Source organism: Pseudomonas sp. P106(2024), from assembly GCF_057480815.1.
The window spans coordinates 680882-735790 of sequence record NZ_JBLIYU010000001.1 but is presented as its reverse complement, the minus strand read 5'-3'; the positions used below and the strand labels follow the sequence as shown (position 1 = coordinate 735790).

General features: G+C 64.5%; 57 protein-coding genes and 1 pseudogene (2 of these 58 only partly in view). 30 read left to right on the top strand and 28 right to left on the bottom strand.

Features of this window, described 5'->3' with window-relative positions:
- Together AC25M7_RS03410 and AC25M7_RS03405 are read right to left on the bottom strand one after the other, a co-directional pair.
- Nucleotides 1-316 carry the beginning of an MFS transporter gene (locus AC25M7_RS03410; RefSeq protein ID WP_069015975.1) on the bottom strand. The gene continues 824 nt to the left of window position 1, outside the view, so 316 of the gene's 1140 nt are visible here — the first part of the coding sequence; the start codon lies at nt 314-316; its stop codon lies off the left edge, out of view.
- Between the two features lie 133 nt (nt 317-449).
- On the bottom strand, nt 450-1943 hold the full coding sequence (locus AC25M7_RS03405) for an aldehyde dehydrogenase (RefSeq protein WP_197866852.1): 1494 nt from the start codon (nt 1941-1943) through the stop codon (nt 450-452).
- 196 nt (nt 1944-2139) lie between these two features.
- On the opposite strand from AC25M7_RS03405, the gene AC25M7_RS03400 reads away from it, so the two are divergent.
- Nucleotides 2140-2499, top strand: a complete 360-nt coding sequence (locus AC25M7_RS03400) for a cupin domain-containing protein (protein ID WP_486970723.1) — start codon at nt 2140-2142, stop codon at nt 2497-2499.
- An 85-nt stretch (nt 2500-2584) separates the two neighbouring features.
- On the opposite strand, the gene rpmG is transcribed toward AC25M7_RS03400, so the two are convergent.
- A complete protein-coding gene (rpmG, locus tag AC25M7_RS03395) occupies nt 2585-2740 on the bottom strand; it encodes a 50S ribosomal protein L33 (RefSeq protein WP_003253507.1) in 156 nt (51 codons plus the stop codon).
- 10 nt (nt 2741-2750) lie between these two features.
- A complete protein-coding gene (gene rpmB, locus AC25M7_RS03390) occupies nt 2751-2987 on the bottom strand; it encodes a 50S ribosomal protein L28 (protein WP_003258972.1) in 237 nt (78 codons plus the stop codon).
- Nucleotides 2988-3358: 371 nt separating this feature from the next.
- On the opposite strand from rpmB, the gene AC25M7_RS03385 reads away from it, so the two are divergent.
- Nucleotides 3359-4948, top strand: a complete 1590-nt coding sequence (locus AC25M7_RS03385) for an ABC transporter substrate-binding protein (RefSeq protein ID WP_028689933.1) — start codon at nt 3359-3361, stop codon at nt 4946-4948.
- 72 nt (nt 4949-5020) lie between these two features.
- On the opposite strand, the gene radC is transcribed toward AC25M7_RS03385, so the two are convergent.
- Nucleotides 5021-5701 carry a RadC family protein gene (radC, locus tag AC25M7_RS03380; RefSeq protein WP_028689934.1) on the bottom strand — a complete coding sequence of 227 codons (681 nt, stop codon included), beginning with the start codon at nt 5699-5701 and terminating at the stop codon, nt 5021-5023.
- Nucleotides 5702-5828: 127 nt separating this feature from the next.
- On the opposite strand from radC, the gene coaBC reads away from it, so the two are divergent.
- The 7 genes and pseudogenes from coaBC (at nt 5829) to AC25M7_RS03345 (ending at nt 11887) form a co-directional block, all read left to right on the top strand.
- Complete coding sequence (gene coaBC, locus AC25M7_RS03375) at nt 5829-7040, top strand: bifunctional phosphopantothenoylcysteine decarboxylase/phosphopantothenate--cysteine ligase CoaBC (RefSeq protein WP_028689935.1); 1212 nt, start codon at nt 5829-5831, stop codon at nt 7038-7040.
- 5 nt (nt 7041-7045) lie between these two features.
- Nucleotides 7046-7501 carry a dUTP diphosphatase gene (gene dut / locus AC25M7_RS03370; RefSeq protein ID WP_028689936.1) on the top strand — a complete coding sequence of 152 codons (456 nt, stop codon included), beginning with the start codon at nt 7046-7048 and terminating at the stop codon, nt 7499-7501.
- 134 nt (nt 7502-7635) lie between these two features.
- A pseudogene (locus AC25M7_RS03365) lies at nt 7636-9009 on the top strand (phosphomannomutase/phosphoglucomutase); the annotation flags it as partial.
- A gap of 30 nt (nt 9010-9039) precedes the next feature.
- The gene (argB, locus tag AC25M7_RS03360) at nt 9040-9945 is read left to right on the top strand and encodes an acetylglutamate kinase (RefSeq protein WP_028689938.1); all 906 of its coding nucleotides are present in this window, start codon (nt 9040-9042) and stop codon (nt 9943-9945) included.
- A 206-nt stretch (nt 9946-10151) separates the two neighbouring features.
- Nucleotides 10152-10832, top strand: a complete 681-nt coding sequence (locus AC25M7_RS03355) for a CsgG/HfaB family protein (RefSeq protein ID WP_028689939.1) — start codon at nt 10152-10154, stop codon at nt 10830-10832.
- 30 nt (nt 10833-10862) lie between these two features.
- The gene (locus tag AC25M7_RS03350) at nt 10863-11231 is read left to right on the top strand and encodes a DUF4810 domain-containing protein (protein ID WP_028689940.1); all 369 of its coding nucleotides are present in this window, start codon (nt 10863-10865) and stop codon (nt 11229-11231) included.
- The gene (locus AC25M7_RS03345; protein WP_028689941.1) at nt 11228-11887 is read left to right on the top strand and encodes a DUF799 domain-containing protein; all 660 of its coding nucleotides are present in this window, start codon (nt 11228-11230) and stop codon (nt 11885-11887) included. Before AC25M7_RS03350 ends, AC25M7_RS03345 begins: the two co-directional genes overlap by 4 nt.
- A 149-nt stretch (nt 11888-12036) precedes the next feature.
- On the opposite strand, the gene pyrE is transcribed toward AC25M7_RS03345, so the two are convergent.
- On the bottom strand, nt 12037-12678 hold the full coding sequence (gene pyrE, locus AC25M7_RS03340; RefSeq protein ID WP_011536401.1) for an orotate phosphoribosyltransferase: 642 nt from the start codon (nt 12676-12678) through the stop codon (nt 12037-12039).
- An 80-nt stretch (nt 12679-12758) separates the two neighbouring features.
- On the opposite strand from pyrE, the gene AC25M7_RS03335 reads away from it, so the two are divergent.
- On the top strand, nt 12759-13538 hold the full coding sequence (locus AC25M7_RS03335) for an exodeoxyribonuclease III (RefSeq protein WP_028689942.1): 780 nt from the start codon (nt 12759-12761) through the stop codon (nt 13536-13538).
- A 48-nt stretch (nt 13539-13586) separates the two neighbouring features.
- Here the strand turns inward: AC25M7_RS03335 and AC25M7_RS03330 are convergent, their stop codons facing one another.
- Both AC25M7_RS03330 and rph read right to left on the bottom strand, forming a co-directional pair.
- The gene (locus AC25M7_RS03330) at nt 13587-13955 is read right to left on the bottom strand and encodes a DUF4870 domain-containing protein (RefSeq protein WP_028689943.1); all 369 of its coding nucleotides are present in this window, start codon (nt 13953-13955) and stop codon (nt 13587-13589) included.
- A 24-nt stretch (nt 13956-13979) separates the two neighbouring features.
- Entirely contained in the window at nt 13980-14702 is a 723-nt protein-coding gene (rph, locus tag AC25M7_RS03325; protein WP_009681991.1) for a ribonuclease PH, read from the bottom strand.
- Nucleotides 14703-14926: 224 nt separating this feature from the next.
- Here rph and AC25M7_RS03320 point away from each other — a divergent pair, with 224 nt between their 5' ends.
- Nucleotides 14927-15790, top strand: coding sequence for a YicC/YloC family endoribonuclease (locus tag AC25M7_RS03320; protein ID WP_028689944.1), 864 nt, complete (start codon nt 14927-14929; stop codon nt 15788-15790).
- Between the two features lie 13 nt (nt 15791-15803).
- Nucleotides 15804-16424: a guanylate kinase gene (gene gmk / locus AC25M7_RS03315; protein ID WP_028689945.1), complete on the top strand. Its 621-nt coding sequence runs from the start codon at nt 15804-15806 to the stop codon at nt 16422-16424.
- A 145-nt stretch (nt 16425-16569) separates the two neighbouring features.
- Here the strand turns inward: gmk and AC25M7_RS03310 are convergent, their stop codons facing one another.
- The 3 genes from AC25M7_RS03310 to AC25M7_RS03300 all read right to left on the bottom strand — a co-directional run bounded on the left by AC25M7_RS03310 (nt 16570) and on the right by AC25M7_RS03300 (nt 20384).
- Nucleotides 16570-18111, bottom strand: coding sequence for an APC family permease (locus AC25M7_RS03310; protein WP_062360116.1), 1542 nt, complete (start codon nt 18109-18111; stop codon nt 16570-16572).
- 112 nt (nt 18112-18223) lie between these two features.
- On the bottom strand, nt 18224-18997 hold the full coding sequence (locus AC25M7_RS03305; RefSeq protein ID WP_028689947.1) for a gamma-glutamyl-gamma-aminobutyrate hydrolase family protein: 774 nt from the start codon (nt 18995-18997) through the stop codon (nt 18224-18226).
- A 4-nt stretch (nt 18998-19001) separates the two neighbouring features.
- Nucleotides 19002-20384, bottom strand: a complete 1383-nt coding sequence (locus AC25M7_RS03300) for a glutamine synthetase family protein (RefSeq protein ID WP_028689948.1) — start codon at nt 20382-20384, stop codon at nt 19002-19004.
- A gap of 208 nt (nt 20385-20592) precedes the next feature.
- On the opposite strand from AC25M7_RS03300, the gene AC25M7_RS03295 reads away from it, so the two are divergent.
- The 5 genes from AC25M7_RS03295 (at nt 20593) to AC25M7_RS03275 (ending at nt 25326) form a co-directional block, all read left to right on the top strand.
- Entirely contained in the window at nt 20593-21468 is an 876-nt protein-coding gene (locus tag AC25M7_RS03295; RefSeq protein ID WP_028689949.1) for a LysR family transcriptional regulator, read from the top strand.
- 237 nt (nt 21469-21705) lie between these two features.
- Entirely contained in the window at nt 21706-21969 is a 264-nt protein-coding gene (rpoZ, locus tag AC25M7_RS03290) for a DNA-directed RNA polymerase subunit omega (protein ID WP_008091595.1), read from the top strand.
- Nucleotides 21970-22028: 59 nt separating this feature from the next.
- Nucleotides 22029-24137, top strand: a complete 2109-nt coding sequence (spoT, locus tag AC25M7_RS03285) for a bifunctional GTP diphosphokinase/guanosine-3',5'-bis pyrophosphate 3'-pyrophosphohydrolase (protein WP_028689950.1) — start codon at nt 22029-22031, stop codon at nt 24135-24137.
- A 23-nt stretch (nt 24138-24160) separates the two neighbouring features.
- On the top strand, nt 24161-24541 hold the full coding sequence (locus AC25M7_RS03280) for a RidA family protein (protein WP_028689951.1): 381 nt from the start codon (nt 24161-24163) through the stop codon (nt 24539-24541).
- 59 nt (nt 24542-24600) lie between these two features.
- Complete coding sequence (locus tag AC25M7_RS03275) at nt 24601-25326, top strand: hypothetical protein (protein ID WP_028689952.1); 726 nt, start codon at nt 24601-24603, stop codon at nt 25324-25326.
- 73 nt (nt 25327-25399) lie between these two features.
- Here the strand turns inward: AC25M7_RS03275 and AC25M7_RS03270 are convergent, their stop codons facing one another.
- Nucleotides 25400-26257: an SDR family oxidoreductase gene (locus AC25M7_RS03270; RefSeq protein ID WP_028689953.1), complete on the bottom strand. Its 858-nt coding sequence runs from the start codon at nt 26255-26257 to the stop codon at nt 25400-25402.
- 192 nt (nt 26258-26449) lie between these two features.
- Here AC25M7_RS03270 and exbB point away from each other — a divergent pair, with 192 nt between their 5' ends.
- From exbB to AC25M7_RS03240, 6 genes are all read left to right on the top strand, one after another.
- Nucleotides 26450-27424: a tonB-system energizer ExbB gene (gene exbB, locus AC25M7_RS03265; RefSeq protein ID WP_236180613.1), complete on the top strand. Its 975-nt coding sequence runs from the start codon at nt 26450-26452 to the stop codon at nt 27422-27424.
- 3 nt (nt 27425-27427) lie between these two features.
- Nucleotides 27428-27856, top strand: coding sequence for a TonB system transport protein ExbD (exbD, locus tag AC25M7_RS03260; protein WP_023632733.1), 429 nt, complete (start codon nt 27428-27430; stop codon nt 27854-27856).
- Nucleotides 27853-28587, top strand: coding sequence for an energy transducer TonB (locus tag AC25M7_RS03255; protein ID WP_028689955.1), 735 nt, complete (start codon nt 27853-27855; stop codon nt 28585-28587). The genes exbD and AC25M7_RS03255 overlap by 4 nt, the downstream gene beginning before the upstream one ends.
- Before the next feature lie 94 nt (nt 28588-28681).
- Complete coding sequence (locus AC25M7_RS03250) at nt 28682-29608, top strand: hydrogen peroxide-inducible genes activator (RefSeq protein WP_028689956.1); 927 nt, start codon at nt 28682-28684, stop codon at nt 29606-29608.
- Between the two features lie 4 nt (nt 29609-29612).
- A complete protein-coding gene (recG, locus tag AC25M7_RS03245) occupies nt 29613-31691 on the top strand; it encodes an ATP-dependent DNA helicase RecG (RefSeq protein ID WP_028689957.1) in 2079 nt (692 codons plus the stop codon).
- A 77-nt stretch (nt 31692-31768) separates the two neighbouring features.
- The gene (locus tag AC25M7_RS03240; protein WP_088851472.1) at nt 31769-33172 is read left to right on the top strand and encodes an aminoacyl-tRNA deacylase and HDOD domain-containing protein; all 1404 of its coding nucleotides are present in this window, start codon (nt 31769-31771) and stop codon (nt 33170-33172) included.
- A 104-nt stretch (nt 33173-33276) separates the two neighbouring features.
- On the opposite strand, the gene AC25M7_RS03235 is transcribed toward AC25M7_RS03240, so the two are convergent.
- From AC25M7_RS03235 to AC25M7_RS03220, 4 genes are all read right to left on the bottom strand, one after another.
- Nucleotides 33277-33651 carry a hypothetical protein gene (locus AC25M7_RS03235; protein ID WP_050707542.1) on the bottom strand — a complete coding sequence of 125 codons (375 nt, stop codon included), beginning with the start codon at nt 33649-33651 and terminating at the stop codon, nt 33277-33279.
- A 134-nt stretch (nt 33652-33785) separates the two neighbouring features.
- On the bottom strand, nt 33786-34082 hold the full coding sequence (locus tag AC25M7_RS03230; RefSeq protein WP_028689960.1) for an HU family DNA-binding protein: 297 nt from the start codon (nt 34080-34082) through the stop codon (nt 33786-33788).
- A gap of 188 nt (nt 34083-34270) precedes the next feature.
- Nucleotides 34271-35419, bottom strand: coding sequence for an NAD(P)/FAD-dependent oxidoreductase (locus AC25M7_RS03225; protein WP_028689961.1), 1149 nt, complete (start codon nt 35417-35419; stop codon nt 34271-34273).
- A 33-nt stretch (nt 35420-35452) separates the two neighbouring features.
- Nucleotides 35453-35620 carry a rubredoxin gene (locus tag AC25M7_RS03220; protein ID WP_028689962.1) on the bottom strand — a complete coding sequence of 56 codons (168 nt, stop codon included), beginning with the start codon at nt 35618-35620 and terminating at the stop codon, nt 35453-35455.
- Between the two features lie 188 nt (nt 35621-35808).
- Between AC25M7_RS03220 and AC25M7_RS03215 the strand changes: the two genes are divergently transcribed.
- Together AC25M7_RS03215 and ubiA are read left to right on the top strand one after the other, a co-directional pair.
- On the top strand, nt 35809-36366 hold the full coding sequence (locus AC25M7_RS03215; RefSeq protein WP_062360145.1) for a chorismate--pyruvate lyase family protein: 558 nt from the start codon (nt 35809-35811) through the stop codon (nt 36364-36366).
- Nucleotides 36366-37256, top strand: a complete 891-nt coding sequence (gene ubiA, locus AC25M7_RS03210; protein ID WP_062575616.1) for a 4-hydroxybenzoate octaprenyltransferase — start codon at nt 36366-36368, stop codon at nt 37254-37256. Before AC25M7_RS03215 ends, ubiA begins: the two co-directional genes overlap by 1 nt.
- 117 nt (nt 37257-37373) lie before the next feature.
- Here the strand turns inward: ubiA and AC25M7_RS03205 are convergent, their stop codons facing one another.
- The gene (locus AC25M7_RS03205; RefSeq protein WP_182324011.1) at nt 37374-37745 is read right to left on the bottom strand and encodes a COG4315 family predicted lipoprotein; all 372 of its coding nucleotides are present in this window, start codon (nt 37743-37745) and stop codon (nt 37374-37376) included.
- A gap of 174 nt (nt 37746-37919) precedes the next feature.
- Here AC25M7_RS03205 and phoB point away from each other — a divergent pair, with 174 nt between their 5' ends.
- The 3 genes from phoB to AC25M7_RS03190 all read left to right on the top strand — a co-directional run bounded on the left by phoB (nt 37920) and on the right by AC25M7_RS03190 (nt 41422).
- Nucleotides 37920-38609, top strand: coding sequence for a phosphate regulon transcriptional regulator PhoB (gene phoB / locus AC25M7_RS03200; protein ID WP_003253341.1), 690 nt, complete (start codon nt 37920-37922; stop codon nt 38607-38609).
- 72 nt (nt 38610-38681) lie between these two features.
- Nucleotides 38682-39953 carry a phosphate regulon sensor histidine kinase PhoR gene (gene phoR / locus AC25M7_RS03195; protein WP_232108952.1) on the top strand — a complete coding sequence of 424 codons (1272 nt, stop codon included), beginning with the start codon at nt 38682-38684 and terminating at the stop codon, nt 39951-39953.
- Between the two features lie 128 nt (nt 39954-40081).
- Nucleotides 40082-41422 (top strand): hemolysin family protein, encoded by a 1341-nt coding sequence (locus AC25M7_RS03190; RefSeq protein WP_028689967.1) that lies wholly within the window; start codon nt 40082-40084, stop codon nt 41420-41422.
- A 32-nt stretch (nt 41423-41454) separates the two neighbouring features.
- Here the strand turns inward: AC25M7_RS03190 and AC25M7_RS03185 are convergent, their stop codons facing one another.
- From AC25M7_RS03185 to AC25M7_RS03150, 8 genes are all read right to left on the bottom strand, one after another.
- On the bottom strand, nt 41455-42354 hold the full coding sequence (locus AC25M7_RS03185) for a peptidoglycan DD-metalloendopeptidase family protein (protein WP_028689968.1): 900 nt from the start codon (nt 42352-42354) through the stop codon (nt 41455-41457).
- A gap of 206 nt (nt 42355-42560) precedes the next feature.
- Nucleotides 42561-43472 carry a response regulator gene (locus AC25M7_RS03180; RefSeq protein ID WP_028689969.1) on the bottom strand — a complete coding sequence of 304 codons (912 nt, stop codon included), beginning with the start codon at nt 43470-43472 and terminating at the stop codon, nt 42561-42563.
- Nucleotides 43473-43635: 163 nt separating this feature from the next.
- The gene (gene phoU / locus AC25M7_RS03175; RefSeq protein ID WP_023630537.1) at nt 43636-44406 is read right to left on the bottom strand and encodes a phosphate signaling complex protein PhoU; all 771 of its coding nucleotides are present in this window, start codon (nt 44404-44406) and stop codon (nt 43636-43638) included.
- A gap of 97 nt (nt 44407-44503) precedes the next feature.
- Entirely contained in the window at nt 44504-45337 is an 834-nt protein-coding gene (gene pstB, locus AC25M7_RS03170) for a phosphate ABC transporter ATP-binding protein PstB (RefSeq protein WP_028689970.1), read from the bottom strand.
- 72 nt (nt 45338-45409) lie between these two features.
- Complete coding sequence (gene pstA / locus AC25M7_RS03165) at nt 45410-47080, bottom strand: phosphate ABC transporter permease PstA (protein ID WP_028689971.1); 1671 nt, start codon at nt 47078-47080, stop codon at nt 45410-45412.
- 17 nt (nt 47081-47097) lie between these two features.
- Nucleotides 47098-49386, bottom strand: a complete 2289-nt coding sequence (locus tag AC25M7_RS03160) for an ABC transporter permease subunit (RefSeq protein WP_062360103.1) — start codon at nt 49384-49386, stop codon at nt 47098-47100.
- A gap of 142 nt (nt 49387-49528) precedes the next feature.
- The gene (locus AC25M7_RS03155; RefSeq protein ID WP_011536436.1) at nt 49529-50527 is read right to left on the bottom strand and encodes a phosphate ABC transporter substrate-binding protein PstS; all 999 of its coding nucleotides are present in this window, start codon (nt 50525-50527) and stop codon (nt 49529-49531) included.
- Nucleotides 50528-50695: 168 nt separating this feature from the next.
- Nucleotides 50696-51985 carry an MFS transporter gene (locus AC25M7_RS03150; protein WP_062360101.1) on the bottom strand — a complete coding sequence of 430 codons (1290 nt, stop codon included), beginning with the start codon at nt 51983-51985 and terminating at the stop codon, nt 50696-50698.
- A 362-nt stretch (nt 51986-52347) separates the two neighbouring features.
- On the opposite strand from AC25M7_RS03150, the gene AC25M7_RS03145 reads away from it, so the two are divergent.
- Together AC25M7_RS03145 and AC25M7_RS03140 are read left to right on the top strand one after the other, a co-directional pair.
- Nucleotides 52348-52746, top strand: a complete 399-nt coding sequence (locus AC25M7_RS03145) for an acyl-CoA thioesterase (protein WP_003253317.1) — start codon at nt 52348-52350, stop codon at nt 52744-52746.
- A 73-nt stretch (nt 52747-52819) separates the two neighbouring features.
- The gene (locus AC25M7_RS03140; RefSeq protein WP_486970722.1) at nt 52820-53716 is read left to right on the top strand and encodes a D-hexose-6-phosphate mutarotase; all 897 of its coding nucleotides are present in this window, start codon (nt 52820-52822) and stop codon (nt 53714-53716) included.
- 117 nt (nt 53717-53833) lie between these two features.
- Here the strand turns inward: AC25M7_RS03140 and AC25M7_RS03135 are convergent, their stop codons facing one another.
- From AC25M7_RS03135 to AC25M7_RS03125, 3 genes are all read right to left on the bottom strand, one after another.
- Nucleotides 53834-54367 (bottom strand): DUF3299 domain-containing protein, encoded by a 534-nt coding sequence (locus tag AC25M7_RS03135; RefSeq protein WP_028689975.1) that lies wholly within the window; start codon nt 54365-54367, stop codon nt 53834-53836.
- 50 nt (nt 54368-54417) lie between these two features.
- The gene (locus AC25M7_RS03130) at nt 54418-54663 is read right to left on the bottom strand and encodes a GlsB/YeaQ/YmgE family stress response membrane protein (RefSeq protein ID WP_011536441.1); all 246 of its coding nucleotides are present in this window, start codon (nt 54661-54663) and stop codon (nt 54418-54420) included.
- Between the two features lie 96 nt (nt 54664-54759).
- On the bottom strand, nt 54760-54909 hold the 3' end of the coding sequence (locus tag AC25M7_RS03125; protein ID WP_028689976.1) for a 5-(carboxyamino)imidazole ribonucleotide synthase. 933 nt of this gene lie beyond the right edge of the window; 150 of the gene's 1083 nt are visible here — the last part of the coding sequence; the start codon falls outside the window, past its right edge — the gene reads right to left on this strand; the stop codon is at nt 54760-54762.

Sequence of the window (54909 nt, the reverse complement as noted above, 5' to 3'; positions counted from 1 at the left end):
GCGACATGCCGATCATCAGGCGCAGCAGCAGCCACAAGGGGTAGCTGGGCAGCAGCGCGACCAGGGCAATGGACGCCGCGCCGCCCCACAAGCACAGGCGCATCGCTGCAGGCACACCGACCCAACCGGCCAGGCGGCTGGCCACCGCGGCCCCCACCAGCACGCCCAGCGCCGGCATCGCTGCCATCACACCGATGGCGAACCCGCCGTAGCCCCAGCCCTCCAAGCGCAAGGACACCAGCGGCATGCTCACGCCGAGGGCGAGCCCGACACTGAGCACCGACGCCAGGACGGCAAAGTAGGTTCCCCAACGCATCACAGCCTCCTTTGAGCGCAAATCGTATATGACAGAGACGACAAAGCCGGGACGGCGTGAACCGGCCCGGCTGTCTGCGGCTCATCGCGGGGCAAGCCCGCCCCCACGAGCCCCACGATGAAACGTTACTGGATTACAGCTTGATCCAGGTCGCCTTCAACTCGGTGTATTTCTCCAACGCGTGCAGCGACTTGTCACGGCCGTTGCCCGACTGCTTGAAGCCGCCGAACGGCGCGGTCATGTCGCCGCCGTCGTACTGATTGACCCAGACGCTGCCGGCGCGCACGGCGCGGGCGGTCTTGTGGGCCTTGGAGATGTCCGCGGTCCAGATGCCGGCGGCCAGGCCATACGGCGTGTCGTTGGCGATGGCGATGGCTTCCTCGGCGGTGTCGAAGGTGATCACCGACAGCACCGGGCCGAAGATCTCTTCCTTGGCGATCTTCATGGCGTTGGTCACGCCGTCGAAGATGGTCGGCTCGACATAGGTGCCACCGGTCTCTTCGAGGATGCGCTTGCCACCGGCCAGCAGCTTGGCGCCGTCCTGGTGACCGGCATCGATGTACGACAGCACGGTGTTCATCTGCTGGGTATCGACCAGCGCGCCGACGGTGGTCGCCGGGTCCAGCGGGTTGCCCGGCTTCCAGGCCTTGAGGGCCTCGACCACCATGGGCAGGAACTTGTCCTTGATCGAACGCTCGACCAGCAGGCGCGAACCCGCGGTGCAGACTTCGCCCTGGTTGAAGGCGATGGCGCTGGCGGCGGCCTCGGCGGCAGCCTGCAGGTCAGGGGCGTCGGCGAAGACGATGTTCGGGCTCTTGCCGCCGGCTTCCAGCCAGACGCGCTTCATGTTCGACTCGCCCGCGTAGACCATCAACTGCTTGGCGATCTTGGTGGAGCCGGTGAACACCAGGGTGTCCACGTCCATGTGCAGGGCCAGGGCCTTGCCCACGGTGTGGCCGTAGCCTGGCAGCACGTTCAGCACGCCCGCCGGGATACCGGCCTCGATGGCCAGCTGGGCGATGCGAATGGCGGTCAGCGGCGACTTTTCCGATGGTTTCAGGACGATGGAGTTACCGGTGGCCAGGGCCGGGCCCAGCTTCCAGCAGGCCATCAGCAGCGGGAAGTTCCACGGCACGATGGCACCGACCACACCCACTGGCTCACGGGTCACCAAGCCCAATTGATCATGCGGGGTCGGGGCGACTTCGTCGTAGACTTTGTCGATGGCTTCGGCAGTCCAGTGGATGGCTTGGGCCGCGCCCGGAATGTCGATCGAGAAGGAGTCACTGATCGGCTTGCCCATGTCGAGGGTTTCGAGCAGGGCCAACTCCTCGACGTGCTTGCGCAGCAGGTCGGCGAAGCGGATCAGCTTGGCCTTGCGCTTGGACGGGGCCAGGCGCGACCAGACACCGGATTCGAACACGGCGCGGGCGTTATCGACAGCGCGGTTGGCGTCGGCCAGGTCGCAGCTGGCGACCTTGGCCAGGAAGCGTCCGTCCACCGGGCTCAGGCAGTCGAAGGTTTCACCGGAGGCGGCATCGGTGTATTCGCCGTTGATGAAGGCTCGGCCTTCGATCTTCAGTTGCTGGGCACGCTGTTCCCAGTCCGCACGAGTCAGGGTGGTCATAGGAAACTCCTCTCTTGTTAAGGTGCAACGCCGCACTGAGGACTCACGGGCGCTGTCAGAAATTCTGGCCGGGCGACGAACGCACACCGGCATCCGACACCCTAAACCAGGGCGGACAAACTATCAATATATTTGACACGAATGGCCTAAAAGCCTACTGATGTGCATTTTATTAAACAACAACAGGGTAACAACCATGAGCATCGCCAGTATCGTCGACTTCGCCCAAGTTCTCACCGAGGCCGAACGCTACCGCCCGGCGGCGGAGAAAATCCTTAAGGGCGAGCCTGACCAGGCTGTCTACAACCATTATTCCAGCCCTTGCGGCCAGTTCGCCGCCGGGGTCTGGGAAGGCGAGGTGGGCCAGTGGACAGTGAACTACACCGAACACGAGTACTGCGAAATCGTCCAGGGTGTTTCGGTGCTGCGCGACCAGGAAGGCAACGCCAAGACCCTGCGTACCGGTGATCGGTTCGTTATCCCGGCCGGCTTCAAGGGCACCTGGGAAGTGCTGGAGCCGTGCCGCAAGATCTATGTGGTGTTCGAGCAGAAGTAAGCCCGATCGCGGGGCAAGCCGCTTTCAAACAGGCATAAAAAAACCCGCCACCTTACGGTAGCGGGTTTTTCAGGTCGCAGATCAATTACTTGATCTTGGCTTCCTTGTACACCACGTGCTTGCGGACGACCGGATCGTATTTCTTGATCTCGATCTTGTCCGGGGTGGTGCGCTTGTTCTTGTCGGTGGTGTAGAAGTGGCCGGTGCCGGCACTCGAAACCAGACGGATCAATTCACGCATGACGTTCTCCTTAGAACTTTTCGCCGCGAGCGCGCAGCTCGGCCAGCACTACGTCGATACCACGCTTGTCAATGACGCGCATGCCTTTGGCGGATACGCGCAGACGCACGAAACGCTTCTCGGACTCAACCCAGAAACGGTGGTGCTGCAGGTTCGGCAGGAAACGACGACGGGTTTTGTTGTTTGCGTGGGAAATGTTGTTCCCGGTTACTGGACCCTTACCAGTAACTTGACAGACTCTCGACATGACTCAGCCCTCTAAAACCACATGCCCAACCCGGCATGGGTTGGCCGCTTAATCTCTCAGTCTTTGGCGCCAGGCGCCGTGATTCTGGAGGTCTTATCAACCGTATTCGCTGACGCGACAGGCCGAGCCCCTAGAAAAGAGCGCTGCTTTATACCAGAAAGACTCTGCCACAACAACAGAAGATGAGTATTCCGGTCAGGCCGAGCGCGCCCGGGCAGCATAACGACTGGGGCGGGAAGCTGTCGACCGCCCGTCGCCGAATTAATGCGAAAGGGTGTGGTCATTTGCCCATGTCCGCACTAGGGTAGGACATTTCCTGAATTTTCCAGACTGCACCGGCAGATGGGCCACCGACCAGCCAAGGAGTCACCATGCGTGCCGCCGCCCTTTCCCTCCTGTTCACCACCCTGTGCGCCGCCGGCCTGGCCCAGGCAGCGCCGTTGTCGGTGTGCACCGAAGCCAGCCCGGAGGGCTTCGACGTGGTGCAGTACAACTCGCTGACCACCACCAATGCTTCGGCCGATGTGCTGATGAACCGTCTGGTCGAGTTCGATGCCGGCCTCGGCAAGGTGGTGCCGAGCCTGGCCGAAAGCTGGACGGTGTCAGCCGATGGCCTGATCTACGACTTCAAGCTGCGCCAGGGCGTGCGGTTCCACACCACGCCGTTCTTCAAGCCGAGCCGCGACCTGGACGCCGACGACGTGCTGTTCAGCTTCCAGCGCATGCTCTATCCGGCCCACGCCTGGCACAAGACCGCCCCGGGCGGCTACCCGCATGCCCAGTCGCTGCAGCTGGGGAGCCTGATCAAGGCGATCGACGCACCCGACCCGCAAACCGTGCGCTTCACCCTGACCCACGCCGACGCCACCTTCCTGGCCACCCTGAGCATGGGCTTCGCCTCGATCTATTCGGCCGAGTACGCCGACAAGCTGCTCAAGGCCGGCACACCGGACAAGCTCAACAGCCAGCCGGTGGGTACCGGGCCGTTTGTCTTCCAACGCTTCCAGAAGGACGCCGTGGTGCGCTACCGCGCCAACCCCGACTACTTCGCCGGCAAGCCGTCCGTCGATCCGCTGATCTACGCCATCACCCCGGACGCCAACGTGCGCCTGCAGAAGCTCAAGCGCGGCGAGTGCCAGGTGGCCCTGTCGCCCAAACCACTGGACATTGCCGAAGCCGGCAAGGACGGCAACCTGAAGGTGGCGACCACCCCGGCGTTCATGACCGCCTTCGTCGCCATCAACAGCCAGCACCCGCCGCTGGACAAGCCCGAGGTGCGCCAGGCGATCAACCTGGCCTTCGACAAGCCCGCCTACCTGAAAGCGGTGTTCGAAGACACCGCCACCGCCGCCAACGGCCCCTATCCGCCAAATACCTGGAGCTACGCCAAGGACCTGCCCGGCTATGCCATGGACCAGAAGAAGGCCAAGGCGCTGCTGGCCAAGGCCGGCCTGGCCAAGGGCTTCGAGACCACGATCTGGACCCGCCCGGCGGGCAGCCTGCTCAACCCCAACCCCAGCCTCGGCGCACAGATGCTCCAGGCGGACCTGGCCAAGGTCGGCATCAAGGCCGAGATCCGCACCATCGAATGGGGCGAGTTGATCCGCCGCGCCAAGGCCGGCGAACACGACCTGCTGTTCATGGGCTGGGCCGGCGACAACGGCGACCCGGACAACTTCCTCAGCCCGCAGTTTGCCTGCGCGGCGGTCAAGTCCGGGACCAACTTCGCGCGCTTCTGCGACAGCCGCCTGGACCAGTTGATCAATGCCGGGCGCACCACCAACGACCAGAGCGTGCGCAGCCGCCTGTACCAGCAGGCGCAGACGCTGATCCAGCAGCAGGCGCTGTGGCTGCCGCTGGCGCATCCCACGGCGGCCGCACTGCTCCACAAAGGGGTCGAGGGTTATCAGGTAAGCCCGTTCGGGCGGCAGGACTTCAGCAAGGTCTCCGTCGACCGTTGAGGCCTAATCACAGGGCAAGTCGCACTGCCGCTCCCACGCACACATCGTGAGAGCGGGCTTGCCCCATGAGGATCAGCCCCCCAACCACCCATGTTCAAGCATCGAAAACGGTTCACCATCGCCGACGATGACATGATCCGTCACCCGCACATCGATCAGCGCCAGCGAGCGCTTGAGCATCAGCGTCAGATGCACGTCATCCTGGCTTGGCTCGCAATTGCCCGACGGATGGTTGTGGCAGAGGATCAGCGCCGCCGCGTTGTGCAGCAAGGACCGGCGCACGACCTCGCGTGGATAGATGCTCGCGCGGTCGATAGTGCCGCGGAACAGTATCTCGAACGCCAGCGGTCGGTGCTTGGTGTCCAGGAACAGGCAGCCAAACACCTCGCTGGACTCGTGCCGCAGCATGGATTTCAGATAACGCCTCACCGACGCCGGGCTCTCCAGGGCCGACGCACGCTCGATGTGTTCGTCCAGATAGCGCCTGCCGATCTCAAGCAATGCCTGCAATTGTGCATACTTAACCGGTCCCAGGCCTGGCTCACGCAGCACCTTGGCTCGTTCCGCCTCGAGGAGCTGCCTGAGCCCGCCGAACTTCGCCAGCAGGCCACGGGCGAGGTCGAGCACATTGCGCCCGGCAACCCCCGAGCCCAGCAGCACGGCCAGCAATTCCGCGTCCGAAAGGATCGACGCCCCACGCTGCAACAGTTTTTCCCTCGGCCGTTCCTCAGCCGGCCACTCCCTGATGTTCATTTCCCCTCCTCGCCTGCCACTACGGCCCATTTGGGCGCTGTGTTAATCTAGTTCGCTTCGAAAATGCGACGATCTGCCGCAGGCAGCTATCGTCGCCGCCCGCTTTCACTGGAATAAGGCAAGGCCTATGCAGCGGTTGTATCGCAAGCGCATCGTTCTCGGCGTGGGTGGCGGCATCGCCGCCTACAAGAGCGCCGAGCTGATTCGCCGACTCCTGGAACACGGCGCGCAGGTGCGCGTGGTCATGACCCGTGGTGGCGCCGAGTTCATCACCCCGCTCACGCTGCAAGCACTGTCAGGCCACCCGGTGCACATGGACCTGCTCGACCCCGCCGCCGAAGCGGCCATGGGCCATATCGAGCTGGCCAAGTGGGCCGACCTGGTGCTGATCGCCCCGGCCACCGCCGACCTGATGGCGCGCATGGCCCAGGGCATGGCCGACGACCTGCTGACCACCCTGGTGCTGGCCACCGATGCAACCGTGGCCGTCGCCCCGGCGATGAACCAGGCCATGTGGCGCGACCCGGCCACGCAGGCCAACCTCGAGCTGCTCAAAAGTCGCGGCATCCAGGTGTTCGGCCCGGCCTCCGGCAGCCAGGCCTGTGGCGACGTCGGCCTGGGCCGCATGCTTGAGGCCACGGACCTGGCCTGGTGCGCCGCCGAGAGCTTCAAGCGCCAGGCCCTGACCGGCAAGCACGTGCTGATCACCGCTGGGCCGACGCAAGAGAACATCGACCCGGTGCGCTACATCACCAATCATAGTTCAGGGAAGATGGGCTTCGCCCTGGCCGAGGCCGCCGCCGAAGCCGGGGCCCGGGTGACCCTCGTCACCGGCCCCGTACACCTGCAGACGCCCGACCGGGTCACCCGCATCGACGTGGTGAGCGCGCGGGACATGCTCGCGGCCTGCGAGGCGGCCATGCCCTGCGACCTGTTCATCGCCTCGGCTGCGGTCGCGGACTACCGTCCGGAAGTCGTCGCCCCACAGAAGCTCAAGAAGGATCCCACCACAGGCGACGGCATGCTGCTGCAGATGGTGCGCAATCCCGATATCCTTGCGACCATTGCCGGCCGGCCTGATCGCCCGTTCAGCGTGGGCTTCGCCGCCGAGACCGAGCACCTGCTCGACTACGCCACGCGCAAGCTCAAGGACAAGAACCTCGACCTGATTGTCGCCAATGATGTGGCCAACCCCAGCATCGGCTTCAACAGCGAGGAGAACGCCCTGACCGTGATCGACCGCCAGCAGCACCAGACCCTCTTCGCGCAGACCAGCAAGGGCAAGATCGCCCGCCAGCTGGTTGCCTTCATCGCCGAACGGCTCAACCAGGTTCAATAAGTTACATGCACGCTCTTCAAGCCAAGATACTCGACCCACGCCTGGGCACCGAATTCCCCCTGCCGCAATACGCCACCCCCGGCTCCGCCGGCCTGGACCTGCGCGCCCTGCTCAAGGAGGACACCGTCCTCGAGCCGGGCCAGACCCTGCTGATCCCCACCGGCCTGTCGGTGTACATCGGCGACCCGGGCCTGGCGGCCATGATCCTGCCACGCTCGGGCCTGGGCCATAAGCACGGCATCGTGCTCGGCAACCTGGTCGGCCTGATCGACTCGGACTACCAGGGCGAGCTGATGGTCTCCTGCTGGAACCGCGGCAACACGCCGTTCACCCTCACCGTCGGCGAACGCATCGCCCAGCTGATCCTGGTGCCGGTGGTGCAGGCGCACTTCGACATCGTCGAGCAGTTCGACGAGACCCAGCGCGGTACCGGCGGCTTCGGCCACTCCGGCACCCGCTGAGCCGACAGCAGACCGCTCGGGCCATGGATGGCGAACTCTCTGGCGAAACCGCCGTCCAAGCGTTCAGTTTGCGCTTGCCCAGAAGCCTTTGACTTATGGAGTCCCCAGAGATGAACGACATGGCCCAGCTGGTCCCCGCACTGCCCGACAGCATCTTCCGCGCCTATGACATCCGGGGCGTGGTCGGCAAGACCTTGCATGCCGAGACCGCCTACTGGATCGGTCGCGCCATCGGCGCCCAGACCCTCGCCCAGGGCGAGCCACAGATTTCGGTCGGCCGTGATGGCCGCCTGTCCGGCCCGATGCTGGTCGAGCAACTGATCAAGGGCCTGGCTGACGCCGGTTGCCAGGTCAGCGATGTCGGCCTGGTGCCGACCCCAGCGCTGTACTTCGCCGCCAACGTGCTGGCCGGCAAGTCGGGGGTGATGCTCACCGGCAGTCACAACCCGTCGGACTACAACGGTTTCAAGATCGTCATCGCCGGCGACACCCTGGCCAACGAACAGATCCAGGCCTTGCTGACGCGCCTGAAGACCAACGACCTGACCCGCGGCGAAGGCCGTGTGGAAAAGGTCGAGATCCTCGACCGCTACTTCCAGCAGATCACCGCCGACGTGAAGCTGGCCAAGCGCCTGAAAGTGGTGGTCGACTGCGGCAACGGTGCCGCCGGCGTAGTCGCCCCGCAACTGATCGAGGCCCTGGGCTGCGATGTCATCCCGCTGTTCTGCGAGGTCGACGGCCACTTCCCCAACCACCACCCTGACCCGGGCAAGCCCGAGAACCTGGAAGACCTGATCGCCAAGGTCAAGGAAACCGGTGCCGACATCGGCCTGGCCTTCGACGGTGACGGCGACCGCGTCGGCGTGGTGACCAACACCGGCAGCATCGTCTACCCCGACCGCCTGCTGATGCTGTTCGCCCAGGACGTGCTGTCGCGCAACCCGGGCGCCGAGATCATCTTCGACGTCAAATGCACCCGCCGCCTGACCCCGCTGATCGAGCAGCACGGTGGCCGTGCGCTGATGTGGAAGACCGGCCACTCGCTGATCAAGAAGAAGATGAAACAGACCGGCTCGCTGCTGGCCGGCGAGATGAGCGGACACATCTTCATCAAGGAACGCTGGTACGGTTTCGACGACGGCATCTACAGCGCCGCGCGCCTGCTGGAGATTCTCAGCAAGGCCGGGCAGGACGCCGAAAGCCTGTTCGCCGCGTTCCCCAATGATATTTCCACGCCGGAAATCAACATTGATGTGACCGACGAGGGTAAATTCAGCATCATTGATGCACTGCAACGCGACGCCGACTGGGGCGAAGCCAACCTGACCACCATCGACGGTGTGCGGGTCGACTATCCCCACGGCTGGGGCCTGGTCCGCGCCTCCAACACCACGCCGGTGCTGGTGCTGCGCTTCGAGGCCGACAGCGCGGCAGAGCTCGACCGAATCAAGGCTGTATTCCGCACGCAGTTGCTGCGGGTCCAACCCGGCCTGCAACTGCCGTTCTGACGACTTTACGTTCCTTACCTGGAGCCCTGCATGACCCTCGATCGCGATGCCGCTTCCCATGTAGCCGAGGTTTTGTCCGAAGCACTGCCTTACATCCGCCGCTTCGTCGGCAAGACCCTGGTGATCAAGTACGGCGGCAACGCGATGGAAAGCGAGGAGCTCAAGACCGGCTTCGCCCGTGACATCGTGCTGATGAAGGCCGTGGGCATCAACCCGGTGGTGGTGCACGGTGGCGGGCCGCAGATCGGCGACCTGCTCAAGCGCCTGTCGATCGACAGCCACTTCATCGATGGCATGCGCGTCACCGACGCGGCGACCATGGATGTGGTGGAGATGGTCCTGGGCGGCCAGGTGAACAAGGACATCGTCAACCTGATCAACCGCCACGGTGGCAGCGCCATCGGCCTGACCGGCAAGGACGCGGAGCTGATCCGCGCCAAGAAGCTGACCGTCACCCGCCAGACGCCGGAAATGACCACCCCGGAAATCATCGACATCGGCCATGTCGGCGAGGTCGTGAGCGTCAACACCGACCTGCTGAACATGCTGGTCAAGGGCGACTTCATTCCGGTGATCGCACCAATCGGCGTGGGCGCCAACGGCGAGTCCTATAACATCAACGCCGACCTGGTGGCGGGCAAGGTGGCCGAGGCATTGAAGGCCGAGAAGCTGATGCTGCTGACCAACATCGCCGGCCTGATGGACAAGCAGGGCGAGGTCCTCACCGGGCTGACCACCGAGCAGGTCAACGAGCTGATTGCCGACGGCACCATCTACGGCGGCATGCTGCCGAAGATCAAATGCGCGCTGGACGCGGTCCAGGGCGGCGTCAACAGCTCGCACATCATCGACGGCCGCGTGCCGAATGCGGTGCTGCTGGAGATCTTCACCGACAGCGGCGTGGGCACCCTGATCACCAACCGCAAACCACGCTGATCCCGCTGTAATCCTATCGCGGGGCAGGCCCGCTCCCTGGAGGGAGCAGGCCTGCCCCGCGATGCTTTAACCCCCGCCCACGCAAATAGATGGCTTATAGCCACCAACCTTTGTGTTTGACCATAAAGATTCCCGGTAGACTGCCGAAACAACGTGACAGTATGCTCGTTCGTTGCGAATAGTTTCTATTTACCTGGAGATCACGCGTGAAATACGCATCACAAGGACTCGTGCTGGCAGCCGCCCTGGCTGTCGGGTCCATCGCCGGCTGTGCCACCGAAACCTCCACCGCTGTTGCCGTGCAACAGGTCGAAAGCGTCAACCGCCCCTACAGTGGCGTGCGCACGCCGATCGCCGTGGGCAAGTTCGACAACCGCTCCAGCTATATGCGCGGCATCTTCTCCGACGGCGTCGACCGCCTCGGCGGCCAGGCCAAGACCATCCTGATCACCCACCTGCAGCAGACCAACCGTTTCAACGTGCTGGACCGCGACAACATGGGCGAGATCCAGCAGGAGGCGGCCATCAAGGGCCAGGCCCAGCGCCTGAAGGGCGCCGACTTCGTGGTGACCGGCGACGTCACCGAGTTCGGCCGCAAGGAAGTCGGCGATCACCAGCTGTTCGGCATCCTCGGCCGCGGCAAGACCCAGATCGCCTACGCCAAGGTCGCCCTGAATATCGTCAACATCAGCACCTCCGAAGTGGTCTATTCGAGCCAGGGCGCCGGTGAATATGCCCTGTCCAACCGTGAAGTCATCGGCTTCGGCGGCACCGCCAGCTACGACTCGACCCTCAACGGCAAAGTGCTCGACCTGGCCATGCGCGAAGCCGTCAACAAGCTGGTGGGCGCAGTCGAAAGCGGCCAGTGGAAACCACAAGCGCAATAACAAGCACAACACGACAAGGAAGACCGTTCGATGAGCATCACCTACCCGGCCTGGCGCACTGTCGCCGGGCTGCTGCTGGGCAGCGTCCTGCTGGCCGGCTGCAATTCGCCCAAGACCCTGTACCAGTGGGAAAGCTACCAGCCCCAGGTGTACGGCTACCTCAAGGGTGACGCCAAGGAAGAGCAAGTCACAGCCCTGGAGCGCGACCTGGAGAAGATCAAGGCCAAGAACGGCGCCGTGCCGCCGGGCTACCACGCGCAGTTGGGCCTGCTGTACTCCAGCCTGGGCAAAGATGACCAGATGATCCAGCAGTTCCGTACCGAAAAAGCGCTGTTCCCCGAGTCGGCGGCCTACATGGACTTCCTGATGAGCAACGCCAGCAAGGGAGCCAAGCAATGATCAAGCGCCTGACCCAACTGATCGTCGGCGCCTGCGTGCTGGCCCTGTTCGCCGGCTGCGCCGAACGCAAGAGCATCGACTATTCGGCCTACAAGCAGAGCCGACCGAAGTCGATCCTGATCCTGCCGCCGCTGAACGAGTCGCCCGACGTCAAGGCCACCTACAGCATGCTGTCCCAGGTCACCTATCCGCTGGCCGAGGCCGGCTACTACGTGATGCCGGTGGCACTGGTGGATGAAACCTTCCGCCAGAACGGCCTGACCACGCCGGCCGATATCCACCAGCTGCCCACGGCCAAGCTGAACGAGATCTTCGGCGCCGACGCCGGTCTGTACGTGACCGTCAGCGACTACGGCACCCGCTATATGGTGCTGAGCAGCGCGACCATCGTCACCGCCAGCGCCAAACTGGTCGACCTGAAGACCGGTGCCACCTTATGGACCGGCAGCGCCACGGCCTCCAGCGAGGAAGGCAAGCAGAACCAGGGCGGCCTGATCGGCATGCTGGTGGCGGCGGCCATCAACCAGATCATCAGCAGCGTGCAGGATGACGCCGGCTACCCGATCGCCGGGATGACCAGCGCACGCCTGCTTACACCCTATCCGAATGGCGGGATCCTCTACGGGCCACGCTCGCCGAAGTACGGCACAGACTGACACGAGGTACAGGCGGCCCAAGGGCCGCCTTTCTTTCGCCGCTCGGAAATCTCCTTGATGCCGTGCAGGCCAGTTACCCGAACCGCCGCTGAATAACAGGCATGAAAAAGGCGACCCTAAGGTCGCCATTTTCATGAGCCGCGAGCCGGTCAGATGCCGTACTGGGCGCGGTAGGCCTCGACCGCCGGCAGGTGCTGCTTGAGCTGCGGGTCGTCAGCCAGGAACTCCAGCACCTGGGTCAGCGAGACGATGCTGACCACCGGAATGCCGAAGTCGCGTTCGACTTCCTGGATCGCCGACAGCTCGCCATTGCCGCGCTCTTCACGGTTCAGCGCGATCAGCACGCCGGCGGCCTTGGCCTGTTGGGCGTTGATGATCTGCATGACCTCGCGGATCGCGGTGCCGGCGGTAATTACATCGTCGATGATCAGCACGTCACCGGCCAGCGGGGCACCGACCAGGCTGCCGCCCTCGCCGTGATCCTTGGCCTCTTTGCGGTTGAAGCACCACGGTACGTCGAGCTGATGTTGTTCGGCCAGGGCCACGGCAGTGGCTGCCGCCAGGGGAATGCCCTTGTAGGCCGGGCCAAACAGCACATCGAAGGGGATCTTGCTGTCGACGATGGCCGCCGCGTAGCAACGCCCCAGCTGGGCCAGCGCGGAACCTGTGTTGAACAGGCCGGCATTGAAGAAGTACGGGCTGGTACGCCCCGATTTCAGGGTGAACTCACCGAAGCGCAGAACGCCGCGATCGATGGCAAAACGGATGAAGTCGCGCTGATACGGCTGCATGAAAGGTCCCGGACACCACGGATTTAGCTAAATGTGTTGAGCTCGGGTATCATACACGCACGAGATTTTTGGGGCCATTTATGCGGATCATCAGTGTGAACGTAAATGGCATTCAGGCTGCGGCCGAGCGTGGATTGCTCAGCTGGTTGCAAGCCCAGAATGCCGACGTCATCTGCCTTCAGGATACCCGCGCCTCGGCCTTTGAACTCGACGACCCAGCTTTCCAGCTCGATGGCTATTTCCTTTACGCCTGCGACGCGGAGGTGCCCACCCAAGGTGGCGTGGCACTGTACTCGCGCATGCAGCCCAAGGCAGTCATCACCGGCCTGGGCTTCGAGACAGCCGATCGCTACGGGCGTTATCTGCAAGCAGATTTCGACAAAGTCAGTATTGCCAGCCTGCTGCTGCCTTCGGGCATGCACGGCGACGAAGACCTGAACCAGAAGTTCAAGTTGATGGACGACTTCGCCAAGTACCTGGACAAGCAGCGTCGCAAACGTCGCGAATACATCTACTGCGGCTCGTTCTACGTGGCGCAGCAGAAGCTCGACATCAAGAACTGGCGCGACAGCCAGCAGTCGGTCGGTTTCCTGCCGCCGGAACGCGCCTGGATGGACGCCATCGTCGGCGACATGGGCTATGTCGACGCCCTGCGCGAAGTCAGCCGTGAAGGCGACCAGTACAGCTGGTGGCCGGACAACGAGCAGGCCGAGATGCTCAACCTGGGTTACCGGTTCGACTACCAGATCCTCACCCCAGGCCTGCGCCGCTTCGTGCGCAACGCCCGTCTGCCACGCCAGCCGCGCTTCTCCCAGCATGCGCCGCTGATCGTGGACTACGACTGGACGCTGACCATCTGAGGATGGCGCACACAAAAAAGCCGACCCATGGGGTCGGCTTTTTTGTGCCTATCTGATCGGCCGCCAGATCCAAGGATAGCGATACGGCTTCCCTTCGTTGGCCCTGACTGCCGCCAGGATGATCAGGATCAGCACCGCCACCATCAGCGCGGCGAACAGCACGATACCGATGAACACGAACATCAACAGCAAGCAGACGAAGCCGGCGAGGGTCACGCTGATCTGAAAGTTCAGCGCCTCCTTGCCCTGGGCATCGATGAACGGATCCTGCTCGCGCTTGAGGTGCCACAGCACCAGCGGGCCAAGCAGATGCCCAAGGGGCATCACCAGACCCAGCAGTGCGGACAGGTGGCAGAACATCGCCCACTGCCGGACATCGGCGCTGGGCGGGGTGATCGGCAAGTCCACATCGCTCATGTTGCGCACCTTCATGGCGTGTCGTCAGTCGGCCAGCGCGGCCTGCTGCAGTTCGAAGATCTCGGTCATGCCCTTCTGCGCCAGCGCCAGCATGGCGTTGAAGTCTTCTGGCTGGAACGGCGCGCCTTCGGCGGTGCCCTGCACTTCGATGAAGCCACCGGCACTGGTCATGACCACGTTCAGGTCGGTCTCGGCGGCGGAGTCCTCGAGGTAATCGAGGTCGAGCACGGCCTCGCCCTGGTACATGCCCACCGACACCGCGGCGATCATGTGCTTGAGCGGGTTGCCGCCCTTGAGGCCGCCACGCTTCTTGATCACCGCCAGGGCGTCGCACAGCGCGACCATGGCGCCGGTGATCGAGGCGGTGCGGGTACCGCCGTCAGCCTGGATCACATCGCAGTCGACGTACAGGGTGATGTCGCCGAGCTTGCTCATGTCCAGCGCGGCGCGCAGGGAGCGGCCGATCAGGCGCTGGATTTCGAGGGTGCGGCCGCCTTGCTTGCCGCGGCTGGCCTCACGCTGGTTACGCTCGCCGGTCGAACGCGGCAGCATGCCGTATTCGGCGGTGAGCCAGCCTTGGCCCTGACCTTTGAGGAAGCGGGGAACACCATTCTCGACGCTGACCGTGCAGATGACCTTGGTGTCACCGAACTCGACCAGTACCGATCCCTCGGCGTGCTTGGTGTAGTTGCGGGTAATGCGGATCGAGCGGAGCTGATCGGCGGCGCGACCACTTGGACGTTTCATCTGGGATACCTGTACCGGGACTTTGAATCTGCCGAGCATTATAGAGCCCGCCGCCCGCCGAAGGCACGCCTGTCGTCGTACCCGCGCAGCCTGTCACCTTTTCCGACAAGCCCGAGGAGGGTCGGTAGCATGGGCGGATTGGGCGCCCGGGCCGCACTGCGCTACAATCCTGCGCCTTGCAGCCGACAGGCTCCCCGTTCATCTGAATACGCGAGGTACTCCCCATGGTGCATAGCATGACCGCTTTTGCTCGTGTCGAGCGCGCTGGCAGCCAAGGCACCCTGGTCTGGGAGCTGCGTTCGGTCAACCACCGCTATCTCGAACCCCACCTGCGCCTGCCCGAAGCGCTGCGCGACCTTGAAGGCGCGGTACGCGAAGGCCTGCGCCAGGGCCTGTCCCGCGGCAAGGTCGAGTGCACCCTGCGCCTGAGCGAGGACAACGCCGGCAAGCCGTTGCAGGTCGACCGCGAGCGTGCCGCGCAGTTGGTCGCCGCCGCCGAGACCGTCGCCGGCCTGATCAAGCAGCCGGCACCGCTCAACCCGCTGGAAGTGCTGGCCTGGCCAGGCGTGCTGGTGGCCGACGCCAGCGATCCGCAGGCGCTCAATGCCGAAGCCGTTGCCCTGTTCGACGAGGCGCTGGCCGAACTCAAGGCGGGTCGTCAGCGTGAAGGCGCCGAGCTCGCCAGGCTGATCAACGAGCGCCTGGACAGCATGGCCGGCGAAGTCGCCACCTTGCGCACCCTCGTGCCGCAGATGCTGGCCGCGCAACGGCAGAAGGTCCTCGATCGTTTCGGCGACATGAAGGCCGAGCTAGACCCGCAGCGCCTGGAGCAGGAAATGGTCCTGCTGGCGCAGAAGAGCGATGTCGCCGAGGAGCTGGACCGCCTCAGCACCCACGTCACCGAGGTGCGCCGGGTGCTCAAGTCCGGCGGCGCCGCCGGCCGGCGCCTGGACTTCCTGATGCAGGAGCTCAACCGCGAAGCCAACACCCTTGGCTCCAAGGCCTTCGACCCACGCAGCACGCAAGCGGCGGTCAACCTGAAGGTGCTGATCGAACAGATGCGTGAACAAGTACAGAATATCGAGTAAGGCCACCCCTACCATGAATCACAGCAGCGGCACCCTCTACATCGTTTCGGCCCCGTCCGGCGCCGGCAAGACCAGCCTGGTCACGGCCCTGATCAAGGACGACGCCAACGTGCGCGTCTCGGTCTCCCACACCACCCGCGCCATGCGTCCGGGCGAGGAGCACGGGGTGAACTACCACTTCGTCGTTCATGAGGAGTTCAAGGCATTGATCGCCCAGGGCGACTTCCTCGAGCACGCCGAAGTGTTCGGCAACTTCTACGGCACGTCGCGCAGCGCGCTGCAGGAAACCCTCGACCAGGGCTACGACCTGATCCTGGAGATCGACTGGCAAGGCGCCCAGCAGGTACGCAAGCTGATGCCCGAGGCGCGTTCGATCTTCATCCTGCCGCCTAGCCAGGAGGCCTTGCGCCAACGGCTGGATGGTCGTGGCCAGGACAGTGAGGAGATCATTGCCGGACGCATGAAGGAAGCGGTCAGCGAGATGGTGCACTATGACGAGTATGAGTACGTCATCATCAATGACGACTTCGGCGTGGCGCTGGAGGAATTGAAGGCGGTGTTCGCATCGAATCGCCTGTTGCTGAAGAAACAGCAGGCGCGGCATGGTGAGTTGCTCAAGCAACTGATCGGCTGAAGACCGCCGGGGCCTCTGCGAGGCCCTATCCGACCGGTACGGCGCCCCGGCAAGGCCGCTACAGGTACGGTGCAGAGTCTGAAACTGTGCTGTACCTGTGGGAGCGGCCTTGTGTCGCGAAAGGGGCGCAAAGCGCCCCCATGCGTCAGTCCTGCAACTGAATGGTCGCCTGCTGGCGCAGGGTCGCCCCCAGGAAATACGCCGGCGCCCGCAGCCGCGACAGCATCATCAGCACGATCCCCAGTGCCGAGATGATCGCTGCGATCACGAACACCAGCCCCAGCCCGCCCACATGCGAGCCGCTGCCGAAGTCCGGCGAAGCGCTGTCGATCGCCGTGCGCACGAAGATCACCGACAGGATCACCCCACCCACCAGCGGGCAGACGCCGCGCATGAAGAAGTGACGCACGCTGTCGAACAGGCTGCGGCGGAAGTACCACACGCAAGCGAAAGCAGTCAGCGAGTAATAGAAGCAGATCATCATGCCCAGGGCGGTGATGGTGTCTGCCAGCACGTTCTCGCTCAAGGTACGCATGGTCACGTAGAACAGCGCCGCGGCAATGCCGGCACAGATGGTCGCGTAGCGCGGCGTCTGCGAGCGCGGGCAGACCGTGGCGAAGCGCTGCGGCACGGCGCCGTAGTAACCCATGGCGAGCAGGGTGCGCGCCGGCGAGACGAAGGTCGACTGCAGCGAGGCGGCGGTGCTGGCCAGCACCGCGATCGACATCAGGATTGCCAGCGGTCCCATGACCGGGCCGGCCAGGTGGGCGAACACGTTCTCCTGGATGCGTGGGTTGCCCAGGCCCAATCCATCCTCGCTGATCCCGGCGAACTGCAGGGTGGCGATGGCGGTGAGCAGATACAGGCCAAGGATCAGCAACACCGTCCAGGTGGCGGCCTTGCCCGGCACCTCTTCGCTACCGATCGACTCCTCGCTGACGGTCAGACACACGTCCCAACCCCAGAAGATGAAGATCGACAACGACAGGCCGGCCGCGAATGCCGAGAACGACTCGACGCCGAATGGGTTGAACCAGGCAAGATCGAATGCCAGCGGTGGTGGCGCCGTGGTTTCGCCGAAGGCGGCGAACGCAAAGCCGATCAACACCAGCAACTGCAAGGCCACCAGGCCGTACTGCACAGTCATGGTGGTGGCCATGCCCCGACAGCAGATCCACACCGCCAGGGCGATGAACACGCAACAGGTGGTGACGTTGACCAGCAGGTTGTCCGCCAGCGCCGCCAGCTCCTGGTTGCCGGTGATCTGGGCCAGGAACAGGTAGAAGAAGTCCACCGCCACGCCCGCCAGGTTGGACAGCACGATGGTGGTGGCGACCACCAGCCCCCAGCCGCCGATCCAGCCGATCATCGGACCGAAGGCCCGGGCCGACCAGGTGAAGGAGGTGCCGCTGTCGGGCTCGGCCGAGTTCAGCTCGCGGTAGCCCAGGGCCACCAGCAGCATCGGCAGGAAGCCGACGATGAACACCGCCGGCAGGTGGGCGCCGACTTCGCGCACGGTCGGGCCGAGTGCGCCGGTCAGGGTGTAGACCGGCGCGATGGTGGAAATGCCCAGCACGACGCTGGCCAGCAGACCGAGACGGCCCTTGGCCAGGCCCTTGCTGCGCTGGGTGTTGCCCGAGTCGGACGCCACGTCGGGTGGGCGTCCGGCTTCTGTGTATTCATTCATGAGTCTGTGCCGTAACTATTGGAATTGTTCTCACAGGCCCGCCGTAGTGGGCCCGCTTTCACTCATTGAAAGCTCGTGGTGGGGCACGGTCATCCTGGACCTTCGGCTAACGTCAGCGTGTTTCCTGACGTACACCCTCCCGAGCAGCATGGGCAATGCAAGCCTCGCGGAACGCCTCGAACAGGCGCAGCGAAACCGGGTTTTCGGCGAAACGCCATTCAGGGTGCCACTGCACGCCGACTACAAAGCCCGGCGCATCAGGCATCGACACCGCTTCGACCAGGCCATCCGGGGCCCGTGCCTCGACGCGCAGGCCCGGGGCCAGGCGGTCGATACCCTGGCTGTGCAGCGAGTTGACCTCGAACTGCGCCGCCAGGCCCAGGCGCTCGAACAACCCGCCCGCGGTGACCGCGACGGGATGACGAGGGCCGTATTGCACCTCCAGGGGTGCGTCCTCAGGTTCGCGGTGGTCCAGGTAGCCGGGCAGTTCCTGCACGCGCTGGTGCAGGGTGCCGCCAAGGGCCACGTTCAGTTCCTGGAAGCCACGGCAGATGCACAACACCGGCACACCGGCGGCAATGGCCGCCTGCAGCAGCGGCAAGGTCAGGCGATCACGTGCAAGATCGTGCCGGGTACCTTCCGCGCTGGGGGCGCCATTGTAATGATGCGGCTCGACATTTGAAGGCGAACCGGTAAAAAGAATGCCATCGAGCCGGGCCAGCAGCGCCCGGGTGTCGCTGCCGCCATCACGCGCCGGCAGGATCAGCGGCAGCCCGGCAAAGCCCGCGGCCTCGACATACTTGTCGCCCACCGTGTGCGACGAGTTCTTTCCCACCTGCTGGCGGCAGGCGCTGACACCGATCAAGGGGACCGCAAATGCGCTCATGGGCTTACACCGTGTGCAGGTACCAGTTGTACTCGAGGTCGGAGATCGACACTTCGAACTCGGCCAGCTCGCTCTCCTTGCAGGCCACGAAGATGTCGATGTAGTCCGGGCTGATGTATTGGTTGAGGACTTCGCTGTCATCCAGCGCGCGCAGGGCGTCGCGCAGGTTGTTCGGCAGGCTCTGTTCCAGCTGTTCGTACGAGTTGCCTTCGATCGGCGCGTTCGGCTCGACCTTGTTGGTCAGGCCATGGTGGATGCCGGCGAGGATCGCCGCGAGCATCAGGTACGGGTTGGCGTCGGCACCGGCCACGCGGTGCTCGATGCGCACGTTCTCACTGCTGTCGGTCGGCACGCGGACCGCGACGGTGCGGTTGTCCAGGCCCCAGCTCGGCGCATTGGGCACGTAGAACTGGGCGCCGAAGCGGCGGTAGGAGTTGATGTTCGGGCACAGGAACGCCATCGATGCCGGCATGGTCTCCAGCACGCCGCCGATGGCGTGGCGCAGGGTCTCGCTCTGCAGCGGGTCGTCATTGGTAAAGATGTTCTTGCCGGTCTTCTTGTCCAGCAGCGAGATGTGCACGTGCAGACCGTTGCCTGCCTGGCCCGGATAGGGCTTGGCCATGAAGGTGGAGTCCATCTCATGGTCGTAGGCGACGTTCTTGATCAGGCGCTTGAGCAGGATCGCATAATCGCAGGCCTTCAGCGGGTCGGCGACGTGGTGCAGGTTGACCTCGAACTGCGCGGGGGCGCTTTCCTTGACGATGGCGTCGGCGGGCAGGCCCTGCTCCTTGGCGGCTTCGAGCATGTCCTGCAGGCAGTCGGCATATTCGTCGAGGTCGTCGATCAGGTACACCTGGGTCGACTGCGGGCGCTTGCCCGAAATCGGCGAGCGCGGCGGCTGCGGACGGCCGTTGAGGTTGTCCTGGTCGATCAGGTAGAACTCCAGCTCGAACGCGGCGCAGATATCCAGGCCCAGGTCGTCGAACCGGCTCACCACCTGGCGCAGCACCTCGCGCGGATCGGCGAAGAACGGCGCGCCATCCAGCTCATGCATGGTCATCAGCAACTGCGCGGTCGGACGCTTCTGCCATGGCTCGTCGCAGAGCGTGCCCGGAATCGGGAAACAGATACGGTCGGCGTCGCCGATGTCCAGGCCAAGACCGGTGCTTTCGACGGTTGAACCGTTGATATCCAGGGCGAAGAGCGAGGCCGGCAGGTTGATGCCTTTCTCGTACACCTTGTGCAGGCTGGCGCGTTCGATGCGCTTGCCGCGCACCACCCCGTTCATGTCGGAGATCAGCAGGTCGACGTACTGGGTATCCGGATGGGCATCCAGGAACTCATTCATCTCGCGGGAAGAACTGGCGCACGGGGAGACCGACGTCATGGCTGTACATCCTTTGATTCGGAGCGGCGATGTGGGGAACTGCGGATGACGCCTCGAAAGGCGACGATGGTGCTGCTGTTGTTCTTTTCACTGGCCCATCGTGGGGGGCTGGTTGCCGACCGGCTGCATTGATTCCCGGGGGCCGTTTCACTATAAAATGGCCCCAACGCAACAGACATTGGCATTTCGGCAAGCAGAGCGTGCATCGATGCAATATCAGATCAACCATGCGGACCTCGCCCTGGTCCTGGCGCTGGAGCGCGGCCGGTCCCTGGCCAAGGCCGCCGAACTGCTCAAGGTCGACGTTTCCACGGTCTTCCGTTCGATCCGCCGGCTGGAATCGGCACTGGGCACTGCGCTGTTCGTCAAGAGCCGCAAGGGCTACCTGCCCACCGACACCGCCCAGGCCCTGGCCGAGCAGGCCGAGCGCGCCGAACAGGCGCTGGACGCGGCGCGCATCGCGCTGACCAGCGGCGAGCAGGTGGTCAGCGGCACCGTGCGCCTGACCTGCACCGAGGCGGTGCTGCACAGCCTGCTGCTGCCGGCGCTGGCCGAGTTCATGCCCAACTACCCGGCGCTGTCGCTGGAAATGGGCACCTCCAACACCTTTGCCAACCTCAGCCGCCGCGATGCCGACATCGCCCTGCGCCTGACCAACACGCCGCCGGAACACCTCGTGGGCCGCTGCCTGGGCTCGACCTCCTACGTGGTCTGCGGCCTGCCGGTGCTACGCGAGCGCCTGCAGGAATCGGCCGCCAGCGTGCCATGGATCGCCCCCGACGACTCCATGCAGGACCACGCCACGGTGGTCTGGCGCAACCAACATCACCCGGGGCTGATTCCGCGCTACCAGTGCAGCGGCATGTCGACCATCGCCCAACTGGTGACCACCGGCCTGGGCGTGGCGGCACTGCCCGACTACATGGTCCACGACTTGCCCGGCGTCGAGGCGCTGAGCGGCCCGCTGCCCGGCTGCGACACCCAGCTGTGGCTGCTGACCCGCCCCGATTGCCGTGCCCTGCGCTCGGTACAGACGCTGTTCGAGGAGCTGACCCCGCGCCTGCGCGACGCAATGTTGCGTTAACGCGTCAGGGGCGGTTGTTTTCGGGTAACAGGAACCGTTATCGTCCGTCCCAGCTTGGTGTGAACTGCTTCGCGGACAAGCCCGCTCCCACAGGGCCCGCGAAAACGACTCAAACAGCACCGGAGGAAGGGCACCCGACAAAACAGCCCTTCCCTATTGGCTGGTGATTTTTTAAACTATCTAGTCCGCCTGCCCATTCTGGGCGCACGCCTACCGCATTTGCTACTGAGGAAGACCATGGCCCGCGTAACTGTTGAAGACTGCCTGGAACACGTGGATAACCGCTTTGAGCTGGTCATGCTCTCGACCAAGCGCGCCCGCCAGCTGGCTACCGGCGGCAAAGAGCCACGCGTTGCGTGGGAAAACGACAAGCCGACCGTCGTCGCCCTGCGTGAAATCGCCGAAGGCATCGTCACGCCAGAGTTCATCGCCGCCGAAGAGATCGTCACCGAGGATCCGGTATTCGCCGCGTTCGAGGACGAGAACAACGAGGCCGTCTGATTGATGCCCAGTCGACACCGTGCGGCGCAAGGCCCTCTTCTTCAGCAAGAGGTGAAACCATGCCGGGTATAGAAGCCCTCGCCGAACGGCTGTCGACTTACCTGGGCCCCGAACAGGTCAACCTGGTTCGCCGGGCCTACTTCTACGCCGAGCAGGCCCACGATGGCCAGCGTCGCCGCAGCGGCGAGCCCTACGTGACCCATCCGCTGGCGGTTGCCAGCATCCTCGCCGACATGCACATGGACCATCAGAGCCTGATGGCGGCCATGCTGCACGACGTGATCGAAGACACCGGCATTGCCAAGGAAGCCTTGAGCCAGCAATTCGGCGAGACCGTCGCCGAGCTGGTCGATGGGGTCAGCAAACTGACCCAGATGAACTTCGAGACCAAGGCCGAGGCGCAGGCCGAGAACTTCCAGAAGATGGCCATGGCCATGGCCCGCGACATCCGCGTGATCCTGGTCAAGCTGGCCGACCGCCTGCACAACATGCGCACCCTGGAAGTGCTGTCCGGCGAAAAACGCCGACGCATCGCCAAGGAAACCCTCGAGATCTACGCCCCCATCGCCAACCGCCTGGGGATGCACACTGTGCGCGTCGAGTTCGAGGACCTCGGTTTCAAGGCCATGCACCCGATGCGTTCGTCGCTGATCCACCGGGCGGTCAAGAGCGCGCGGGGCAACCGCAAGGAAATCGTCGCCAAGATCGAGACCTCGCTGGCCAACTGCCTGGCCGCCGATGGCATTCAAGGCGAAGTCAGCGGCCGGCAGAAACACCTCTATGGCATCTACAAGAAGATGCGCGGCAAGCGTCGCGCCTTCACCGAGATCATGGACGTGTACGCCTTCCGCATCATCGTCGACAAGGTCGACACCTGCTACCGCGTGCTCGGCGCTGTGCACAACCTGTACAAGCCACTGCCGGGCCGGTTCAAGGACTACATCGCGATCCCCAAGGCCAACGGCTACCAGTCGTTGCACACCACGCTGTTCGGCATGCACGGCGTGCCCATCGAGATCCAGATCCGCACCCGCGAAATGGAAGAGATGGCCAACAACGGCATTGCCGCGCACTGGCTGTACAAGTCCAACGAGGAAGAGCAGCCCAAGGGCAGCCACGCCCGCGCCCGCCAGTGGGTCAAGGGCATCCTCGAGCTGCAGCAGCGCGCCGGCAACTCGCTGGAGTTCATCGAGAGCGTGAAGATCGACCTGTTCCCGGACGAGGTCTACGTCTTCACCCCCAAAGGCCGGATCATGGAGCTGCCCAAGGGCTCCACCGCCGTCGACTTCGCCTACGCGGTGCACACCGACGTCGGCAACAGCTGCATCGCCTGCCGCATCAACCGCCGCCTGGCGCCGCTGTCCGAGCCGCTGCAGAGCGGCTCCACCGTCGAGATCGTCAGCGCGCCGGGCGCCCGGCCGAACCCGGCCTGGCTCAACTTCGTGGTCACCGGCAAGGCGCGCACGCACATTCGTCATGCCCTCAAGCAACAGCGCCGCTCCGAGTCCATCAGCCTCGGCGAGCGCCTGCTGAACAAGGTGCTGACCGGCTTCGACAGCAGCCTGGAGAAGATCCCCCAGGAGCGCATCCAGTCGATCCTCGCCGAGTACCGCCTGGAACTGCTCGAGGACCTGCTCGAGGACATCGGCCTGGGCAACCGCATGGCCTACGTGGTCGCCCGCCGCCTGCTGTCCGCCGAAGGCGAGCAACTGCCGGCGCCGGAAGGCCCGCTGGCGATCCGCGGTACCGAGGGCCTGGTGCTCAGCTACGCCAAGTGCTGCACCCCGATCCCGGGCGACCCTATCGTCGGCCACCTGTCGGCCGGCAAAGGCATGGTCGTGCACCTGGAAGACTGCCGCAACATCAGTGAAGTCCGCCACAACCCGGAGAAGTGCCTGCAGCTCTCTTGGGCCAAGGACATCACCGGCGAGTTCAACGTCGAGCTGCGCGTCGAGCTGGAACACCAGCGCGGCCTGATCGCGCTGCTGGCCAGCAGCGTCAACGCCGCCGACGGCAACATCGAGAAAATCAGCATGGACGAACGCGACGGCCGTATCAGCGTGGTCCAACTGGTGGTCAGCGTGCACGACCGTGTGCACCTGGCCCGCGTGATCAAGAAGCTGCGCACCTTGACCGGCGTGGTCCGCATCACCCGGATGCGTGCGTAGTCCGCCAACCGCAAGGAGTCATCATGAGCAAGACCGTCATCACCAGCGACAAGGCCCCTGCCGCCATCGGCACCTACTCTCAAGCGATCAAGGCTGGCAACACTGTGTACATGTCGGGCCAGATCCCGCTCGATCCGAAGACCATGGAACTGGTCGAAGGCTTCGAAGCCCAGACCGTCCAGGTGTTCGAGAACCTGAAGTCGGTGGCCGAAGCCGCTGGCGGTTCGTTCAAGGACATCGTCAAGCTGAACATCTTCCTCACCGACCTGAGCCACTTCGCCAAGGTCAACGAAATCATGGGCCGTTACTTCGAACAGCCCTACCCGGCCCGCGCCGCCATCGGCGTCGCCGCGCTGCCGAAGGGTGCCCAGGTCGAGATGGACGCCATCCTGGTCCTCGAGTGATGCTCCCGGTGACGGGCATCAAGCCCGTCACCACCCTCTCCTGCCCCAAGGTTTCCCCCATGCGCCACGCATTGCCTATCGCGCTGGCAGCCCTGCTCCTGGGCGGCTGCGCCAGCCATAAACCCGAAGACTTCAACGGCACCTGGATCAACCAGGCCGCCATCGACGCCGCCCGCAAAGGCACCAGCCTGCGCCAGGCTCTCGACGCCCAGGGCCCGGTGTTCGAGTGGAAGATCGACGTCAAGAACCAGCAGGCCAGCTTCAGCAATGGCTTCGAGGCTGCCGACGGGCGCCTGAGCGCCAACGAGAAAGACTGGCAGGTCAGCTTCGAAGGTGGCCTGGTCGAACAGCTCAAGCTCGACGGCGACGAGTTGCTGGCGATCGACCCGTCCGGTCACCAGCAAACCTTCGTGCGCAGCGAAGGCCCACAGAACACGCCGCTGGGTGGCAGCTTCGAGAAGGCGCTGTACCAGCAATACCTGGGCGGCGACTGGAAGATCGTCGAAGGACAGGGCAAGGGCGCAGTGGTGCGCTTCAGCGACACCGGCAACGTTACCGGCCTGCCTGGCCCTGACCGCTTCGCCCTTTGCCTGGCGGGCGACTGCGCGACCATGGGCGATGGCAACGACAGCCTATGGCTGGAGCGCGACCAGCGTGGCGCGCCATGGATCTTCAAGCGCGACGGCGACACCCTGGAAATCTTCCAGGCGGTAAACCGCGCCCAACCGGATGAAATGCCGCAACTGGCCGCCGGTGCGCGGCAGTGGGTGCTGGAAAAGGATTAGCCAACATCGCGGGGCAAGCCCGCTCCCACGATATGCGTGGGAGCGGGCTTGCCCCGCGATAGGGCCGGTAGTCTCAACCACGCCCTTGCAGAATGGCGGCATACCCCTCTTTGTAACTCGGATACATCGGCACCCACCCCAACGCCCGCGCCCGCGCATTGCTGCAGCGCTTGCTGCCGGTGCGCCGCACCCGCTGCTCATCCGACCACTGGGTAACGCCCAGGTATTCACGCAGCCAGGCCACCACCTCGGCCAGCGGCGCCGGATCGTCATCCACGCCGATATAGCAGTCATCCAGCGCAACACCCCGGGCATCGGCCCGCAGCAGGTGCGCCATCAGGCCGGCGGCATCCTCGGCATGAATGCGATTGCCGTACAACGGTGGCTCCTCGGCCACGCGATACCCCTGGCGCACCTGACTCAGCAACCACTCGCGCCCCGGACCATAGATGCCGGTCAGGCGCACGATCGTCGCGGGAATGCCGCTGTCCAGCGCCAGCCGCTCAGCCTCGAGCATCACCTTGCCGGAATAGCCCTCGGGCTGCGTGGCTGCCGCTTCGGCAATCCATTCACCGTCCTGCTGCGCATACACGCTGCTGCTGGACACGAACACCAGGCGTCGTGGCCGCTGCCCTTTCGCCGCCAGCCATCCCAGCACATGGCGCAAACCTTCGACATAGGCCGCCTGGTAGCCGGCTTCATCGTGCTGGCTGGCCGCCACGCAATACACCAGGTAATCAGGTCCCTGCTCGGGCCAAGCGCTCGGTATCTGCGGCTCGGCCAGATCGGCGGCGATCGGCCGAACCCCTTCGGGCAACTGATCGACCGAACGGCGCAAGCCGCTGACCTGCCAGCCTTGAGCAAGCAGTTGGCGGGCCAGGCGGCTGCCCACATCACCGCAACCCACGATCAAAGCTGAAACGTCTGACATACCAAACCTCCTAATGCGAAAGGCACAGGCTATCGGGTTAGCGCGATAAACGGCTATACCAAGGTCAAAAAAAGCAACATTATTACTTTTGTTAACAAGAATTACTTGCAATAATGGCGACCCTGTCTGTTCTCGGCCTGCTTCGAGGCCTTGAAGAACTCAACCCATTTCTCTTCATCAGGTCCGGCCAGCATGACACGTACTCAACCTTCCGCTTCGCCAACCCCGTCGCGCGCTTGGCGCGCCATTGCCGCGCTGATGTTCAGCCTGGTACTGGCCCCGGCAGCCATGGCCGAAGAGCCTGTCGCCGCCACCCCGGCACCCGCCGCTGCCGCCGCCCCAGCCACGCCTGCCGCAGAAGGCCAGGCCCCGGTTGCCGCACCAGCCGACGCGACTGCGCCGGTGGAAGGCCAGGCCCCGGCCAACGAGAACGTGCAGGCGATGGTCGAAGACACCTCGCTGGGCATGGCCCACGACCTGTCCCCATGGGGCATGTACAAGAACGCCGACGTGGTGGTGAAGGCCGTGATGATCGGCCTGGCCATCGCCTCGATCATCACCTGGACCATCTGGATCGCCAAGGGCTTCGAGCTGATGGGCGCCAAGCGCCGCCTGCGTGGCGAGATCGCCGCCCTGAAGCGCTCGGTGAGCCTGAAAGAGGCCAGCGAGGTGTCGAACAAGGAAGGCACCCTGGCCCACATCCTGGTGCATGACGCCCTCGAAGAAATGCGCCTGTCGGCCAATGCCCGCGAGAAGGAAGGCATCAAGGAACGCGTCAGTTTCCGCCTGGAGCGCCTGGTAGCCGCCAGTGGCCGGACCATGAGCAGCGGCACCGGCGTACTGGCTACCATCGGTTCCACCGCACCGTTCGTCGGTCTGTTCGGCACCGTTTGGGGCATCATGAACAGCTTCATCGGCATCGCCAAGACCCAGACCACCAACCTCGCCGTGGTCGCCCCAGGTATCGCCGAAGCCCTGCTGGCCACCGCCCTGGGTCTGGTCGCCGCGATCCCGGCCGTGGTCATCTACAACGTCTTCGCCCGCTCCATCGCCGGCTACAAGGCACAGGTGTCCGACGCCTCCGCCCAGGTCCTGCTGCTGGTCAGCCGCGACCTGGACCACCAGGGCAGCGAGCGCGCCGCCCCGCACATGGTGAAAGTGGGGTAAGCCATGGGCCTGCATCTCAACGAAGGTGGCGACGACCTCGCCGAGAACCACGAAATCAACGTCACGCCGTTCATCGACGTAATGCTGGTGCTGCTGATCATCTTCATGGTCGCGGCCCCCCTGGCCACGGTCGACATCAAGGTCGACCTGCCCGCCTCGACCGCGAAGCCCGCGCCGAGGCCCGAGAAGCCGGTGTTCGTCAGCGTCAAGGCCGACAAGAAGCTCTACCTCGGCGACGACGAGGTGGCCCAGCGCGACCAGCTTGGCGCCATGCTCGACGCCAAGACCAAGGGCGACAAGGAAACCACCATCTTCTTCCAGGCTGACAAGGGCGTCGATTACGGCGACCTGATGGAAGTGATGAACACCATGCGTGCCGCCGGCTACCTCAAGGTCGGCCTGGTCGGACTCGAGACGGCAGCCAAGAAATGACGAAAACGCGCTCAAACATGGCGCGCTACGGTGGCAGCCTGGCGATCGTGCTGGGCGTGCACGCGGTCGCCGTGCTGCTGACGCTCAACTGGTCGGTGCCCCAGGCCCTCGAGTTGCCGCCGGCAGCGATGATGGTCGAGCTGGCACCGCTGCCCGAGCCCGCGCCACCGCCGCCACCCAAGGCCGCCCCGAAGCCGCCGACGCCGGTCGAGGAACCGCCGCTGCCGAAGCTGGCAGAGGCGCCGAAGCCGAAGATCGCCATCCCCAAGCCGCCCAAGCCCAAGGCCAAGCCACAGCCGCCCAAGCCCGAGAAGAAGCTTGAGCCGCCGAAGGACGAGCCGCCAGCCAAGGACGACGTCGCGGACACGCCGCCGAGCAACACGCCACCGCAGAAGTCGGCGGCGCCGCAGCCGAGCATCGCGTCCAACAGCAATGCCCTGCCGAGCTGGCAGAGCGATCTGCTGCGCCACCTGGCCAAGTACAAGAAGTACCCCGAGGACGCTCGCCGTCGCGGACTGCAGGGCATAAACCGCCTGCGCTTCGTCGTCGACGCCGAAGGCAAGGTGGTCTCGTACGCGCTGGCCGGCGGTTCCGGCAGTGCGGCGCTTGACCGGGCCACGCTGGAGATGATCCGCCGTGCCGGCACGGTGCCAAAGCCTCCGGCGGAGTTGCTGAACAATGGCACGATCGAAGTCGTTGCGCCGTTCGTCTATTCGCTGGACCGACGCTGACGTTTTTGTTTCTGTCACAAAACGGCAAGTCTGATAACGTGCGTCTATCGATTGCAGCCGCTATGCTGGGGCCGCAACTTCATGGACGCACGTTATGACCCTCACCGAACTTCGCTACATCGTCACCCTCGCGCAAGAGCAGCACTTCGGCCACGCGGCCGAGCGTTGCCACGTCAGCCAACCGACCCTGTCGGTGGGCGTGAAGAAGCTTGAGGACGAACTCGGCGTGCTGATCTTCGAGCGCAGCAAGAGCGCGGTGCGCCTCACGCCGGTCGGCGAGAGCATCGTCGCCCAGGCGCAGAAGGTGCTGGAGCAGGCCCAGGGCATCCGCGAGCTGGCCCAGGCCGGCAAGAACCAGCTGACCGCGCCGCTCAAGGTCGGCGCCATCTACACCGTCGGCCCCTATCTGTTCCCGCACCTGATCCCGCAGTTGCACCGCGTGGCGCCGCAGATGCCGTTGTACATCGAAGAGAACTTCACCCACGTGCTGCGTGAAAAGCTGCGCAACGGCGAACTGGACGCGGTGATCATCGCCCTGCCGTTCAACGAGGCCGACGTGCTGACCTTGCCGCTGTACGACGAGCCGTTCTGCGCCTTGATGCCGGCCGACCACCCGTGGACCGCCAAGGACACCATCGACACCGCCATGCTCAACGACAAGAGCCTGCTGCTGCTCGGCGAGGGCCACTGCTTCCGCGACCAGGTGCTCGAGGCCTGCCCGACGCTGAACAAGGGCGGCGAGGGCTCCAAGCACACCACGGTCGAGTCCAGCTCGCTGGAAACCATCCGCCACATGGTCGCATCGGGCCTGGGCGTGTCGATCCTGCCGCTGTCGGCGGTGCACAGCCATCATTACGCGCCGGGCGTCATCGAAGTCCGCCCGCTGACCGCGCCCGCACCGTTCCGCACCGTGGCCATCGCCTGGCGCGCCAGCTTCCCGCGGCCGAAGGCCATCGAGATCCTCGCCGACTCGATCCGCCTCTGCTCGGTGGCCAAGCCGCCGGTGGAACAACCGGCCTGAACCCATGACCGAGCTGTCGAACGTCCCGGTCACCACGCTCAAGGGCGTAGGCGATGCCATGGCGGAAAAACTCGCCAAGGTCGGCCTGGAGAACCTGCAGGACCTGCTGTTCCACCTGCCGCTGCGCTACCAGGACCGCACCCGCGTGGTGCCCATCGGCCAACTGCGTCCGGGCCAGGACGCGGTGATCGAGGGCGTGGTCAGCGGGGCCGACGTGACCATGGGCAAGCGCCGCAGCCTGGTGGTGCGCCTAGGCGACGGCAGCGGCACGCTGAGCCTGCGCTTCTACCATTTCAGCAATGCGCAGAAGGAGGGCCTCAAGCGTGGCACCCACCTGCGCTGCTATGGTGAAGCCCGCCCCGGCGCCTCGGGGCTGGAGATCTACCACCCGGAATACCGGGCGCTGAACGGCGACGAAGCACCGCCGCCGGTCGAACAGACGCTGACACCGATCTACCCGACCACCGAAGGCCTGACCCAGCAGCGCCTGCGCCTGCTCTGCCAGCAGAGTCTTGGCCTGCTCGGCCCACGCAGCCTGCCCGACTGGCTGCCCGACGAGCTGGCCCGCGACTATCAGCTGGCGCCGCTGAGCGACGCGATCCGCTACCTGCACAACCCGCCGGCCGACGCCGATCTCGACGAACTCGCCGAAGGCCATCACTGGGCCCAGCACCGCCTGGCCTTCGAAGAACTGCTGACCCACCAGCTGTCGCAACAGCGCCTGCGCGAAAGCCAGCGAGCCCTGCGCGCGCCGGTACTGCCCAAGGCTACGCGCCTGCCGGCACAGTACCTGGCCAATCTCGGCTTCAGCCCGACCGGCGCCCAGCAGCGGGTCGGCAACGAAATTGCCTACGATCTCAGCCAGCACGAGCCAATGATGCGCCTGGTGCAAGGCGACGTGGGCGCCGGCAAGACCGTGGTCGCCGCGCTGGCCGCCCTGCAGGCTCTGGAAGCGGGTTACCAGGTCGCCCTGATGGCGCCCACCGAGATCCTCGCCGAACAGCACTACCTCACCTTCAAGCGCTGGCTCGAACCGCTGGGCATCGAGGTGGCATGGCTGGCCGGCAAGCTCAAGGGCAAGGCCCGCGCCAGCGCCCTGGAGCAGATCGCCAATGGTGCGCCCATGGTGGTCGGCACCCACGCACTGTTCCAGGAGGAGGTGCAGTTCAAGCACCTGGCCCTGGCGATCATCGACGAACAGCACCGGTTCGGCGTGCAGCAGCGCCTGGCCCTGCGCAAAAAGGGCGTCATGGGCCAGCTGTGCCCGCACCAGCTGATCATGACCGCCACGCCAATCCCGCGCACCCTGGCGATGAGCGCCTATGCCGACCTGGACACCTCGATCCTCGACGAGCTGCCGCCCGGGCGCACCCCGGTGAACACCGTGCTGGTCGCCGACAGCCGTCGCTTCGAGGTGGTCGAGCGGGTCCGCGCCGCCTGCGCCGAAGGCCGCCAGGCCTATTGGGTATGCACCCTGATCGAAGAGTCCGAGGAACTCACCTGCCAGGCCGCCGAAAGCACCTTCGAGGAACTGGGCAGCGCCCTGGGCGAGCTGCGCGTGGGCCTGATCCACGGACGCATGAAGCCCGCAGAAAAGGCCGCGGTGATGGCCGAGTTCAAGGCCGGCGACCTGCAACTGCTGGTGGCCACCACGGTGATCGAGGTCGGCGTCGACGTGCCCAATGCCAGCCTTATGATCATCGAGAACCCCGAGCGCCTGGGCCTGGCCCAGTTGCACCAGTTGCGCGGCCGGGTCGGTCGGGGCAGCGCGGTGAGCCACTGCGTGCTGCTCTACCACCCGCCGCTGTCGCAGATCGGCCGTGAGCGCCTGGGCATCATGCGGGAAACCAACGACGGATTCGTCATAGCAGAGAAGGACCTGGAGTTGCGCGGCCCGGGCGAGATGCTCGGGACCCGCCAGACCGGCCTGCTACAGTTCAAGGTCGCCGACCTGATGCGCGACGCCGACCTGCTGCCAGCCGTGCGCGACGCCGCCCAGGCCCTGCTGGCACGCTGGCCCGACCACGTCAGCCCGTTGCTCGACCGCTGGCTGCGCCACGGTCAACAATATGGCCAGGTGTGACGTCCGTCCCATAATGGATCCAGCTTGGCGGCCAGGCTGGTTATACTTCGCGTTTAAAGAATGATTGGATACAGGCCATGACTGAAGTTGCCCTGGATACCGCAACCCTACACGCACCGTCTGTCATCCGGCTGTTGCTCGACAAGCTCGGCGTCAGCTTCCGCGAGGTGCCCGAGCACCCGGGGCTGCCGGCCGCCTCGCGGGTGCAGGCCGTGCTGCTCGATGACGAGATCGGTGCCTTGATGGTGCTGTTCCCGCAAAGCCAGTTGCTGGACCTCAAGCGCCTCGAGGAACTGACCGGGCGCAAGCTCAAGGCCGTGCCGCTGGAGCGCCTGAAGCAGATGCTCGACAAGCATCACCTCAAGGCGCTGCCGGCGATTCCCGCCCTGACCAGCTCGCCATGCCAGTACGAGAAGAGCCTGCTCGACAACGAGACGCTGCTGATCCAGTCCGGCGAAACCGGCCTGCTCCTGGAAATCGGCAGAACCGCCTTCAAGAAGATGCTGTTCAAGGCCAGCGCCAGCACGTTCGGCCAGCAGATCAGCGAGATTCGCCTCAGTTTCGACCAGTTGGACGGCCCTCCCAAGGAAGTCATCCGCGCCGTCCAGGCCTTCACCGCCCGTCGCATCCAGCAACGCCTGGAACAGACCATCGAGATTCCGCCGCTGGCCGACACCGCGCAAAAGATCATCAAGCTGCGCGTCGACCCCAATGCCAGCATCGACGACATCACCGGCGTGGTGGAAACCGATCCGGCCCTGGCCGCGCAGGTGGTCAGCTGGGCTGCCTCCCCGTACTACGCCTCACCCGGCAAGATTCGCTCGGTGGAAGACGCCATCGTCCGCGTGCTGGGCTTCGACCTGGTGATCAACCTGGCCCTGGGCCTGGCGTTGGGCAAGACCCTGAGCCTACCCAAGGACCACCCGCAGCAGGCCACGCCATACTGGCAGCAGTCGATCTACACCGCCGCGGTGATCGAGGGCCTGACGCGCGCCATGCCACGTGCCGAGCGCCCGGAAGCGGGCCTGACCTACCTGGCCGGCCTGCTGCACAACTTTGGCTACCTGCTGTTGGCCCACGTCTTCCCACCGCATTTCTCGCTGATCTGCCGTCACCTGGAGGTCAACCCGCACTTGTGCCACAGCTATGTGGAACAGCACCTGCTGGGGATCAGCCGTGAACAGATCGGGGCCTGGCTGATGAAGCTGTGGGACATGCCCGATGAGCTGTCCACAGCCCTGCGATTCCAGCACGATCCGGCGTACGACGGCGATTATGCGGCATTCCCCAATCTGGTGTGCCTGGCGACGCGCCTGCTGCGCGCCCGGGGGATCGGTTCAGGGCCCAAGGACGAGATCCCGGATGCCCTGCTCGAGCGCCTGGGGCTGAGTCGGGAGAAGGCTGAAGAGGTGGTGAACAAGGTGCTGGAGGCCGAGGCCCTGCTGCGCGAGCTGGCGTCGCAGTTCCACGCGCCGCACTGAGAGGTGGGGCGCCCTGCGCCCCTTTCGCCGTCAGGCCGGTTCCCACAGGGATGGTGCAAGCCTGCGCATCATGGGAACTGGCTGCCAATGCAGGTCCGGCGATTTCAGGCCTTCTTCTTTGGTTTCAGGTACTTCATCAAGCCCTGGAACCAGATTACCAGCGCCGGATTGCCCTTGATCTGGATGTTCTTCTCCTGGATCCCCTGCATGAACGCCAGCTGCTTGTTACCGGCTTGCAGCGTGGCAAAGCCATAAGCGGCGTCCTTGAACGCGATGGCGAAGGCCGGCTGCGGGTGCAGGCCGCCCTTGCTGCTGATGCGCAGGTCCTTGACGATGAAGTGCCGGGCAACCTTGCCGTCGAGCGTCTGCATCTGGAAGACCAGGTCCTTGTCCTGCAGCTGCTGCTGGAACGCCGGGTTGTTGCGGCTGGCCTTGGCCATCAGCAAGCCCATGGCCCAGAGAAGAAAGCGAAACTTCATCAACACGCCTCGAATGAAAAGTGACTGAGTCGCGCAGTTTATCCGTTTCTCGCCCTGTTTATGCAAGTTCGCCGCATTTGCTTACCAGAAACGCAACGGGCGCCTCCAGGCGCCCGTCGGGTGAAGCTGTCCGGTCACTTTTTCTTGGCAGGCTTGGCAGGTACGTTGACGCTGTCACGCAGGCCCTTGCCAGGCTTGAAGGCGACAGTGTTGCTGGCCTTGATCTTGACCGGCTCGCCGGTCTGCGGGTTCTTGCCGGTGCGGGCGCCACGGTGGCGTTTTTCGAAGGTGCCGAAACCGACCAGGGTGACGGTGTCCTTGTCGAGCGCGCCGGTGATGCTGTCGAGAATCGCGTTCAGGACCTGATTGGCCTTTTCCTTGGTCAGATCGGCCTTTTCGGCGATGACGGCGGCGAGTTCTGGTTTACGCATAGTGAAGCCTCTTTGACGGGATTTCTTGTTGTTATGCCGTGCTGCCGGAGGGAGCAGCGTTCAAGGCACCGCAGGCTCTAGGCTGCGGCAGACGCCAGTGAGGATGGCACGCCCACCGGGGCCGCGCCAGTATCTGGGCGGCCATTGTCGCGGCAAGAACAGGATAATTCCGACAGAACGCCCGCCATTTACGCCATCAAGGGCGGCAACTGGCGATTCAGCGCCAGTTTCTCCATGACCGCGCCGCCGGTCAGGGCATAACCCAGCAGCTGGCCATCGGCGCCGTGGCAGAGCACTTTCAGGTCGGCGCCGCTGCCCTCGACCACCCAGCTGCCCTCGTGGCCGGGCGGCACCGGGGATACCACCAGCGGACAGGCCGGGGTCTTCACGGTAACCGGCATCGGGCCGTAGGCCACCGCGGTCGGGTTGCCGGCCAGGGTCTGGGCCAGGGCACGGGCGCAGGTCATCAGCGGCATGACGTACAGCAGGTTGATCCCGTCGACCTCGGCGCAGTCGCCCAAGGCGAAGATATTGGCGTGGGAGGTGCGCAGCTGGCGGTCCACCACCACCCCACGGTTGACCTGCAACCCCGCCGCTGCCGCCAGGTCGGTGCGCGGGCGCAGGCCGATGGCCGATACCACCAGGTCGCAGGGAATCACGCTGCCATCGGACAGGTGCGCATCGAGCGCCTCACCTGCGCGTTGCAGCCGGGTCAGCACCGGACCGAGATGGAAGCGCACGCCCAGCCCTTCCAGCCCCGCCTGCACGGCTGCGGCGGCAGCCGGATGCAGCAGGGTCGGCATCACCTGCTCACAGGGGGCGACGACCTGGCACTGCAGGCCGCCGAGGCTGAGGTCGTTGGCGAATTCGCAACCGATCAGGCCGGCCCCGAGGATCAGCACCCGCTGCTTGCCCGCGGCGGCGGCGCGAAAGCGTGCGTAGTCTTCCAAGTCGTTGATCGGGAAGATCAGCTCGCCCGCATCGCCTTCGACCGGCACCTGCACGGTCTGCGCGCCCCAGGCCAGCACCAGATCGCGGTATTCCACCGCCTCCTCGCCGATCCACAGGCGCTTGTGGCCTGGGTCGATGCCGCTGATGCGGGTGTGGGTGCGAATCTCGGCCTTGAGCTGCTCGGCCATGGCACCCGGTTCGGCCATGCACAGGCCGTCGGCGTCCTTCTGCTTGGCGAAGCCGGTGGACAGCATGGGCTTGGAGTAGGAGCGACCGTCGTCGGCGGTGATCAGCAACAGCGGCGTGTCGCCGTCGAGCTTGCGAAACTCTCGCGCCAGGTTGTAGCCGGCAAGGCCGGTACCGATGATCACCACGGGGGACGTCATGTCGTGCGTTCCTTCTTCAAGCCAGGGTTGCGATCAGCCGATGGCGATCATTTCGAAATCACTCTTGCCCACGCCGCAGTCGGGGCACAGCCAGTCTTCCGGTACGTCCTCCCAGCGGGTGCCAGGGGCGATGCCGTCGTCCGGCCAGCCTTGGGCCTCGTCGTAGATCAGGCCACAGACAATACATTGCCACTTCTTCATTTACTGCTGTTCCTCGGTCAGGCTACAGGGTGCGTTGCAATTGATGGCATCGGCGCGGGGCAAGCCCGCAAGGAGACCACCGTGCAATCTCTGGTCGGCTTTTGTACTGGCCCTGCTGGCAGTATGCAAGCCACGATGGCAAACATGCTAAGCTCGCCGCCTCTCTGGCCTGTATCAAGCATACCGACGTGCCGTACGAAACCCCGCAAGCAGCCGCGGTCGCGTGGCTGGCGTATCCGCAGCTGGCGCCCCCCCTCGACCAGCCGACCCTGGGCTGGCTGTTCGACGAAGGCTCCCTGACCCGTCGCCTCACCCGTCTCTCACACGACCACTTCAGCGTCACCCCCCTGTTCGAGGGCTGGCAGCCCCTGCGCGACGACGAATGCGCCGCCTTGGGCCTTGCCCTCGGCGCGCAGGGCTGGGTCCGCGAGGTCTACCTGCGCGGCCATGGCCAGCCGTGGGTGTTTGCCCGCAGCGTGGCCAGCCGCATGGCGCTGGAGCGCGGCGGGTTGGACCTGGAGACCCTGGGCAGCCGCTCGCTGGGCGAACTGCTGTTCTGCGACCAGGCGTTCGTCCGCCATCCGATTGAAGTGTGCAGTTATCCACAGGGCTGGCTGCCCGTGGAGGTCGCCAGTGCCGGGTTGTGGGGACGCCGCTCGCGCTTCGAGCGGGACGGCCTCGACCTGCTGGTGGCCGAGGTGTTCCTGCCCGCCCTGTGGCATGCGGCCAAGGAGGAGAACCGCTGATGTACCTGCAACTGCTCAAATCGCTCAACCGCGTGCACCCACGAGCCTGGGACTTCATCCAGCTGAGCCGCATGGACCGCCCGATCGGCATTTACTTGCTGCTGTGGCCGACGCTGTCGGCGGTGTGGATCGCCGGCAACGGCTCGCCGACCCTGGCCAACGTGCTGATCTTCGGCCTCGGCGTGGTACTGATGCGCGCCGCAGGCTGCTGCATCAACGATTTTGCCGACCGCAAGGTGGACGGCCACGTCAAGCGCACCGCCGACCGCCCGCTGGCCAGCGGCCGGGTGAAACCCCGCGAAGCGCTGGTGCTGTTCGCCCTGCTGGTGGGGGTGAGCTTCCTGCTGGTGCTGTGCACCAACGCCACCACGGTGTGGCTGTCGTTCGGCGCGGTCGCCCTGGCGTTCTGCTACCCGTTCATGAAGCGCTATACCTACTACCCGCAGGTGGTGCTGGGCGCGGCGTACTCTTGGGGCATCCCGATGGCCTTCACCGCCGCGGGCGGCGAGCTGCCGGCCAGTGCCTGGCTGCTGTACATCGCCAACCTGCTGTGGACAGTGGGCTACGACACCTACTACGCCATGGTCGACCGCGACGACGACCTGAAGATCGGCGTGAAATCCACCGCCATCCTGTTCGGCGAGGCCGACCGGGTAATCATCCTGACCTTGCAGTTGCTGTCGCTGGGCTGCCTGCTGCTGGCGGGCAACCGCTTCGAACTGGGCGGCTGGTTCCACTTGGGGCTGCTGGCGGCGGCGGTGTGCTTTGCCTGGGAGTTCTGGTCGACGCGCAAGCTGGATCGGGAGTCGTGCTTCAAGGCGTTTCTGCACAACCATTGGGCGGGGATGCTGATCTTTGGCGGGGTGGTGCTGGATTACGCGTTACGCTGAAAGCCTTTGGGGCTGCTTTGCAGCCCTTCGCGACACAAGACCGCTCCTACAGGGGGCCCACTTACCTGTAGGAGCGGCCCTGTGCCGCGAAAGGGTCGCAAAGCGACCCTGGCAATCTCATGGCTTGGCGATATGCCAGACGCCCTTCATGCCATCGCCGGTGGTCTCCCCGGCCTTCTTGTCCTTGACGAAGGTGTACAGCGGCTTGCCGTCATAGGCCCACTGCATCGAGCCATCCTCTCGGGTGACGTGGGTCCACTTGTCCTTCGGCGCCTCATCGTCCTTCTTCACCATCAACGGCGGCCAGTTCTTGGCGCACTCGCCGTTGCACATGGACTTGCCGCCAACATCCTTGTCGAAGGTGTACAGCGTCATGCCGTCATGATCGACCCACATGCCGTCCTTTTCCATGGCGTGATGAGCCGACGCCACCCCCGGCACTGCCAGCGCAGCGCAAAGGGCCATCCAGCTCAGCGTATGTCGTGTCATTGGAATCACCATTGTTTCGGGGGTGGATTGAATGTCCGCACCGCCTTCGCGGCCCCCTGAAGCCTAGTCCAGTCACGCAATGTCGCCAGAATGGCCAACACCCTGTCACACAGCTGCAATAATTCCGTTATCTAATGCGGGCCAAGACACCGTTCCTGGGAGAGGTAATTGAGCATGGTTGGCAGAAACATTCTGATCGTCGACGACGAAGCGCCTATCCGCGAGATGATCGCCGTTGCATTGGAAATGGCCGGCTATGACTGCCTCGAGGCCGAGAACTCGCAACAGGCCCACGCCATCATCGTCGACCGCAAGCCGGACCTGATCCTGCTCGACTGGATGCTGCCGGGCACCTCGGGCATCGAGCTGGCCCGCCGCCTCAAGCGCGACGAGCTGACCGGCGACATCCCGATCATCATGCTCACCGCCAAGGGTGAGGAGGACAACAAGATCCAGGGCCTGGAGGTCGGCGCCGATGACTACATCACCAAGCCGTTCTCGCCCCGCGAGCTGGTGGCGCGCCTGAAGGCCGTGCTGCGCCGCACCGGCCCGAGCGACAGCGAGGCGCCAATCGAAGTCGGTGGCCTGCTGCTCGACCCGATCAGCCACCGCGTGACCATCGACGGCAAGCCGGCCGAGATGGGTCCCACCGAATACCGCCTGCTGCAGTTCTTCATGACCCACCAGGAGCGCGCCTACACCCGTGGCCAGCTGCTCGACCAGGTCTGGGGCGGAAACGTCTACGTCGAGGAACGCACCGTCGACGTGCATATCCGTCGCCTGCGCAAGGCGCTGGGTGAAGCCTATGAAAATCTGGTACAAACCGTCCGCGGCACCGGCTATCGCTTCTCGACCAAGAGCTGATCGAAGCCCCGGCGCCCGCTGTACAAGGACTGTCAATTGAACCAGAACTGGCACGCGACCCTGATTCGCCACATGCTCCTGCTGATCACCGTCTGCCTGATCGGCGGGCTGGTCAGCGGCTACTATGGCTGGAGCCTGGCCATCGGCCTGGCCCTGTATTTGGGCTGGACGTTGAAGCAACTGCTGCGCCTGCACGACTGGCTGCGCAACCACCAGCCCGACGAGGCGCCACCCGACGGCTACGGCCTGTGGGGCGAGGTGTTCGACAGCATCTACCATCTGCAGCGCCGCGACCAGCGCGTGCGCGGCCGCCTGCAGGCGGTGATCGACCGGGTCCAGGAGTCCACCGCCGCCCTGCGCGACGCGGTGATCATGCTCGACAGCGAAGGCAACCTGGAGTGGTGGAACCGCGCCGCCGAGACCCTGCTGGGCTTCAAGACGCCGCAGGACGGCGGCCAGCCGGTGACCAACCTGGTGCGCCATCCGCGCTTCAAGGAGTATTTCGAGTCGGACAACTACGCCGAGCCGCTGGAGATTCCGTCGCCAATCAACGACCGGCTGCGCGTACAACTGCACCTGACCCGCTACGGCAACAACGAACACCTGATGCTGGTGCGCGACGTGACCCGTATTCACCAGCTGGAACAGATGCGCAAGGACTTCGTCGCCAACGTTTCCCACGAGCTGCGCACGCCGCTGACGGTGATCACCGGTTACCTGGAGACGCTGCTGGACAACGTCGAGGACGTGAACCCGCGCTGGAACCGCGCCCTGCAGCAGATGAGCGCGCAAGGCTCGCGCATGCAGACCCTGCTCAACGACCTGCTGCTGCTGGCCAAGCTCGAGGCCACCGACTACCCCTCCGACAACCAGCCCGTGTTGGTCGACACCCTGCTCGGCGCCATCAAGAACGATGCCCAGGCCCTGTCCGGCCCGCGCAATCAGCGCATCAGCCTGGAGGCGACGCCTGGCATTCGTCTCAAGGGCAGTGAGTCGGAGCTGCGCAGCGCGTTCTCCAACCTGGTGTTCAACGCGGTCAAGTACACCCAGGACGAAGGCAATATCCGCATCCGCTGGTGGGCCGACGAACAGGGCGCGCACCTGAGCGTGCAGGACTCGGGGGTGGGGATCGAGGCCAAGCATCTGCCACGCCTGACCGAGCGCTTCTACCGGGTCGACTCCAGCCGAGCGTCGAACACCGGCGGCACCGGGTTGGGGCTGGCGATCGTCAAGCATGTGCTGATGCGCCATCGCGGGCGGCTGGAAATCAGCAGCGTGCCGGGGCACGGCAGCACCTTTACCTGCCACTTTGCGCCGGCGCAATTGGTTGCAAACAAGGCCTGACAGTACCGGGGCTGCTTTGCAGCCCTTTGCTTTTACGGCTCCAGCCGCTACATTGGATCCCCCGTGCCAGCCATCGCTGGCACTTTTTTTCTCTCCATTGCAAAGACGGACCCCGTAAAAACTCCATCATGGACCCTTCCCCTGGTATCAGCCTCACCTCGTTGTTCGCCGATTTCGGCATGATTCTCTTCGCCTTGTTCCTGGTGCTGCTCAACGGCTTCTTCGTTGCCGCCGAGTTCGCCATGGTCAAGCTGCGCTCCACCCGAGTCGAAGCCATCGCCGAGCTGCACGGCTGGCGTGGCAGCATCCTGCGCAAGGTGCACAACCAGCTCGACGCCTACCTGTCGGCCTGCCAGCTGGGCATCACCCTCGCCTCCCTGGGCCTGGGCTGGGTCGGCGAGCCGGCCTTCGCCCACCTGCTCGAGCCGCTGCTGGCTGCCGTGGGCGTGGACAGCCCGGAGCTGATCAAGGCGATCTCGTTCTTCGTCGCCTTCTTCGTGATCTCCTACCTGCACATCGTCGTCGGCGAGCTGGCGCCCAAGTCCTGGGCGATCCGCAAGCCCGAGCTGCTGTCGCTGTGGACGGCCGTGCCGCTGTACCTGTTCTACTGGGCGATGTACCCGGCCATCTACCTGCTCAACGCCAGCGCCAATACCATCCTGCGCATCGCAGGCCAAGGCGAGCCCGGGCCGCACCACGAGCACCACTACAGCCGCGAGGAGCTCAAGCTGATCCTGCACTCCAGCCGCGGCCAGGATCCGAGCGACCAGGGCATGCGCGTGCTGGCCTCGGCCGTGGAGATGGGCGAGCTGGAAGTGGTCGACTGGGCCAACTCCCGCGAGGACATGGTCAGCATCGACGCCCATGCGCCGCTGAAGGAAATCCTCGCCCTGCTGCGCCGCCACAAGTTCAGCCGCTACCCGTTGTATGACGCCGAGCGCGAGGAATTCACCGGTCTGCTGCACATCAAGGACCTGCTGCTGGAGCTGGCCGAGCTGGACCACCTGCCCGAGACCATCGACCTTGAAGACCTCGCCCGCCCGCTGGAGCGCGTGTCGCGGCACATGCCGCTGTCCCAGTTGCTGGAGCAGTTCCGCAAGGGCGGCGCGCACTTCGTGCTGGTGGAGGAAGCCGATGGCAAGGTGATCGGCTACCTGACCATGGAAGACGTGCTGGAAGTACTGGTCGGCGATATCCAGGACGAACACCGCAAGACCGAGCGCGGCATCCTCGCCTACCAACCCGGCAAGCTGCTGGTGCGCGGTGATACGCCGCTGTTCAAGGTCGAGCGCCTGCTGGGTGTCGACCTGGACCATATCGAAGCGGAAACCCTTGCCGGCCTGGTCTACGAGACCCTCAAGCGCGTGCCCGAGGAAGAGGAAGTACTCGAGGTCGAAGGCCTGCGCATCATCATCAAGAAGATGAAAGGTCCGAAGATCGTGCTGGCCAAGGTGCTCAAGCTCGATTGATCCTTTGGGGCCGCTTTGCGGCCCCAAAAGCCTCAAGGGTTGCCGGCAGTGAAATCCGGCAACCCGTTAATCGGTCGGTCGAACTGGTACGGTATCGACTCCAGCGCCAATCCCACATTGCGCTGCACCACGAAATGCAGGTGCGGCCCGCTGCTGTTGCCGGTGTTGCCCGATTTGGCAAGCGCCTGTCCCTGGGCCACCCGCTGCCCCTCGCCAACCACCACCGAACCACGCATCAGGTGCAGGTACACGCCCATGGTGCCGTCAGGGTGCAGGATCCTGACGAAATTGCCCGCCGGGTTGTTGCCCCGCCCGCTCTGGTTGTTCTCGATCTTCACCACCACCCCACCCCGCGCCGCGATAATCGGTGTGCCCTCGGGCATGGCGATGTCCATGGCGTAGCGGCCCTTGGGCCCGAAATGGCTGAACCGGCCATTGGGGCCCTGGCTCAGGCGAAACGGTCCGCCCTTCCAGGGAAAGGGATAGCGATAGCCCTGCGGGCGCTGCCCTGGGTCGCCCATGGCATAGCGAAACTGGGTGTCGTACCTGAGGCTGCCCCCCTGACGGGCCTGGACCACACTGAGCACCTGGGTCGAGCGCGGCGGCACCAGGCGCCGGACGATACGCGGGGCATTACCGCCCTGGGCATTGGCCAGGCGCTCCACACGCAGCTCCACCTCCATGGGTACGAACAGTTCATTGCGAGCGACAAAGCGCACGCCACCGGCAAAGGGCTCGGTTTTCAGGCGAACCTGGCCATCCAGGCGCTCGACCATGGGCTCACGAAACACGAAGGCCTTGGCCCCAGGGCTCGGGCGATCGGAATAGGAGACCACGCCGAAGGTGTCGGTGGTCTTGTAGACGGTCATGGCCAAGCTCGACGCCGAGGCCGTGAGCAAGGCACAGAACAGCAGGAGGCGGGCGGGCGGCATGATAGTGGCTTTTTGACAGTTGTGTTCTGTCGAAGCCTAGCAGCCGAATTTGAGAGGGATATGACAGTTGGTCGGGCGAAGTGCCGGATGGGTAACGTGGGAGCGGGCTTGCCCCGCGATGACGACGGTGGCCATACCATCGCTATCGCGGGGCAAGCCCGCTCCCACAAAATCCGCTCCGACCTGTCGCGGTGCTCAAGCGGCCATCAAGCCCCGGGCGTGAAGTGCTTCTGCGCCGTGCCGCGGGCAATCAGTCGCGACAGGTAGTCGAGCTTCTGCGCATCCTGGTCGACGAACTTGAAGGTCAGTTGCAGCCAGTCGCTCTCAGGCTTGGGCTCCAGCGCCGCAATAGCGTGCAGGTAGCCATTTAGCCGCGCCGTTTCGGCATTCTCGCCTTGCTCCAGGTCCAGCACCGCGCCTTCGAGCACCTGTGGCAGGTTGGTGCCGCGACGCACCACCAGCAGGGCTTCCTTGAGGCTCAGGGCCTTGATCATGCACGGCTGGGTTCCGCTGGACAGCCGCAGTTGGCCTTGGCCACGACCAGCCTGGGCCGCCGCAGCGGCGGTCTTCGGCGTGGGGGCGTTGATCAGAGGCTTGGCCGCCGCGGCCACAGGCGCGGCGGCGGGTGCGGTTACCTTGGCCGCGTCTGGACGACCGCCGGTCAGGGCGCTGAGCGAGTCGTTGGCGAACGCCGAGTTGACTCGCGCCGGCGCGCTGGACATCAGGCTGTCGAGCTTGCCGATCTTGGTCAGCGACTTCTTCACCTTGGTCAGCAGCTGCTCGTTGGTGAACGGCTTGCCGACGAAATCGGACACACCGGCCTGGATAGCCTGGATCACGTTTTCCTTGTCACCACGGCTGGTCACCATGATGAACTGCATGGTCTTCATCTCTTCCTGCTGGCGGCACCAGGTCAGCAGTTCAAGGCCGGACATCTCCGGCATCTCCCAGTCGCACAGGACCAGGTCGAAACGTTCCTTGCTCAGCATGGCCATGGCCTTGCGGCCATTGACCGCGTCCTCGATCACCATGCCGGGGAAAGCATTGCGCAGGCACTTCCTCACCAGGTCGCGGATGAACGGGGCATCGTCCACGACCAGCACATTCACTTTACTCATCGATATTCCTCTTGAATCCCGGCTAGCATACCGCCGACTGATGGCCATTTGCCAAACCACTGGTCACGCCGGGACTTCTCACACGGTTCGCGGGTGCCTGCTGGTGCTCGACCGCAAACGAAAACGCCCGGCGGTTGCCGGGCGTTCATGCTCGGGAGCAATCCTATTTATCGTCCGGTTCAGCCGGAACATTAGCGATTTCGCCCTCATCGAACGCTTCGCCCTGCACCTCGGCTTTCATGCGCTTAAGGCCCATGTGGCGCACGTCGGTGCCGCGCACCAGGTAGATCACCAGCTCCGAGATATTGCGCGCGTGATCGCCGATGCGCTCCAGCGAACGCAGGGCCCAGATCACGCTGAGCACGCGGGAGATCGAGCGTGGGTCTTCCATCATGTAGGTGACCAGCTCGCGCAGCGCGGTCTTGTATTCACGGTCGATGGTCTTGTCGTACTGCGCCACCGACAGCGCCAGGTCGGCATCGAAACGGGCGAAGGCGTCCAGCGCGTCGCGAACCATGTTGCGCACCTGGTCGCCGATGTGGCGCACTTCGACGTAGCCGCGCGGCGACTCGCCTTCCTCGCACAGCTGGATGGCGCGGCGGGCGATCTTGGTCGACTCGTCGCCGATGCGCTCCAGGTCGATCACCGACTTGGAGATGCTGATGATCAGGCGCAGGTCGGAGGCCGCCGGCTGGCGACGGGCGAGGATGCGCACGCACTCCTCGTCGATGTTGCGCTCCATCTGGTTGATCTGCTCATCGACCTCGCGCACCTGCTGGGCCAGGCCCGAGTCGGCCTCGATCAGCGCGGTGACGGCGTCGTTCACCTGTTTCTCGACCAGGCCGCCCATGGCCAGCAGGTGGCTGCGCACCTCCTCGAGTTCGGCGTTGAACTGCTGGGAGATGTGGTGGGTAAGGCTTTCTTTGTTGATCATCGTTTCGCTCCGCGAAGCAGCTGCAAGCTTCTAGTCGTTCGTATCGTTCCCTGGCAAGAAGAATCCATTGTGGGAGCCTGCCCCCACGGGTCGCCCCCTAGCCATAGCGACCGGTGATGTAGTCTTCGGTCTGCTTTTTCGCCGGGTTGGTGAACAGGGTGTCGGTGTCACCGAATTCGACCAGTTTGCCCATGTACATGAACGCGGTGTAGTCCGAAACGCGGGCTGCCTGCTGCATGTTGTGGGTCACGATGACGATGGTGTACTTGGATTTCAGTTCGTAGATCAGCTCCTCGACCTTCAGGGTCGAGATCGGGTCCAGCGCCGAGCACGGTTCGTCGAGCAGCAGCACTTCAGGCTCCACGGCGATGGTGCGGGCAATCACCAGACGCTGCTGCTGACCACCGGACAGGCCCAAGGCCGAGTCGTGCAGGCGATCCTTGACCTCATCCCACAGCGCCGCGCCCTTCAGCGCCCACTCGACGGCTTCGTCGAGCACACGCTTCTTGTTGATGCCCTGGATGCGCAAGCCATAGACCACGTTCTCGTAAATGGTCTTGGGGAACGGGTTGGGCTTCTGGAACACCATGCCCACGCGACGGCGCAGCTCGGCCACGTCCTCGCCCTTGCGGTAGATGTTGCTGCCATACAGGTTGATGGCGCCTTCCACGCGGCAGCCGTCGACCAGGTCGTTCATGCGGTTGAACGTCCGCAGCAGGGTGGACTTGCCGCAGCCGGACGGACCGATGAAGGCTGTCACGCGCTGCTTGGGGATGTTCATGCTGACGTCGAACAGCGCTTGCTTGTCGCCGTAGAACAGGGACAGCCCGGGAACTTCGATGGCCACGGTCTCTTCGGCCAGGCGCAGGCTCTGCTTGTCGCGGCCCAGGGCCGACATGTCGATGCCGTGGGCGTGGGATTCATGCTGCATGGTCAACTCCATACGCTATCAATTCGTTTCAAAGGGCCGCCCGCTGTTCGGGCGGCACGCTTGCAATCAGGATCAGTGGTCGAGGGCCTTGTACTTCTCGCGCAGGTGGTTACGGATCCACACCGCCGAGAGGTTGAGGGTGGCGATCACCAGCACCAGCAACAGCGCGGTGGCGTACACCAGCGGCCGCGCGGCCTCGACGTTGGGGCTCTGGAAGCCGACGTCGTAGATGTGGAAGCCCAGGTGCATGATCTTCTGGTCCAGGTGCAGGTACGGATAGTTGCCGTCCACCGGCAGCGACGGCGCCAGCTTCACCACACCCACCAGCATCAGCGGGGCCACCTCACCGGCGGCGCGGGCCACGGCGAGGATCATGCCGGTCATCATGGCCGGACTGGCCATCGGCAGGACGATCTTCCACAGGGTCTCGGCCTTGGTCGCGCCCAGGGCCAGCGAGCCCTCGCGCACGGTGCGCGGAATTCGCGCCAGGCCTTCCTCGGTGGCCACGATCACCACCGGTACCGCCAGCAGCGCCAGGGTCAGCGAGGCCCACAGCAGGCCGGGGGTGCCGAGGGTCGGCGCCGGCAGCGACTCGGGGAAGAACAGCCGGTCGATCGAGCCGCCCAGCACGTAGACGAAGAAGCCCAGGCCGAACACGCCATAGACGATCGCCGGAACGCCGGCCAGGTTGTTCACCGCGATGCGGATCAACCGGGTCACCGGGCCCTGCTTGGCATACTCGCGCAGGTAGACCGCGGCCAGCACGCCGAACGGGGTGACGATCACGGCCATGATCAGGGTCATCATCACGGTGCCGAAGATGGCCGGGAAGATACCCCCCTCGGTGTTGGCCTCACGCGGGTCGTCGCTGAGGAACTCCCACACCTTGGCGAAGTAGGCCCCCATCTTGGTCAGGCCGGACATGGCGTTCGGCTGGATGGCGTGGACCACCTTGCTCAGGTTGATCTCCACCTCGCGACCATTGCCGTCGCGGGCGACCAGGCTGTCGCGGGCAAAGGCCTGGTGCAGGCCGGTCAGGCGCTCCTCGATGGCCTTGTAACGGTTGTTCAGCTCGGCACGTTCAGCGTCCATGTCGGCCTGGGCGGCGGCGTCCAGCTTGCCGTCCAGTTCCAGCTTGCGGCCGTGCAGGCGCAGGCGCTCGAGGCCATGGTTGATGGCACCGATATCCTTCTTCTCCAACTTCACCAGCTGGTCGTTGAGCTCGCTGGCGCGCTGGAGGCGGGCCTGCAGCTCGTTCCAGGCCTCGGGGCCCTGGGCGACCACGCGCCCCTCTTCCTTGACGCTGACCAGGTAACCGTAGAAGTTGCCCCACTCACGGCGTTCCAGGGCGATCAGGTCGGCAGGCTTTTGCTGGTCCACCAGCCACTCGCCGACCACCCAGGTGAAGTCACTGCCGTTGAGGTCGCGGTTACCGACCTTGATCAGCTCTCGGGTCATGAACTCCGGGCCCTGCTCGGGCACCGGCAGGCCGGCGCCCTTGAGGCGTTCACGCGGTACTTCTTCTTTCTGCACCACTTCACCGATGACCACGTGGTCGGCCTGGCCCGGCACCTTGTAGGTGGCCTGGACCAGGTCGGCCGGCCAGAAGTGGCCCAGGCCGCGCACGGCGATCACGGCCAGCAGGCCGACGGTCATGATGACCGCCATGGCGACCGCGCCACCACTGATCCAGACGCCGGGGGCGCCGCTCTTGAACCAGCCTTTGAGGGAATCCTTTTTCACGGATCTCTACCTTTCTATCAAAGCGACGAGTATTTCTTGCGCAGGCGCTGGCGAATCAGCTCGGCCAGGGTGTTCATCACGAAGGTGAACAGCAGCAGCACGAGGGCAGCGAGGAACAGCACACGATAGTGGCTGCCGCCGACTTCCGATTCGGGCATTTCCACGGCCACGTTGGCGGCCAGGGTGCGCATGCCCTCGAACAGGTTCATCTCCATCACCGGCGTGTTGCCGGTGGCCATCAGCACGATCATGGTCTCGCCCACCGCACGGCCCATGCCGATCATCAGCGCCGAGAAGATGCCCGGGCTGGCGGTGAGGATGACCACGCGGGTCAGGGTCTGCCACGGCGTGGCGCCCAGCGCCAGCGAACCCAGGGTCAGGCTGCGCGGCACGCTGAACACGGCGTCTTCGGCGATGGAATAGATGTTCGGGATGACCGCGAAGCCCATGGCGATACCGACCACCAAGGCGTTGCGCTGGTCGTAGGTGATGCCCAGGTCGTTGCTGATCCACAGGCGCATGTCGCCCTTGAAGAACCAGCTCTCGAGGAACGGGCTCATGTACAGGGCGAACCAACCGATCACCAGGATCACCGGGATCAGGATCGCCGCTTCCCAGCCATCCGGGATGCGCAGGCGGATCGACTCCGGCAGGCGGCTCCAGCTGAAGCCGGCGAGCAGGATGCCGATCGGCATGATCACGAACAGGCTGAACACGCCCGGCAGGTGGCCTTCCAGGTACGGCGCGAGGAACAGGCCGGCGAAGAAGCCGAGGATCACCGTCGGCATCGCTTCCATCAGCTCGATCACCGGCTTGACCTTGCGGCGCATGCCCGGGGCCATGAAGTAGGCAGTGTAGATGGCGGCGGCAATCGCCAGCGGCGCGGCCAGGATCATCGCGTAGAACGCGGCCTTGAGCGTGCCGAAGGTCAGCGGCGACAGACTCAGCTTGGGCTCGAAGTCGGTGTTCGAGGCGGTCGACTGCCAGACGTATTTAGGCTCGTCGTAGTTCTCGTACCAGACCTTGCCCCACAGCGCGCTGAAGGAGATCTCCGGGTGCGGGTTGCGCAGGCTCAGCGGGAGCAGCTTGCCGCCTTGCTCGATGATGATGCGGTTGGCGCGTGGCGACAGGGCCAGCACGCCCGCGCCTTCGGCAACCGGCTCGACCAGCAGGGTGCGGTGTGCGGTGCTGTGGAACACGCCCAATTTGCCTTCGCTGTCCAGGGCGATGAAGCCCTTGCGGCGCTCTTCGGCGTCGATCTGCACCACCGGGGCCTTGCCCAACTTGAAGCTGCGGATCAGCTTGAGGCGCGACTCGCCATCCGGGTCACGGGCCATGAACCACTGGCTCAGGCCACCCTTGGAGTCACCGAAGATCAGCGAGATGCCACCGACCAACTGGGCGGTCGCGGTGATTTCGGCGTTGCCGTCTTCCAGCAGCTTGTAGCGGCCATTGAGGCTCTTGTCGCGCAGGCTGAACACGTCAGCGGTGGCACGGCCGTTGACCACGTACAACCATTGCTGGCGCGGGTCGATGAAAATGTTCTTCACCACCTCGGTCATCTGCGGCAGTTCGATGCGGTTCTGCTCGATGGTGACCTCGTCGGTCATCATGTTCTCGGTGCGCGACAGTTCGATCACCTGCAGGTGCGCGCCGGTGGAGCCGGCCAGCAGCAACGTGTCGCCACTGACGTTGACGCTCACGTGTTCCAGTGCGCGGCCCTGGTCATCCAGGGTGAACAGGTCCTGACCATAGGGGTAGTCGATACCCGGGTCGATGGTCTTCTTGTTGTCCGGATAGGTGATCTTGTAGGTGTGATGGAACACCAGCGCCTGGCCGTTGGACAGGCCCAGCACCACCAGCGGACTGCCGGGCTGGTCGGTGCTGATCGAGCTGACCTGGGCGCCCGCGGGCAGCGGCAGGTCGACGCGCTTCAATTCGTTACCCGTCTTGGTGTCGAAGAACAGCGCCTGGCCCTTGTCGGAAACACGCATGCCCACGAGGTTCTGCTCCTCGAGGGCGATCATCAGGGGTTTGCCGGCGTCCTGCTGCAGCCAGGTCGGCTCCAAGGCCTTTTTGCTGGTCAACTCGGCGCCCTGGAACAGCGGCAGCACCACGTAGGCCAGGTAGAAGAAGATCAGCGTGATCGCTGCCAGCACGGCAAGGCCGCCCACCAGGACGTACCAGCGGGTCAGACGGTCCTTGAGGGCGCGCAGGCGGCGCTTGCGTTGCAACTCGGGCGTATTGAAATCAATGCGCACGGGAGGAGAATTTTGGGTCATTGTGGAGTTGGCCAGATCATTCATGCGCACACCCTAGCGGTCCCGTATGACAAAAACATGACAGTGCAGTGACGCAAAAAAGCCCGCCGCTCAGGAGCCCTGGCTTCGGACTAGGGAATTCGTGGGAGAGGCCGGCATTGTTGGCACCGGCCTCGTCCTCAGTTACTTACTTCTTTGCAACGTTACCCGCGTGGGACAGGCCCAAGTCGGCCAGGGTCTTGTCGACCACCTTGGCTGGCAGCGGGATGTAACCGTCCTTCACGACAACTTGCTGGCCGGCCTGCGACAGCACCAGCTTGACGAACTCGGCTTCCAGCGGGGCCAGAGGCTTGTTCGGCGCCTTGTTGACGTAGACGTACAGGAAGCGCGACAGCGGGTAGGTACCGTTCAGGGCGTTGGCTTCGTTGTCTTCGACGAAGGCGCCCCCTTCTTTCTTGGCCAGGGCCACGGTCTTGACGCTGGCGGTCTTGTAGCCGATGCCCGAGTAGCCGATGCCGTTCAGCGAGGAGCTGATCGACTGCACGACCGAGGCCGAGCCAGGCTGCTCGTTGACGTTAGGCTTGAAGTCGCCTTTGCACAGGGCTTCTTCCTTGAAGTAGCCGTAGGTGCCCGATACCGAGTTGCGGCCGAACAGCTGGATCGGCTTGTTGGCCAGGTCGCCGGTCACGCCGACGTCACCCCAGGTCTTGATCTCGCTCTTGCCACCGCACAGGCGGGTGGAGGAGAAGATGGCGTCGACCTGGGCCATGGTCAGGCCCTTGATCGGGTTGTCCTTGTGCACGAACACGGCCAGGGCGTCGACGGCGACCGGGATGGCGGTCGGCTTGTAGCCGTACTTCTGCTCGAAGGCCTGCAGCTCGACGTCCTTCATCTTGCGGCTCATCGGGCCCAGGTTGGCGGTGCCTTCGGTCAGCGCGGGTGGCGCGGTGGAGGAGCCGGCGGCCTGGATCTGGATGTTTACGTTCGGATATTCCTTCTTGTAGGCCTCGGCCCACAGGGTCATCAGGTTCGCGAGGGTGTCGGAACCGACGCTGGAGAGGTTACCCGATACACCGGTGGTCTTGGTGTAGGTCGGGATTGCAGGATCGACAGCGGCGACCGCATTGGCGGCAGCGACGCCAGCGGCGGCAAAGGTCAGGGCCGCCATCAAACGCTTCAGTTTCATGCCTTGCTCCTAGCAGGAATATCGTGGGTTGTGAGATGGAACGGGCCCAAGTATCTGCAGGCCGCATGAACACTCTATGACTTGAATATGACAATTGGATGAAAGGCCATCACCGGGAACCGGGATGGCCTTTACAGGATGTTGCAGAGGGGGAACTTAGAGCGGGTGTCAGCGTTTGCGAGCCAGCAAATAGGTGCCCACCAGCAGACCAACGGCACACAGGCACGCCACGTAGTAGGCTGGCGCCATCGGGCTGAACTTGAGCAGCGCGGTTACCACCATCGGCGTCAACCCGCCAAAGATCGCGTAGGCCAGGTTGTAGGAGAACGACAGGCCGCTGAAGCGCACCACCGGCGGAAACGCCTTGACCATCACGTACGGCACGGCACCGACGATGCCCACGCACAGACCGGTCAGGGCGTACAGCGGGAACAGCAGGTCTGGGCGGGTCGGCAGGCTGTGGTAGAAGGCCCAGGACGACGCCAGAAGCGCCAGGCTGCCGACGATGAACACGCGCCCGGCGCCGAAGCGGTCGGCCAGACTGCCAGCCCCGATGCAGCCCAGGCTGAGCAGCACGATGGCCAGGCTGTTGGCCTTGAGCGAATCCGTTGGGCTCACGTGATAGAGGCTTTGCAGCAATGCCGGAGTCATGAGGATGATCACCACGATGCCGGCCGACAGCAGCCAGGTGAGCAACATCGACAGGATGATCGCGCCGCGGTGGTCGCGCAGCACCGCGCGCAGCGGCAGTTCCTCGGCCAGGGCCTTTCGCGCCTGCATCTCGGCAAACACAGGGGTCTCATGCAGCCAGCGGCGCAGGTAGACCGCGAAGAAGCCGAACACCCCGCCCAGGAGGAACGGAATACGCCAGGCGTAGTCCGCCACTTCCTCGGGGGTATAGAGCGTGTTGATCAGCGTCGCCACCAGCGAGCCGAGCAGGATGCCCGAGGTCAGGCCCGCGGTCAGGGTGCCGCAGGCATAGCCGGTGTTGCGCGCCGGCACGTGCTCGGAGACGAACACCCAGGCGCCCGGCACCTCGCCGCCGATGGCCGCGCCCTGGATCACCCGCATCAACAGCAGCAGGATCGGCGCCCACAGGCCGATCTGCGCATAGGTGGGCAGCAGGCCCATCACCAGGGTCGGCACGGCCATCAGGAAGATGCTCAGGGTGAACATCTTCTTGCGCCCGAGCAGGTCGCCGAAGTGGGCCATGACGATGCCGCCAAGGGGGCGCGCCAGGTAGCCGGCGGCGAAGATGCCGAAGGTCTGCATCAGGCGCAGCCATTCGGGCATGTCGGCCGGGAAGAACAACTTGCCGACCACCGTGGCGAAAAACACGAAGATGATGAAGTCGTAGAACTCCAGAGCTCCGCCCAGGGCGGACAGCGAGAGGGTCTTGTAGTCACTGCGGGACAACGGCCGGGACGGCTGCTCGATACTGCTCTGCACGGAGGTCATCGCTGTTCTTTCTCTTGTAGGTCTGCGGACCGCTTGGCATGCGGTTTCTGGATTGGATAGGCAGCGAAGATAGCAAATTGCCGAGCCGCGCTCATAGCGGTACAAAATCCATACAGATATTCATGAATGTGCGGTCGTCGCTGGCTGTGCAGGTATATATACTGCCCGCTCGTAGGAAAAGGTTGCTTCCATTTTGGGAAGTTGTGCGAAAACGTCGGTCATTGTTGTCAGACTGTTTCGCAGAGATTCCCTTTGGCCGCCTCGCGAAGCGAAATCAGCGTAGTATGCGTGATGCTGAATCGTTTTTACGGCGTCCTTCATTGCGCCACCAACGAAGCTTCACGGGTCAGAGGCCCCACGGCATGATTGAACTCGAACAAGAAGATCCTATCCCGCAGGGCGACCTGGCCTTGCAGATCACCGCGCTGCCACGCGAGACCAATGGTTTCGGCGATATCTTCGGCGGCTGGCTGGTCGCCCAGATGGACCTGGCCGGCACCGCCATGGCCAGCCGCGTCGCCGGTGGCCGGGTGGCCACGGTGGCCATCGACCGCATGGCATTCCTGGTGCCGGTGGCAGTGGGCGCGCAGCTGTCCTTCTATACCCAGACCCTGGAGATCGGCCGCAGCTCGATCCAGATGATGGTCGAGGTGTGGAGCGACGACCCGCTGTCCAGCGAATGGCGCAAGGTCACCGAAGCCGTGTTCGTGTTCGTCGCCATCGATGGCAGCGGTCGCACCCGCTCGGTGCCTCGTCGCTGAGCCGAGCGAGCGGTAAACTCATTGCACGTCACCGGGTCCAACGGCCTGACAGACAATCAATGAGACGAGCGCAATGGCTAACTTCACGGTCGAGACCGAGCTTCACGGCGAACTCAATTGCTGGCGCATTACCAGCGAGCAGGCCGAACTATTGATCGCCCAGCAGGGCGCGCAGGTCCTCAGCTACCAGCGAATCGGCGAACCGCCGCTGCTGTGGCTGAGCGACCAGGCCATTTTCCGCAAGGGCAAGTCGGTGCGCGCCGGCGCGCCGGTGTGCTGGCCGTGGTTCGGCATCTTCGAACGCAACCCGGATTCGGTCAAAGCCATGTTCAAGGGCGAGCAGCCACCGGCCCATGGCCTGGTGCGCGGGCGCGACTGGCAATTGCTGGGGGCCGAGAAGCACGGCGAAAACCTGTACATCGAATTCGAACTACCCGAAGCCCAGGGCGATCTGCCGGGTTGGGCCCACGAAGTCCAGCTCAAGCTGCTGGTGGAACTGGGCGACCAGCTGAAGCTGACCCTGACCAGCTACAACCTCGGCCATTCCGACGTCACCCTGAGCCAGGCCCTGCACAGCTACTTCGCGGTAAGCGACGTGCGCCAGGTGCAGGTGGAAGGCGTGGACGGGTTGGCCTATATCGAAACCCTGGCCAACTGGGAGCAACGCCAGCAGCAGGGCAACCTGGGTTTCGCGGGCGAGACCGACCGCATCTACCTGAACGCCCCCGAGCGCCTGGCCATCGTCGACCCGCACTGGAACCGACGCATCACCCTGCAGGCCGGCGGCTCACGCACCGCGGTCATCTGGAACCCCTGGACCGAGCGGGCCCGCGACCTGCCGGACATGGCCGACGATGGCTGGCAGCGCATGCTGTGCATCGAGACGGCGAATGTGATGGATGACGTGGTGGTGCTCAAGCCGGGGGCGAGTCATGCGATGAGCGTGGCGATCGGTAGCGAAGTGCTCTGAGGTTTCCAGGACCGCTACGCGGTCCTTTCGCGACACAAGGCCGTTCCCACAGGATTCGCGTGATCCCTGTGGGCGCGGCCTTGCGTCGCGACGGGCTGCAAAGCAGTCCCGGATGCGTTACAGGTCGGCATCCTCCACCACCCTCACCTGCCCCGCCTCCAGCGCATACGCCGCATCCGCCAGGTCATTGCTGACCGTCTCCACCTTCAGCGTGCCGGTCACCCACAACGGCGTGTAGATGTCATCGATCTTCAACCCTTTCGGATAACGCACCAGCACCAGCTGGTTCGGTGGCGGTGGCGGAACATGGATGCAGGCGCCCGGGTACGGCACGAGGAAGAACAGCGTGCTGTTGCCCTTGGCATCGCTTTCCAACGGCACCGGATACCCGCCCAGGCGGATCTGCTTGCCGTTCATCGCTGCCACGGTCTTGGTCGAGTACATCACCGCCGGCAAGCCCTTGCTCTGCTTCAGGCCACCCTTGGCAGTGAAGGTCCCTTGGGCTTCCGGGGAGTCGTGGTCGATCTCGGGCATCTGCTCGAGGGCTTTCTGGTCCGACTTGGGCATCAGCTCAAGCCAGTCGGTCTCGGGCAATTCGGCATGGGCCAGGGCGCTGGCCAGCAGCAGGGGGACGAGGAATAACGCACGCATGGGAATGCTCGGCAACTCGGGGATTGAATTGCCGGCATTCTAACGTGTGTTCAGCTCTTCTTGATGAAGCCGTAGATCACCAGGAGGATGATCGCGCCGACCAGGGCCCCGAAGAAGCCCGCGGCCTGCCCGGCCTGGTAGATGCCAAGGGCTTGCCCGCCATAGGTGGCAGCCAGGGAGCCGGCGATGCCGAGGAGGATGGTCATGATCCAGCCCATGCTGTCGTCACCCGGTTTCAGGAAACGCGCCAGCAGGCCGACGATCAGGCCAATGAAGATGGTTCCAATGATGCCCATGGCAATCCCTCTGTGATGAACATGAAACATGCCAAAGCCTAGTCAGCGCTTTGGCATGTTGCCATCTCAGAGCGGCATTGCCGGGCAGAAGTTCGATCAGCCGGCGATCAAGGCCTCTACTTCGGCAATCTTGGCCTTGAGGGTGGCCATGTCGGCGCAGCGCAGGGTGGCATGGCCGACTTTGCGTCCGACCTTGAACGCCTTGCCGTAGTGGTGCAGGTGGCAATCGTCGATGGCCAAGACCTT

Bases quoted from the DNA above. Each gene is read 5' to 3' on its own strand.
- AC25M7_RS03405 (WP_197866852.1), bottom strand. From the start codon at position 1,943: ATGACCACCCTGACTCGTGCGGACTGGGAACAGCGTGCCCAGCAACTG.
- AC25M7_RS03400 (WP_486970723.1), top strand. From the start codon at position 2,140: ATGAGCATCGCCAGTATCGTCGACTTCGCCCAAGTTCTCACCGAGGCC.
- rpmG (WP_003253507.1), bottom strand. From the start codon at position 2,740: ATGCGTGAATTGATCCGTCTGGTTTCGAGTGCCGGCACCGGCCACTTC.
- rpmB (WP_003258972.1), bottom strand. From the start codon at position 2,987: ATGTCGAGAGTCTGTCAAGTTACTGGTAAGGGTCCAGTAACCGGGAAC.
- AC25M7_RS03385 (WP_028689933.1), top strand. From the start codon at position 3,359: ATGCGTGCCGCCGCCCTTTCCCTCCTGTTCACCACCCTGTGCGCCGCC.
- radC (WP_028689934.1), bottom strand. From the start codon at position 5,701: ATGAACATCAGGGAGTGGCCGGCTGAGGAACGGCCGAGGGAAAAACTG.
- coaBC (WP_028689935.1), top strand. From the start codon at position 5,829: ATGCAGCGGTTGTATCGCAAGCGCATCGTTCTCGGCGTGGGTGGCGGC.
- dut (WP_028689936.1), top strand. From the start codon at position 7,046: ATGCACGCTCTTCAAGCCAAGATACTCGACCCACGCCTGGGCACCGAA.
- argB (WP_028689938.1), top strand. From the start codon at position 9,040: ATGACCCTCGATCGCGATGCCGCTTCCCATGTAGCCGAGGTTTTGTCC.
- AC25M7_RS03350 (WP_028689940.1), top strand. From the start codon at position 10,863: ATGAGCATCACCTACCCGGCCTGGCGCACTGTCGCCGGGCTGCTGCTG.
- AC25M7_RS03345 (WP_028689941.1), top strand. From the start codon at position 11,228: ATGATCAAGCGCCTGACCCAACTGATCGTCGGCGCCTGCGTGCTGGCC.
- pyrE (WP_011536401.1), bottom strand. From the start codon at position 12,678: ATGCAGCCGTATCAGCGCGACTTCATCCGTTTTGCCATCGATCGCGGC.
- AC25M7_RS03335 (WP_028689942.1), top strand. From the start codon at position 12,759: ATGCGGATCATCAGTGTGAACGTAAATGGCATTCAGGCTGCGGCCGAG.
- AC25M7_RS03330 (WP_028689943.1), bottom strand. From the start codon at position 13,955: ATGAGCGATGTGGACTTGCCGATCACCCCGCCCAGCGCCGATGTCCGG.
- rph (WP_009681991.1), bottom strand. From the start codon at position 14,702: ATGAAACGTCCAAGTGGTCGCGCCGCCGATCAGCTCCGCTCGATCCGC.
- AC25M7_RS03320 (WP_028689944.1), top strand. From the start codon at position 14,927: ATGGTGCATAGCATGACCGCTTTTGCTCGTGTCGAGCGCGCTGGCAGC.
- gmk (WP_028689945.1), top strand. From the start codon at position 15,804: ATGAATCACAGCAGCGGCACCCTCTACATCGTTTCGGCCCCGTCCGGC.
- AC25M7_RS03310 (WP_062360116.1), bottom strand. From the start codon at position 18,111: ATGAATGAATACACAGAAGCCGGACGCCCACCCGACGTGGCGTCCGAC.
- AC25M7_RS03305 (WP_028689947.1), bottom strand. From the start codon at position 18,997: ATGAGCGCATTTGCGGTCCCCTTGATCGGTGTCAGCGCCTGCCGCCAG.
- AC25M7_RS03300 (WP_028689948.1), bottom strand. From the start codon at position 20,384: ATGACGTCGGTCTCCCCGTGCGCCAGTTCTTCCCGCGAGATGAATGAG.
- AC25M7_RS03295 (WP_028689949.1), top strand. From the start codon at position 20,593: ATGCAATATCAGATCAACCATGCGGACCTCGCCCTGGTCCTGGCGCTG.
- rpoZ (WP_008091595.1), top strand. From the start codon at position 21,706: ATGGCCCGCGTAACTGTTGAAGACTGCCTGGAACACGTGGATAACCGC.
- spoT (WP_028689950.1), top strand. From the start codon at position 22,029: ATGCCGGGTATAGAAGCCCTCGCCGAACGGCTGTCGACTTACCTGGGC.
- AC25M7_RS03280 (WP_028689951.1), top strand. From the start codon at position 24,161: ATGAGCAAGACCGTCATCACCAGCGACAAGGCCCCTGCCGCCATCGGC.
- AC25M7_RS03275 (WP_028689952.1), top strand. From the start codon at position 24,601: ATGCGCCACGCATTGCCTATCGCGCTGGCAGCCCTGCTCCTGGGCGGC.
- AC25M7_RS03270 (WP_028689953.1), bottom strand. From the start codon at position 26,257: ATGTCAGACGTTTCAGCTTTGATCGTGGGTTGCGGTGATGTGGGCAGC.
- exbB (WP_236180613.1), top strand. From the start codon at position 26,450: ATGACACGTACTCAACCTTCCGCTTCGCCAACCCCGTCGCGCGCTTGG.
- exbD (WP_023632733.1), top strand. From the start codon at position 27,428: ATGGGCCTGCATCTCAACGAAGGTGGCGACGACCTCGCCGAGAACCAC.
- AC25M7_RS03255 (WP_028689955.1), top strand. From the start codon at position 27,853: ATGACGAAAACGCGCTCAAACATGGCGCGCTACGGTGGCAGCCTGGCG.
- AC25M7_RS03250 (WP_028689956.1), top strand. From the start codon at position 28,682: ATGACCCTCACCGAACTTCGCTACATCGTCACCCTCGCGCAAGAGCAG.
- recG (WP_028689957.1), top strand. From the start codon at position 29,613: ATGACCGAGCTGTCGAACGTCCCGGTCACCACGCTCAAGGGCGTAGGC.
- AC25M7_RS03240 (WP_088851472.1), top strand. From the start codon at position 31,769: ATGACTGAAGTTGCCCTGGATACCGCAACCCTACACGCACCGTCTGTC.
- AC25M7_RS03235 (WP_050707542.1), bottom strand. From the start codon at position 33,651: ATGAAGTTTCGCTTTCTTCTCTGGGCCATGGGCTTGCTGATGGCCAAG.
- AC25M7_RS03230 (WP_028689960.1), bottom strand. From the start codon at position 34,082: ATGCGTAAACCAGAACTCGCCGCCGTCATCGCCGAAAAGGCCGATCTG.
- AC25M7_RS03225 (WP_028689961.1), bottom strand. From the start codon at position 35,419: ATGACGTCCCCCGTGGTGATCATCGGTACCGGCCTTGCCGGCTACAAC.
- AC25M7_RS03220 (WP_028689962.1), bottom strand. From the start codon at position 35,620: ATGAAGAAGTGGCAATGTATTGTCTGTGGCCTGATCTACGACGAGGCC.
- ubiA (WP_062575616.1), top strand. From the start codon at position 36,366: ATGTACCTGCAACTGCTCAAATCGCTCAACCGCGTGCACCCACGAGCC.
- AC25M7_RS03205 (WP_182324011.1), bottom strand. From the start codon at position 37,745: ATGACACGACATACGCTGAGCTGGATGGCCCTTTGCGCTGCGCTGGCA.
- phoB (WP_003253341.1), top strand. From the start codon at position 37,920: ATGGTTGGCAGAAACATTCTGATCGTCGACGACGAAGCGCCTATCCGC.
- phoR (WP_232108952.1), top strand. From the start codon at position 38,682: ATGCTCCTGCTGATCACCGTCTGCCTGATCGGCGGGCTGGTCAGCGGC.
- AC25M7_RS03190 (WP_028689967.1), top strand. From the start codon at position 40,082: ATGGACCCTTCCCCTGGTATCAGCCTCACCTCGTTGTTCGCCGATTTC.
- AC25M7_RS03185 (WP_028689968.1), bottom strand. From the start codon at position 42,354: ATGCCGCCCGCCCGCCTCCTGCTGTTCTGTGCCTTGCTCACGGCCTCG.
- AC25M7_RS03180 (WP_028689969.1), bottom strand. From the start codon at position 43,472: ATGAGTAAAGTGAATGTGCTGGTCGTGGACGATGCCCCGTTCATCCGC.
- phoU (WP_023630537.1), bottom strand. From the start codon at position 44,406: ATGATCAACAAAGAAAGCCTTACCCACCACATCTCCCAGCAGTTCAAC.
- pstB (WP_028689970.1), bottom strand. From the start codon at position 45,337: ATGCAGCATGAATCCCACGCCCACGGCATCGACATGTCGGCCCTGGGC.
- AC25M7_RS03160 (WP_062360103.1), bottom strand. From the start codon at position 49,386: ATGAATGATCTGGCCAACTCCACAATGACCCAAAATTCTCCTCCCGTG.
- AC25M7_RS03155 (WP_011536436.1), bottom strand. From the start codon at position 50,527: ATGAAACTGAAGCGTTTGATGGCGGCCCTGACCTTTGCCGCCGCTGGC.
- AC25M7_RS03150 (WP_062360101.1), bottom strand. From the start codon at position 51,985: ATGACCTCCGTGCAGAGCAGTATCGAGCAGCCGTCCCGGCCGTTGTCC.
- AC25M7_RS03145 (WP_003253317.1), top strand. From the start codon at position 52,348: ATGATTGAACTCGAACAAGAAGATCCTATCCCGCAGGGCGACCTGGCC.
- AC25M7_RS03140 (WP_486970722.1), top strand. From the start codon at position 52,820: ATGGCTAACTTCACGGTCGAGACCGAGCTTCACGGCGAACTCAATTGC.
- AC25M7_RS03135 (WP_028689975.1), bottom strand. From the start codon at position 54,367: ATGCGTGCGTTATTCCTCGTCCCCCTGCTGCTGGCCAGCGCCCTGGCC.
- AC25M7_RS03130 (WP_011536441.1), bottom strand. From the start codon at position 54,663: ATGGGCATCATTGGAACCATCTTCATTGGCCTGATCGTCGGCCTGCTG.